The 57483-nt window shown below is 57.1% G+C and carries 56 protein-coding genes (2 of these 56 cut by a window edge); 26 read left to right on the forward strand and 30 right to left on the reverse strand.

What is annotated here, in order from left to right:
- Together FHT87_RS28565 and FHT87_RS28570 are read left to right on the forward strand one after the other, a co-directional pair.
- Positions 1-702: the 3' portion of a YdcF family protein gene (locus FHT87_RS28565; RefSeq protein WP_183734292.1), read on the forward strand. The gene continues 12 nt to the left of window position 1, outside the view; the window shows 702 of its 714 coding nt (coding positions 13-714); the start codon falls outside the window, past its left edge; its stop codon occupies positions 700-702.
- Positions 703-895: 193 nt separating this feature from the next.
- Positions 896-1693, forward strand: a complete 798-nt coding sequence (locus FHT87_RS28570; protein ID WP_183734293.1) for a 1-acyl-sn-glycerol-3-phosphate acyltransferase — start codon at positions 896-898, stop codon at positions 1691-1693.
- On the opposite strand, the gene FHT87_RS28575 is transcribed toward FHT87_RS28570, so the two are convergent.
- Positions 1690-2223 carry a gamma-glutamylcyclotransferase gene (locus FHT87_RS28575; RefSeq protein WP_183806013.1) on the reverse strand — a complete coding sequence of 178 codons (534 nt, stop codon included), beginning with the start codon at positions 2221-2223 and terminating at the stop codon, positions 1690-1692. The genes FHT87_RS28570 and FHT87_RS28575 overlap by 4 nt on opposite strands.
- A gap of 50 nt (positions 2224-2273) precedes the next feature.
- Here FHT87_RS28575 and FHT87_RS28580 point away from each other — a divergent pair, with 50 nt between their 5' ends.
- Positions 2274-3290 carry a DUF2125 domain-containing protein gene (locus FHT87_RS28580; RefSeq protein ID WP_183806014.1) on the forward strand — a complete coding sequence of 339 codons (1017 nt, stop codon included), beginning with the start codon at positions 2274-2276 and terminating at the stop codon, positions 3288-3290.
- Here FHT87_RS28580 and FHT87_RS28585 read toward each other — a convergent pair.
- The 4 genes from FHT87_RS28585 to FHT87_RS28600 all read right to left on the reverse strand — a co-directional run bounded on the left by FHT87_RS28585 (position 3287) and on the right by FHT87_RS28600 (position 6898).
- Positions 3287-3706 (reverse strand): GNAT family N-acetyltransferase, encoded by a 420-nt coding sequence (locus FHT87_RS28585; RefSeq protein ID WP_183734296.1) that lies wholly within the window; start codon positions 3704-3706, stop codon positions 3287-3289. The two genes, FHT87_RS28580 and FHT87_RS28585, sit on opposite strands and share 4 nt — an antisense overlap.
- A 2-nt stretch (positions 3707-3708) precedes the next feature.
- Positions 3709-4635, reverse strand: a complete 927-nt coding sequence (locus tag FHT87_RS28590) for a prephenate/arogenate dehydrogenase family protein (RefSeq protein ID WP_183734297.1) — start codon at positions 4633-4635, stop codon at positions 3709-3711.
- Positions 4632-5729, reverse strand: coding sequence for a histidinol-phosphate transaminase (hisC, locus tag FHT87_RS28595; RefSeq protein ID WP_183806015.1), 1098 nt, complete (start codon positions 5727-5729; stop codon positions 4632-4634). Before hisC ends, FHT87_RS28590 begins: the two co-directional genes overlap by 4 nt.
- 392 nt (positions 5730-6121) lie before the next feature.
- On the reverse strand, positions 6122-6898 hold the full coding sequence (locus tag FHT87_RS28600) for a class I SAM-dependent methyltransferase (protein ID WP_113299095.1): 777 nt from the start codon (positions 6896-6898) through the stop codon (positions 6122-6124).
- 54 nt (positions 6899-6952) lie between these two features.
- On the opposite strand from FHT87_RS28600, the gene gloB reads away from it, so the two are divergent.
- Positions 6953-7723 carry a hydroxyacylglutathione hydrolase gene (gene gloB / locus FHT87_RS28605; protein ID WP_183806016.1) on the forward strand — a complete coding sequence of 257 codons (771 nt, stop codon included), beginning with the start codon at positions 6953-6955 and terminating at the stop codon, positions 7721-7723.
- A 3-nt stretch (positions 7724-7726) separates the two neighbouring features.
- Positions 7727-8164 (forward strand): cupin domain-containing protein, encoded by a 438-nt coding sequence (locus FHT87_RS28610; RefSeq protein ID WP_183806017.1) that lies wholly within the window; start codon positions 7727-7729, stop codon positions 8162-8164.
- Here FHT87_RS28610 and FHT87_RS28615 read toward each other — a convergent pair.
- On the reverse strand, positions 8161-9054 hold the full coding sequence (locus FHT87_RS28615; RefSeq protein ID WP_183806018.1) for an EamA family transporter: 894 nt from the start codon (positions 9052-9054) through the stop codon (positions 8161-8163). The two genes, FHT87_RS28610 and FHT87_RS28615, sit on opposite strands and share 4 nt — an antisense overlap.
- Before the next feature lie 33 nt (positions 9055-9087).
- A complete protein-coding gene (locus FHT87_RS28620) occupies positions 9088-9870 on the reverse strand; it encodes a DUF3108 domain-containing protein (RefSeq protein WP_183734302.1) in 783 nt (260 codons plus the stop codon).
- A 241-nt stretch (positions 9871-10111) separates the two neighbouring features.
- Here FHT87_RS28620 and rpmB point away from each other — a divergent pair, with 241 nt between their 5' ends.
- A complete protein-coding gene (gene rpmB, locus FHT87_RS28625) occupies positions 10112-10408 on the forward strand; it encodes a 50S ribosomal protein L28 (RefSeq protein WP_183734303.1) in 297 nt (98 codons plus the stop codon).
- A gap of 135 nt (positions 10409-10543) precedes the next feature.
- Positions 10544-11179: a VUT family protein gene (locus tag FHT87_RS28630; RefSeq protein WP_183806019.1), complete on the forward strand. Its 636-nt coding sequence runs from the start codon at positions 10544-10546 to the stop codon at positions 11177-11179.
- 192 nt (positions 11180-11371) lie between these two features.
- Here the strand turns inward: FHT87_RS28630 and FHT87_RS28635 are convergent, their stop codons facing one another.
- The 5 genes from FHT87_RS28635 to FHT87_RS28655 all read right to left on the reverse strand — a co-directional run bounded on the left by FHT87_RS28635 (position 11372) and on the right by FHT87_RS28655 (position 16872).
- Positions 11372-11935, reverse strand: a complete 564-nt coding sequence (locus tag FHT87_RS28635) for an AAA family ATPase (RefSeq protein ID WP_183806136.1) — start codon at positions 11933-11935, stop codon at positions 11372-11374.
- 76 nt (positions 11936-12011) lie between these two features.
- Complete coding sequence (locus tag FHT87_RS28640) at positions 12012-13010, reverse strand: esterase-like activity of phytase family protein (RefSeq protein ID WP_183806020.1); 999 nt, start codon at positions 13008-13010, stop codon at positions 12012-12014.
- Positions 13011-13033: 23 nt separating this feature from the next.
- Positions 13034-14935, reverse strand: a complete 1902-nt coding sequence (gene cobT / locus FHT87_RS28645) for a cobaltochelatase subunit CobT (protein ID WP_183806021.1) — start codon at positions 14933-14935, stop codon at positions 13034-13036.
- 12 nt (positions 14936-14947) lie between these two features.
- The gene (cobS, locus tag FHT87_RS28650; protein ID WP_183806022.1) at positions 14948-15940 is read right to left on the reverse strand and encodes a cobaltochelatase subunit CobS; all 993 of its coding nucleotides are present in this window, start codon (positions 15938-15940) and stop codon (positions 14948-14950) included.
- Between the two features lie 311 nt (positions 15941-16251).
- A complete protein-coding gene (locus tag FHT87_RS28655) occupies positions 16252-16872 on the reverse strand; it encodes a J domain-containing protein (RefSeq protein ID WP_007822228.1) in 621 nt (206 codons plus the stop codon).
- A 105-nt stretch (positions 16873-16977) separates the two neighbouring features.
- Between FHT87_RS28655 and FHT87_RS28660 the strand changes: the two genes are divergently transcribed.
- Positions 16978-17259 (forward strand): BolA family protein, encoded by a 282-nt coding sequence (locus FHT87_RS28660; RefSeq protein WP_183734308.1) that lies wholly within the window; start codon positions 16978-16980, stop codon positions 17257-17259.
- Between the two features lie 61 nt (positions 17260-17320).
- Here the strand turns inward: FHT87_RS28660 and FHT87_RS28665 are convergent, their stop codons facing one another.
- The 4 genes from FHT87_RS28665 to FHT87_RS28680 are packed head-to-tail and all read right to left on the reverse strand — an operon-like array spanning position 17321 to position 20886.
- Positions 17321-17800, reverse strand: coding sequence for a DUF2938 domain-containing protein (locus tag FHT87_RS28665; RefSeq protein ID WP_183806023.1), 480 nt, complete (start codon positions 17798-17800; stop codon positions 17321-17323).
- A gap of 58 nt (positions 17801-17858) precedes the next feature.
- The gene (locus FHT87_RS28670; RefSeq protein ID WP_183734310.1) at positions 17859-19169 is read right to left on the reverse strand and encodes an HlyC/CorC family transporter; all 1311 of its coding nucleotides are present in this window, start codon (positions 19167-19169) and stop codon (positions 17859-17861) included.
- On the reverse strand, positions 19169-20299 hold the full coding sequence (aroB, locus tag FHT87_RS28675; protein WP_183806024.1) for a 3-dehydroquinate synthase: 1131 nt from the start codon (positions 20297-20299) through the stop codon (positions 19169-19171). Before aroB ends, FHT87_RS28670 begins: the two co-directional genes overlap by 1 nt.
- Complete coding sequence (locus FHT87_RS28680; protein WP_183806025.1) at positions 20296-20886, reverse strand: shikimate kinase; 591 nt, start codon at positions 20884-20886, stop codon at positions 20296-20298. The genes aroB and FHT87_RS28680 overlap by 4 nt, the downstream gene beginning before the upstream one ends.
- Positions 20887-21034: 148 nt before the next feature.
- On the opposite strand from FHT87_RS28680, the gene FHT87_RS28685 reads away from it, so the two are divergent.
- The 5 genes from FHT87_RS28685 (at position 21035) to FHT87_RS28705 (ending at position 24835) form a co-directional block, all read left to right on the forward strand.
- A complete protein-coding gene (locus tag FHT87_RS28685) occupies positions 21035-21211 on the forward strand; it encodes a hypothetical protein (RefSeq protein WP_007822234.1) in 177 nt (58 codons plus the stop codon).
- A 4-nt stretch (positions 21212-21215) separates the two neighbouring features.
- On the forward strand, positions 21216-22169 hold the full coding sequence (xerD, locus tag FHT87_RS28690) for a site-specific tyrosine recombinase XerD (RefSeq protein ID WP_183806026.1): 954 nt from the start codon (positions 21216-21218) through the stop codon (positions 22167-22169).
- A gap of 62 nt (positions 22170-22231) precedes the next feature.
- The gene (locus FHT87_RS28695; RefSeq protein WP_183734315.1) at positions 22232-23185 is read left to right on the forward strand and encodes an acetyl-CoA carboxylase carboxyltransferase subunit alpha; all 954 of its coding nucleotides are present in this window, start codon (positions 22232-22234) and stop codon (positions 23183-23185) included.
- Between the two features lie 193 nt (positions 23186-23378).
- Positions 23379-24605 (forward strand): murein L,D-transpeptidase family protein, encoded by a 1227-nt coding sequence (locus tag FHT87_RS28700; RefSeq protein ID WP_183806027.1) that lies wholly within the window; start codon positions 23379-23381, stop codon positions 24603-24605.
- 5 nt (positions 24606-24610) lie between these two features.
- Positions 24611-24835, forward strand: a complete 225-nt coding sequence (locus tag FHT87_RS28705) for a sulfurtransferase TusA family protein (RefSeq protein ID WP_183734317.1) — start codon at positions 24611-24613, stop codon at positions 24833-24835.
- A gap of 3 nt (positions 24836-24838) precedes the next feature.
- Here FHT87_RS28705 and FHT87_RS28710 read toward each other — a convergent pair whose 3' ends face one another.
- Both FHT87_RS28710 and FHT87_RS28715 read right to left on the reverse strand, forming a co-directional pair.
- The gene (locus tag FHT87_RS28710) at positions 24839-25984 is read right to left on the reverse strand and encodes a GTP-binding protein (protein WP_183806029.1); all 1146 of its coding nucleotides are present in this window, start codon (positions 25982-25984) and stop codon (positions 24839-24841) included.
- Positions 25985-25993: 9 nt separating this feature from the next.
- Positions 25994-27127, reverse strand: a complete 1134-nt coding sequence (locus FHT87_RS28715) for a D-alanyl-D-alanine carboxypeptidase family protein (RefSeq protein ID WP_183806030.1) — start codon at positions 27125-27127, stop codon at positions 25994-25996.
- Positions 27128-27282: 155 nt separating this feature from the next.
- Between FHT87_RS28715 and FHT87_RS28720 the strand changes: the two genes are divergently transcribed.
- On the forward strand, positions 27283-28446 hold the full coding sequence (locus tag FHT87_RS28720) for a M20 aminoacylase family protein (RefSeq protein ID WP_183806032.1): 1164 nt from the start codon (positions 27283-27285) through the stop codon (positions 28444-28446).
- Positions 28447-28675: 229 nt separating this feature from the next.
- On the opposite strand, the gene FHT87_RS28725 is transcribed toward FHT87_RS28720, so the two are convergent.
- Complete coding sequence (locus FHT87_RS28725) at positions 28676-29128, reverse strand: helix-turn-helix transcriptional regulator (RefSeq protein ID WP_183806034.1); 453 nt, start codon at positions 29126-29128, stop codon at positions 28676-28678.
- A 540-nt stretch (positions 29129-29668) separates the two neighbouring features.
- Between FHT87_RS28725 and FHT87_RS28730 the strand changes: the two genes are divergently transcribed.
- The 4 genes from FHT87_RS28730 to FHT87_RS28745 all read left to right on the forward strand — a co-directional run bounded on the left by FHT87_RS28730 (position 29669) and on the right by FHT87_RS28745 (position 33485).
- Positions 29669-31660, forward strand: a complete 1992-nt coding sequence (locus FHT87_RS28730) for an AAA family ATPase (RefSeq protein ID WP_183806036.1) — start codon at positions 29669-29671, stop codon at positions 31658-31660.
- A gap of 44 nt (positions 31661-31704) precedes the next feature.
- Positions 31705-32217 carry a hypothetical protein gene (locus tag FHT87_RS28735; RefSeq protein WP_183806038.1) on the forward strand — a complete coding sequence of 171 codons (513 nt, stop codon included), beginning with the start codon at positions 31705-31707 and terminating at the stop codon, positions 32215-32217.
- 85 nt (positions 32218-32302) lie between these two features.
- A complete protein-coding gene (locus FHT87_RS28740) occupies positions 32303-33115 on the forward strand; it encodes a metallophosphoesterase (RefSeq protein WP_183806039.1) in 813 nt (270 codons plus the stop codon).
- A 13-nt stretch (positions 33116-33128) separates the two neighbouring features.
- The gene (locus FHT87_RS28745; RefSeq protein ID WP_183806041.1) at positions 33129-33485 is read left to right on the forward strand and encodes a hypothetical protein; all 357 of its coding nucleotides are present in this window, start codon (positions 33129-33131) and stop codon (positions 33483-33485) included.
- Between the two features lie 37 nt (positions 33486-33522).
- On the opposite strand, the gene FHT87_RS28750 is transcribed toward FHT87_RS28745, so the two are convergent.
- A complete protein-coding gene (locus FHT87_RS28750; protein WP_183806043.1) occupies positions 33523-34254 on the reverse strand; it encodes a hypothetical protein in 732 nt (243 codons plus the stop codon).
- A 277-nt stretch (positions 34255-34531) separates the two neighbouring features.
- On the opposite strand from FHT87_RS28750, the gene FHT87_RS28755 reads away from it, so the two are divergent.
- From FHT87_RS28755 to FHT87_RS28765, 3 genes are all read left to right on the forward strand, one after another.
- Entirely contained in the window at positions 34532-35671 is a 1140-nt protein-coding gene (locus FHT87_RS28755; RefSeq protein WP_183806045.1) for a hypothetical protein, read from the forward strand.
- Positions 35672-35726: 55 nt separating this feature from the next.
- Positions 35727-36524: a hypothetical protein gene (locus FHT87_RS28760; protein ID WP_183806047.1), complete on the forward strand. Its 798-nt coding sequence runs from the start codon at positions 35727-35729 to the stop codon at positions 36522-36524.
- 169 nt (positions 36525-36693) lie between these two features.
- Positions 36694-37065 carry a hypothetical protein gene (locus tag FHT87_RS28765; RefSeq protein WP_183806049.1) on the forward strand — a complete coding sequence of 124 codons (372 nt, stop codon included), beginning with the start codon at positions 36694-36696 and terminating at the stop codon, positions 37063-37065.
- Positions 37066-37128: 63 nt separating this feature from the next.
- On the opposite strand, the gene FHT87_RS28770 is transcribed toward FHT87_RS28765, so the two are convergent.
- The 3 genes from FHT87_RS28770 to FHT87_RS28780 form a co-directional block, all read right to left on the reverse strand.
- Positions 37129-37485, reverse strand: coding sequence for a hypothetical protein (locus FHT87_RS28770; RefSeq protein WP_246699682.1), 357 nt, complete (start codon positions 37483-37485; stop codon positions 37129-37131).
- A gap of 717 nt (positions 37486-38202) precedes the next feature.
- The gene (locus FHT87_RS28775) at positions 38203-39033 is read right to left on the reverse strand and encodes a hypothetical protein (RefSeq protein ID WP_183806053.1); all 831 of its coding nucleotides are present in this window, start codon (positions 39031-39033) and stop codon (positions 38203-38205) included.
- Between the two features lie 1392 nt (positions 39034-40425).
- Positions 40426-43671: an ATP-binding protein gene (locus FHT87_RS28780; RefSeq protein WP_183806055.1), complete on the reverse strand. Its 3246-nt coding sequence runs from the start codon at positions 43669-43671 to the stop codon at positions 40426-40428.
- A gap of 168 nt (positions 43672-43839) precedes the next feature.
- On the opposite strand from FHT87_RS28780, the gene FHT87_RS28785 reads away from it, so the two are divergent.
- Positions 43840-47079, forward strand: a complete 3240-nt coding sequence (locus FHT87_RS28785; RefSeq protein WP_183806057.1) for a hypothetical protein — start codon at positions 43840-43842, stop codon at positions 47077-47079.
- A gap of 163 nt (positions 47080-47242) precedes the next feature.
- Here the strand turns inward: FHT87_RS28785 and FHT87_RS28790 are convergent, their stop codons facing one another.
- Positions 47243-48151: a hypothetical protein gene (locus FHT87_RS28790; protein WP_183806058.1), complete on the reverse strand. Its 909-nt coding sequence runs from the start codon at positions 48149-48151 to the stop codon at positions 47243-47245.
- Positions 48152-48301: 150 nt separating this feature from the next.
- Positions 48302-49033 carry a hypothetical protein gene (locus FHT87_RS28795; RefSeq protein WP_183806059.1) on the reverse strand — a complete coding sequence of 244 codons (732 nt, stop codon included), beginning with the start codon at positions 49031-49033 and terminating at the stop codon, positions 48302-48304.
- Between the two features lie 79 nt (positions 49034-49112).
- Between FHT87_RS28795 and FHT87_RS28800 the strand changes: the two genes are divergently transcribed.
- Positions 49113-49676 (forward strand): recombinase family protein, encoded by a 564-nt coding sequence (locus tag FHT87_RS28800; RefSeq protein ID WP_183806060.1) that lies wholly within the window; start codon positions 49113-49115, stop codon positions 49674-49676.
- Here FHT87_RS28800 and FHT87_RS28805 read toward each other — a convergent pair whose 3' ends face one another.
- Together FHT87_RS28805 and FHT87_RS28810 are read right to left on the reverse strand one after the other, a co-directional pair.
- Entirely contained in the window at positions 49677-50750 is a 1074-nt protein-coding gene (locus FHT87_RS28805; protein ID WP_183806061.1) for a flagellin, read from the reverse strand.
- 149 nt (positions 50751-50899) lie between these two features.
- Complete coding sequence (locus FHT87_RS28810) at positions 50900-51637, reverse strand: hypothetical protein (RefSeq protein WP_183806062.1); 738 nt, start codon at positions 51635-51637, stop codon at positions 50900-50902.
- A gap of 402 nt (positions 51638-52039) precedes the next feature.
- Here FHT87_RS28810 and FHT87_RS28815 point away from each other — a divergent pair, with 402 nt between their 5' ends.
- The 3 genes from FHT87_RS28815 to FHT87_RS28825 all read left to right on the forward strand — a co-directional run bounded on the left by FHT87_RS28815 (position 52040) and on the right by FHT87_RS28825 (position 55382).
- Positions 52040-53143, forward strand: a complete 1104-nt coding sequence (locus FHT87_RS28815; RefSeq protein WP_183806063.1) for a hypothetical protein — start codon at positions 52040-52042, stop codon at positions 53141-53143.
- A gap of 26 nt (positions 53144-53169) precedes the next feature.
- Positions 53170-54771, forward strand: coding sequence for a right-handed parallel beta-helix repeat-containing protein (locus FHT87_RS28820; RefSeq protein ID WP_348649393.1), 1602 nt, complete (start codon positions 53170-53172; stop codon positions 54769-54771).
- A 299-nt stretch (positions 54772-55070) separates the two neighbouring features.
- The gene (locus FHT87_RS28825; protein WP_183806065.1) at positions 55071-55382 is read left to right on the forward strand and encodes a DUF982 domain-containing protein; all 312 of its coding nucleotides are present in this window, start codon (positions 55071-55073) and stop codon (positions 55380-55382) included.
- An 8-nt stretch (positions 55383-55390) separates the two neighbouring features.
- On the opposite strand, the gene FHT87_RS28830 is transcribed toward FHT87_RS28825, so the two are convergent.
- The 3 genes from FHT87_RS28830 to FHT87_RS28840 all read right to left on the reverse strand — a co-directional run.
- Positions 55391-55627, reverse strand: a complete 237-nt coding sequence (locus tag FHT87_RS28830) for a hypothetical protein (protein WP_246699683.1) — start codon at positions 55625-55627, stop codon at positions 55391-55393.
- A 202-nt stretch (positions 55628-55829) separates the two neighbouring features.
- The gene (locus tag FHT87_RS28835) at positions 55830-56435 is read right to left on the reverse strand and encodes a LysE family translocator (RefSeq protein ID WP_183806069.1); all 606 of its coding nucleotides are present in this window, start codon (positions 56433-56435) and stop codon (positions 55830-55832) included.
- Positions 56435-57483: the 3' portion of an asparagine synthase-related protein gene (locus tag FHT87_RS28840; protein WP_210277930.1), read on the reverse strand. The gene runs 493 nt beyond the window's last position; the window shows 1049 of its 1542 coding nt (coding positions 494-1542); its start codon lies beyond the right edge, outside the window; its stop codon occupies positions 56435-56437. The genes FHT87_RS28835 and FHT87_RS28840 overlap by 1 nt, the downstream gene beginning before the upstream one ends.

Below are 57483 nucleotides of genomic sequence, written 5' to 3' on the forward strand. Positions count from 1 at the left end.
CATACGACACGCAATCCGATTCGCCCGGACCCGGAGCTTGAAGGCCCCGCAAGTGTCCCGCCACGGCGTGGCCCAATCCGCCGCATCTTGCGCTGGATGGGCTTTTCCTGCGTGTTGATCGCTGCGCTGATCTTCGGCGGCTTTTTGCGCTTTGCAGATTCGGTAACGACCCTGAAGCCACCTGCCGAGCCGCGGGCGGACGCGATCATCGTGCTGACCGGCGGCTACCAGCGCATCGATCAGGCCGTCGAACTCCTGCAGGAGGGCGCCGGCAAGCGGCTGCTGATATCGGGCGCGCATCCTTCCACCACGCCAACGCAGATCCGCAAGATGACTCAAGGCTCTGCTGATCTCTTCTCCTGCTGCGTCGATATCGGTTACGACGCGCTCGATACGATCGGCAATGCCGAGGAGGCATCGAACTGGATTCACGCCAAGGGCTACAGGAGCATTCTGGTCGTCACCAACAACTACCACATGCCGCGCACTCTCGCCGAGCTTTCCTATGTCGATCCCGACATTCAATTCATCCCCTATCCTGTCGTCAATTCCGATCTGAAGACGCGCGATTGGTTCACCGATCCGAACGCCTTGCGCGTCATGCTGGCCGAATACGCCAAGCTGCTGCTGGCCGGAGCGCGCAACATCGTCGGCCTGCGCCATACCGGCCTGCGTTCCGCCAACCTGACCGGCCAGAGCTGAGGCTTTTATACGCTACAGCATCGGCCTGAAAATCGGAATCGATTTTCAGAAAGCCTGATGCGTAGATTCAAAGAGTTAGAGCGTCCTTTGTGCGCCCGAATGGACGCACGGCGCTCTAGCGGCAATCAGACGCTTTTTATGACGGGCAATATCGTGTAGGCCGGTCGGCGTGACCGTGCCTCGGGAAAATTTCATGATCGCCCTGCGTTCCGTTCTGTTCAACACGATCTTCTACGCCAACCTCATCATCAGGATGATCGTGCTCTCCCCCTTCTACTTCATCGCGCCGCGCAAGCTCGCCTACAGCGTTCCCAAAAACTGGGCGCGCTCGAACCACTGGCTGATGCGGGTGATCGTCGGCACTACCTTCGAGATCGAGGGTCTGGAGAACCTGCCTGACGGCAGCTACATCATTTCCCCGAAGCATCAGTCCTTTTGGGACACTTATGCACTGCTGCCCAACCTCAAGGACCCGGTCTATATTCTCAAGCGCGAGCTGATGTGGATCCCGCTTTTCGGCTGGTACGCCAAGAGGCAGCGCATGATCCCGGTGGACCGCGGTGCGCGCGGCAAAGTGATGGTGGAAGTGCTGAAGCGCACCAAGCAGGAACTCGCCACCGGCCGCCAGCTAATCATCTATCCCGAGGGCACACGCCGCCCACCGGGTGCCGAGCCAGTCTACAAATACGGCATCGCCCGTATGTATCGCGACCTGCAGCTCCCAGTCGTGCCCATCGTCATGCATCCCGGCCTGTTCTGGCCGCGCCGCAGCGCCATGCGTTATCCCGGTCATTTCAAAGTGCGGATTCTACCGCCCATCATGCCCGGCATGGACCCCGACGCCTTCTTCGCCCATCTGATCGACGTGACGGAAAGCGCCAGCGATCAGCTTCTGATCGACACGGTGGAGCGCAATCCGCATGTTCCATTGCCGCCGACCGCCGTGGAGCGGCTGGCTGAACTGCGCAAAGAGAAGGCCGCGACTGCCTAAGCTGTCGCGCGTAGTCGTGTGATTTCCTCGACCACTTGCTCCAGCCACCGGTCGCGAATACCCATCTCCTTCAGATGGGAAAGCGTATTGAAGACATAGGCATCGTTCGGGCCGGACTGGCCGACCGAGACATCGACGACCCGCGCGGCGGCAAGCGCATCCAGCGCACCGGCATATTGCTCGTGGGCGCGGTCGACCACATAGGCGACCGCCCGCGCAGTGCGGCCATCCGAAAGCTGCAGCGGCAGATGCCGTTCCAGATAGACATTGGTGACGAGTTCGCGGGCGCGCAGATAGTCGATCACCTCGTCCCACTTGTCCGACGCGACACGGAAAGCCATGCCACGACAGGCTCCGCCTCTGTCGAGACCGAGGACGAGACCGGGATTTTCACGATTGCCGCGATGGACGAAGGAACGAACGCAAAGCGAGCGCCGGTAGCCATGAATCAGGGCCTGCGACCGCTCGACGAATTCGAAGCCCGGATTCCACATCAACGAGCCGTAGCCAAATACCCAAAATTCGTCCATATCGCACGCCAGATCAAAATCAGATTTCGCTCTCACCATTGGAGAACATCATGGCAGCGTCAAGCCAATCCGGCAGCGGCCAATATAGCAGCGGCAGGAAATTCTGGTTGCTGGGCGGCGCCATTCTTTTGGTGATCGCTCTCTATACAGGTGGCTGGTTCTACGCCGCCTCCGCGCTGAAACAGACGGTGCTGACCGCCATCGCCCCCCGCGCCGATACCGGCGTCAGCGGTGAATGCTCCGATATCGAATTCCGCGGCTTCCCCTTCCGCATCGGGCTCTTCTGCTCGAAGGTGGATGTCGACGACAATGTCAACGGCATCTCCGCCACCTTCGGTGCGCTCCGCTCCGCCGCCCAGGTCTACGCCCCTGGCCACATTCTGTGGGAACTTGACGCACCGGCTGAAATCCGCACCGCGCAGGGCCTGACGGTCAATGCCCAATGGGACAATCTGCAATCGAGCCTCACGACGAAGGCGCAGGGCATCGACCGCACCTCCACCGTCATCGGCGGGCTGAAGGCCGTGGCTGTCTCCTCCTTTACCGGGCAGACTGTCAATTTCGATGCCGCCCGCACCGAGATCCACCTGCGGCAGAACGGAGCGGATCTCGACGGCGCGATCTCGGTCGAAAACGCCGATGCTGTGGTCAAGGACTGGCCGCAGGTCTTCCCGAAATTCTCCGCGAGCGCCGACCTGACGCTGACGGGCAAGGCCGGAATGATCGATGGCACCGACAAACAGGGTATTCACGGTTCTCAGGGCGAGCTTCGCCGTATCGTCGCCGACATCGGCGACGGCAAGGTGATGACCATCTCCGGCCCCTTCGCTTTCGACGAAAACGGCTTCCTTTCCGGCAAGTTCAAGCTGGAGATCGAACAGCTCGGCCCCTGGGGTGAAAGCATCAAACAAACCTTCCCTGACATGGCCTCGACCGTCGATACGGCGACGAAGCTCCTGAAGGCGCTTGCCGGTGGTGGCGACAAGGTTTCCGTCGATCTGGTCGTCGATCACGGCAATGCAACTGTGAGCGGCTTCATTCCGCTCGGCAAGATCCCGCCGGTTTAATCGAGCTTCTTGAGAAAGAAGACTTCCGGCACCGTCTGGATGCCGGGCAGTTCGATCGATCCGGTTTCAGAAAAACCGTTGCGGCGATGCCAATCGTGCGGACGGCTTTCATCGCACTCGCTCGAGGTCATCAAAAGACGCGCACCGCTCTCGCGCATATCCGTTTCCCAGGCGAGAAACAGCGCCGTGCCGACACCGCATCGGCGATGACCATCCAGCACTCGGATCATTTCCATATAGGGGATCCTGCCCCAGAAGCGGGAGAAGCGCAGGAAGCCGACAATCTCACCTTGCTCGCGGGCAACAAGATATTCGCCGAGATCGATGCAACGCGAAATCCAGGCCTCGCCGACATGGCTGTCTTCGCGAAGCAGCCATTCCTTGTCCGTCTGGCCAGGCTTCGCAATCTCCACCATGACTATTTCTTTTCCAGCGGGTGGGGGCGGCCGAAGTCCGGCGCATCCACGTCCTGGCCGGCCTGGACGATCGAACGGCGGATGGCACGGGTGCGGGTGAAGAGTTCGAAAATCTTGTCGCCCTCGCCCCAGCGGATCGCCCGCTGCAGATAGGCGAGATCTTCCGAAAAACGCGCCAGCATTTCCAGGATCGCATCTCGGTTATGCAGGCAGACGTCACGCCACATGGTCGGATCGGATGCGGCCAGACGCGTGAAGTCGCGGAAACCGGAGGCGGAATATTTGATGACTTCCGATTCCGTCACGGTCTCCAGATCGTCGGCCGTACCGACAATATTGTAGGCTATGAGATGCGGCAGGTGCGAGACGATCGCGAGCACCTTGTCGTGATGCTGGGCGTCCATTTCGTCGACTCGGGAGCCGAGCGCTTCCCAGAAACTGCGCAGCGTCTTCAGCGCGGTCGGGTCGGTTCCTTCGAGCGGCGTCAGGATGCACCAGCGCTCCTGGAACAGGCCGGGGAAACCCGCATCCGGGCCGGACTTTTCCGTACCCGCGATTGGATGGCCGGCAATGAAATGCACATGGCTGGGCATGTGCGGCTGCATCTGGGCAATCACGGAAGCCTTGGTCGAACCGACGTCGGTGACGATCGCACCCGGTTTCAGATTGCCGGCGATCTCTTTCGCCACACTTTCGGAAGCGCCGACCGGCACCGACACGATGACGAGATCGGCATCCTTAACCGCTTCCTCCGACGAGGTCGTATAGCGATCGCCAAGCGCCAGTTCTTCGGCACGCTTCAGCGTCTCCGCGCTGCGCGTCGCGACGACCACCTCATTGGCTAGGCCCAGTCGCTTGATGTCATGAGCAAGCGAAGAGCCGATCAGGCCGATACCGATCAGGGTGATGCGATTGAACTGCACTGTCATGCCTTACGTCCCATGAATTCGCCAAGCGCCTCGATGACGCCGCGATTGGCTTCTTCCGGACCGATGCTCATGCGCAGCGAGTTCGGAAAGCCGTAGCCGCGCACTGCGCGCAGGATATAGCCGCGGCTCGTCAGGAACTCATCGGCATCCGCCGCCCGCTTGCCGTCGACATCGGGGAAATGGATGAGAACGAAGTTGGTGACCGATGGCGTGACCTTCAGACCGATGGCCTCGAATGCGCTCGTCAGCTTTTCGATCCACATCTGGTTGAAGGAAACGGCCTCCTGAACGAAAGACTGGTCGCGAATCGCCGCGGCACCCGCAGCGATTGCCGGCGCATTCATATTGAACGGCCCGCGCACACGATTCAGCGCATCGATAATCTCGGCCGGCGCATACATCCAGCCGACACGCAGCGCCGCAAGGCCATAAACCTTGGAGAAGGTGCGTGTCATGACGACATTGGCGTTTGACGAGACGACCTCGATGCCGGCTTCGTAGTCATTGCGGCGAACATATTCCGCATAGGCTGCATCGAGCACGAGGATGACATGCTTCGGCAGGCCGTCCTGCAGGCGGCGGATCTCGCTGACGGGAATATAGGTGCCTGTTGGATTGCCGGGATTGGCTATGAAGACGATCTTCGTCTTGCCCGTCACCGCAGCAAGGATCGCATCGACATCGACCGTATGGTCCTTTTCCTTGGCCACGACAGGCGTCGCACCCGCGCCCATGATCTGGATCTTGTAGACGAGAAAGCCATGCTCGGTGATGATGCCTTCGTCGCCGGCGCCGAGATAGACGTGGCAGAGCAGCCCGAGCAGCTCGTCGGAGCCGTTGCCGCACAGGATGTTTGCCGGGTTGAGGCCGTGCACTGAAGCGATCGCCTCGCGCAGCTCGTGCGCCTGACCGTCGGGGTAACGTTCGAGATTACCTGCGGCCGCCTTGAATGCTTCGATCGCCTTGGGGCTGGCGCCGAGCGGCGTCTCGTTGGAGGAGAGCTTGTAGACGCGGGCGACACCCGGCGCATGCTCCTTGCCCGGCACATAGGCAGCGATATCCAGAATACCGGGACGCGGAACGGGCTTGCTCATCTCAACGCTCATGGATCGACCTTGGAAATTGCCGGAAAGCCGGCGAAAGACTTGAGTGCAATTAAAGCGGAATGGCGATTTTGTCGAGGGCTGCAGCGCCTAGAGCATTTCCTGGTCAGATTGCAGCATTCTGCCGGAGCAGGTTTTCGTCAGGGCAGAAGCGATTGGCGAAGGGCATACCTCCAGGTACGTCCGAGCCGATCGCTTCTGATCCTGGCGGAAAGATGCCCGGCCCTAGCTGGTTTGCAAGCAAACCACCGGGGTTGGCTGAAACGGGCCGCCTGATCGACCGGCCGGCTTGGCCGTAGATTTGGGCTACGACGCGCGCCAGCCGGTCGACCATCCGACTCCGTTTGAGCCAACAGATTGCTGCAATCTGACCAGGAAATGCTCTAGCGGCTGCGCGTGGTCGGCACGCCATGCGGCGCAAGGACCGGCACAAAAACGCGGCGTGAAGCACGCGCGGCAACAGGAAGGCCCTGATAGAGCCGTTTTTGCGCCTCGACGATGATGACGCCCGAAAAAGCCGGCCAGAGCGTGCGGCCGATCCGCTCGAAGCCGCGGCGCAGGCGCAGCACCGCGCGCAGTTTCGATGGCGGGAAGAACAGCGCCTCGGCCGTGGCGCCTGGCGTGAAATTGGTCTCGCGCAGCAGATGGGTCAGCTGACCGCGCGAATAGGGCCGGCCCGAACCGAAGGGCGTATGCTCCATGCGCGCCCAGACACCACGACGGTTCGGCACGACGATGACGAGCCGTCCACCCGGCGCCAGCACCCGCCAGAGCTCCTTCAGCGTCTCGCGCGGGCTTTCGGCAAATTCCAGCGAATGCACCATCAGCACCCGGTCGATAGAGGAATCCGGCAGCGGCAATTCCTCGTCGAAGATCAATGCGGTGGAGGAAAGCGAGCCGACAGGCCAGTTCACTGCCCCTTGCCCCGCCGGCATGAAAGCGAAGGTGCGTTCCGTATCGGCCTGGAACCGGTCGAGAAAGGGCACGGAGTAACCAATGCCCACAAGCCGCTCCTGCGGCAGGCGCACCCAGAGCGACGACAGCGCCATGGCAATCGACTGCTCGGCCATGTGTCCGAGCTCGGAATGATAGAATTGGCGAAGGTCGACGATATCGGCGTGCATTATCCCAAATGTTATCAGTGACCGGTTGGACTTCAAGGCCGGAACCTCTACATTCCCGGTCAGTTCAAGGGATAAGGGATTATTTGAGCAATGAAACCTTTGGAATTAGAAGTTTTTCTCTGCCGCAGCGACAATTTCGGCGTTCTCGTCCATGACCCGGAAACCGGGCAGACCGCCTCGATCGACGCGCCTGATGCGGCAGCCGTGGAAGCCGCTGCCGTGCGCCGCGGCTGGAACATCACCCATATCTTCACGACCCATCACCATATCGACCATGTGGAAGGCAATCTGGCGCTGAAGGAACAATACGGCCTGGAGATCATCGGCCCGGTCAACGAAGCAGTGGCGATCCCCGGCCTCGACAAGACGATGAGTGATGGCGACAGCTTCCTCTTCGGCGACCACACGGTCGACGTTATCGAAACGCCCGGCCACACGGCGGGCCATATCTGCTACCACTTTGTCGACGACAAGCTGCTCTTTGCTGCCGATACGCTTTTTGCGCTCGGCTGTGGCCGCCTGTTCGAACGCCCAGCCGCCGACATGTGGCACTCGCTGCAGAAGCTTGCCGTTCTTCCGGATGAGACCACCGTCTATTTCGGCCACGAATATACGCTCTCCAACGCTCGTTTTGCGGTCACCATCGACCCGGACAACGAGCGCCTGAAAAGCCGCGCGGCGGAAATCGAGGCATTGCGCACCGAAGGCAAGTTCACCATTCCGACGACGCTGGCACTCGAAAAGGAAACCAATCCCTTCCTGCGCGCGGCCGATCCGACCATCCGCCGCAACCTGCTGATGGAAGGCAAGACCAATGAAGAGGTCTTCGCCGAGATCCGCAAGCGCAAGGACAATTTCTAGAGCATGGCTGGCAAAGACCTTACCCCTGAGGACATCATCCGCGAGCTCGGCATGCAGCCCCATCCTGAAGGCGGCTGGTATGTGCAGACCTTTCGCGACGAGAATGGCGGCGCGCGCGGACATTCGACGGCGATCTATTATCTGCTGGCGAAAGGCCAGCGCTCGCACTGGCACCGCGTGCACGATGCCGCAGAAGCCTGGCACTACTATGCCGGTGCGCCTTTGGCGCTGCACCGTTCCGAAGACGGCAGCCACAGCGAGACGCTGAAACTCGGCACCGATATTGCCGGGGGCGAGCGACCACAGGCAATCATCCCCGCCAACTGGTGGCAATCGGCCGAGACGCTCGGCGACTATACGCTGGTCGGCTGCACGGTGGCGCCCGGCTTCGAATTCTCGCAATTCGAGATGGCGCCGCCTGACTGGAAACCCGGCGCTTAAGCCTGTTCCGCCACCGGCTGCATCTGCGGCTTGCGGCGGAACATTTCTTGCGCTGCCAACACCGCGCCGCCCGTGATCAGCAGGCAGGCAAGCACAATACGCCAACTGGGCTCGGCAATGCCGAAGACCGTCAGGATCAGCGTTGAAAGCAGTGGCGCGGCATAACTTGCGGCGCCAAGGATCTGAATATCGCCGTTCTTGACCCCGTAATCCCATGCATAAAAGGCTGCACCGACGGGGAAAAGGCCAAGGCCGACGACAGCAATCCATTCAAAGCCTGTCTCCGGCCAGACGGTTGTCTCAAGACCCAAATGGCAGATCAGCGAAAGCGCCGACGTCGCAAGGCAGAAACCGGTGACGACATCGGTCGAAACGGCATCGAAACGCCGCGTCAGCAGCGAATAACCGGACCATGTGAAGGCGCAGAGAAATGCCGCGCCATAGCCGACGGCATAGGCGCCGTCGAAATCGATGCCGTTACGCCCGACGATCAGGAAGGTGCCGCAAAGACCTGCCAGAGCGCCGACGATGTGATACCAGCGCAACCTCTCGCCCGGCAGCAGCGCCGAACCGACCACGATCAGCAGCGGCCAGAGATAGGCAATCAATCCCGCCTCGACGGCCGGCGCATTCCTGAGCGCCGTGAAATAGAGGAAGTGATAGCCGAACAGACCGGCAATGCCCGTGATCCAGACCTTTGCCGGCTGCCTCAAGAGGACGATGCGCGACGGGTTAAGGATGAGCACGAGAATGCCGGGAATGCTGCCGATGACAAAGCAGATGGCCGAAAGCTGGAACGGCGGCATCTTGCCGGAGGCGGCCGTAAAGAGGGCCAGGAACGACCACATGAGAATGGCCGCAAAACCGATCAACGTTGCTCGAAGCTTCACCCGTCCCCCTCGCGGAGACTTACGAAAGCTCCGTCAGCTGTTCACGCGGCCGTACTTCACAGCCGTGATCGTCACCGTCCCGTATTCCGTGGGAATGCGGACGTAGACCGGAGCATATACATTTGCCGCCTGCGCCTTGGCAAACCAGATTTCCATGCGGTTGCTCTTGCTGAGGTAGACGAGATCCTTGCGTCCCTTCTTATAGCCGGAGCGCGGAATGAAGCGCACGCCGCAGACGGTCGCCTTACCCTTGAACCCATCGGTCGAGAAATCTTCATCGCCCTTCGGCGAAAGCACAAGGTCCATGCGCGTCTCACCGTCGAAGATCGGCAGCTTCTGTGAACAGACATCGGTATCGCCGGTGAAGATGAGGCCCGAGATCGGGTCGAGCACGGCGCGCATATCACCCTGCGTTACCGGAATCCATTCCTTCGGCCGACGCGGCTCCGGTGTGGTGGTGGCCGAAACGATATTGCCGTTGCGGTAGCTGACCTCGTAGGTGCGAACCTTTTTGCCGGTCTTGTAATAGAGGACATATTTTGCCGCCTGCAGCCGGTCATTGCGTACCATCCCCGTAACGCTGGTCTTGGCCAGGATATCGGTGACGAGATCGGCAAGCCCGGCCGATTTGATGTCGCCGTCGATTTTGTAGCTGTGATCGTCTTCGATTTTGGTGAGAAAGGCCGCCCGCGCGATCGTCAGGCCGGCAAGGGCTACCCTGTACTCAGTACGGTGCTGTACTTCGCTCGCACCGGCCGGCAGGGCCAGAAGCGCCGCAAATGCCGAAACTAAAATCCGTCTGCCCAGATGAGCCATGGTGAGAGCCTTGTCCTGCCGGGCCGCTTGCGCCCTTGCACTACGGTCTATACTCCTGCCGCATTGCGAAGAAAACAGCAGCTTTTTGACAGAATTGCGGGAAAGGCCAAGGTTTGGCTTGACGCGCGCGACCGGTCTGACTATAGAACCGCAACTTTCCAATCATGGCCTGATGGATTGCGCAGCTGGTTGTTGCCGGATTGTCATTCAATGGCCCGAGAAAAACAAGAATAGGTGTTCCATGTCCCGCATGTGCGAATTGACCGGCAAGGCAGTCCTGACTGGTAACAATGTCAGCCATGCCAACAACAAGACCAAGCGCCGGTTCCTCCCGAACCTGTGCCAGGTTACGCTGATCTCCGACGCGCTCGGCCAGCGTTACCGTCTTCGCGTTTCGGCTGCTGCTCTTCGTTCCGTCGAGCATCGTGGCGGCCTCGATGCCTTCCTGCTGAAGGCAAACGAAGGCGAACTTTCGATGCGCGCTCGCCTGCTGCGTCGCCAGATCGTCAAGAAGACTGCTGAAGTGGCTGCTGCCTAAGCTCGGCCTCAGTCTTCCAAAAGCTTCGAAAGGCTTGCACGGATAATATCCGGACAAGCCTTTTGCTTTATCAGGCTGGCCCTAGTCCCAGCCCGAAATCTCACTCGAACTGGTGGCATCACCCAGGATAAAAAAATGCTGAAGACCCGCTATACGTTTGCCTATGTCGCCTTGATGACGCTCGTCGTCGTCGCCTCCAACTTCCTCGTCCAGTTTCCGCTGAAGGCGACGGTCGCCGGCATCGATCTCGCCGACATTCTCACCTGGGGCGCCTTTTCCTATCCGATCGCCTTCCTGATCACCGACCTGACGAACCGCCAGTTCGGCCCGCAGGCTGCGCGCAAGGTGGTTTTCGCCGGTTTTGTCGTCGGTGTCGCCCTTTCCTTCTTCACCTCGGTTCCGCGTATCGCGATCGCCTCCGGCTCGGCCTATCTCGCCGGCCAGCTTCTCGATATCGCTGTCTTCAATCGCCTGCGCCGTCAGGCCTGGTGGCGCGCACCGCTCGTCGGCTCGCTGATCGGCTCGGCGCTGGATACGGTGATGTTCTTCTCGTTATCTTTCGCCGCCTTCTTCGTCTTCCTCGGCCCGAACGAACCTTTCGCGCTGGAAAACGCGCCGATCTTCGGCGTCCTCTCGACGGAAGCTCCGCGCTGGATCTCCTGGGCACTCGGCGATTTCGCGGTAAAGATGCTTGTCGGCCTGGTGATGCTGATGCCCTATGGCGCGCTCATGAACGTGCTGCGCCCGATGCAATCCGCTGCGGCACGGTAAATACCGTCCCGCAATCCGCCCTCGGATCGTAATCTTCGCGTTCCCCACCCTTGCTTCTTCTCGCTTTGGATGGAGATCATTTCTGGTCGAGCGACCCAGGAAAACGCTCTGATCATGAATGCTGGACGGGCTGGCTGCAGACCTTGCTGCAACCAGCCCGCACCAACCCAATGGCGACGCGAACTGCAGATCTCACGACGCGTGCGGGCGCCTTGCAATGACCGCCGGATGGCTCAGCACCTCCGCAACGAGTTCTCCGACAGGCCGTGATGAATCGAGCCACAAGATCGGCCTTGTCAGCGTCTTCAGCCACGCTTCATGCCCGACGAGACTTCGACGTTCCGGTCCCGCCGTATCATAGCTCTCTGCCCATTCCATGAATTCGCGACTTTTCACCGCCATGTCACCACCAAGCCTGATCCTGTCGCCGTAACGCTCCTCCTCGCGCTTACGGATACGCTCCATACGCACGATGGGATCGATCCTCAGAAAGACCACCAGATCGTAAAGCGGCTCGAATTCCCCGCCCCATTTCATCGCCGAGCCGGAAAGCACCCAGTCTGCATCGGGAAGCGCCTCTTGCCTGAGCATCGCGATACGCGCCCCGACCTCGCGCTGCGTCGTAAAGGGCGGATCGGTCGGCATCCAGAAGAAATCGTCGGTATCGAGATGACGGATGCCAAGCGTTTCGGCCAGCGCCAGGCCAAGCGTGGACGTGCCGGAGCCCGAGGCTCCCGTGATATGGATGTGCATGATACGCTCTCTTAAAGGGTGATATCCGCGAAGGGACGGACCGGATAGCGCAGAGTTATGACAGCCGTTCGACGGCCGCTCAATCGATGAGCCGGAATTCCAACATCAGATTGCGCTGCAGGATGGAGTGATTGTCGTCAGACACCAGGATGACATGCGTCGTGCCATCGGCTGCCTGGAAGGCATCGAACCCTTCCATATTGTCGATATTGTAATTGAAGTTGCCCTCGACGAGCAACTCGCCGTTCACGATGGCGCCGGGCTTGATGTCTGCTCCCTTGATGCGGCGAATGCGCATGCCGATACCTTCGGCCATGTTGAAGCGCCGCTCCAGAAGCAGCAGGTCGCCACCCGGCAGAAATGCACCGTCAGTCACATCGAAACTGCCATCCTTCTCGACCGTGAACTGCCCCTTCAGCGGCCCGCCCAGAATAGCCGCAAGCCGGTTGCCATCTTCGTCGAGACTGCGCTCCGCCACGATTACGGGCGCGCCTTTCAGCGGGCTCGAGGCGGGAGCCACCACAACGGCTTCAATCGCGCGGTTTGCCCGCATCTCGTCGCGGGGAATGAGGATCCCGATCGTCGACAGGGATCGCGAGTCGAGAAAACCGGGGTTCGGATAGACATCGACGCGATGGTCCTGCTCAAAGGAGACGAGAATCCGGTCGCCATCCAACGCGAGGCCTTCCGCATCCATGTGGCCCTTGCCCTCATAGGTCCGGCCGATGCGATCCCGCATCGGCGTGATCTCGACGCCCGAAAGGCCCGACAGCCTGCCCTTGGCGTCGCGTTCGATGTTGCCGGTCAGCCAGTGCCCGGTATCGAGAACGCCGAGGAAACCCTTGCCGTCAGGCCGCATGCGGATGGAGGAAAGCGAGCCGAAGAGCGAATTGCTCGACACCATCTCCAGCCCGCCGATAAATTCCAAAGGGCCGAAGCGGGTTTCGTTACGGCCGATGTGGAAATCCGAAATCTGCCGGCTGATGATCTTTGCGGGCTCGCCCGCATGAGCGCCAGACAATCCTGTCGCGAGGCCAAGGACGACCAGGGCCGCGCGAGACAGATTTCCAAACGCCATGCGCAAGTTTCCCCGAGACTGTATCAGCCTGCACGGCGCAGGCGACCACCGCGCGGCTGTGCGGCATGATCCTCGAACAGTTCGGCAAGCTGTTCGGTCATGGCGCCGGCAAGCTCGTCCGCATCGACGATCGTCACGGCGCGGCGATAGTAACGCGTTACGTCATGGCCGATGCCGATTGCCAGAAGCTCGACCGGGGAACGCGTCTCGATCTGTTCGATCACGGCGCGCAGGTGCCGCTCCAGATAATTGCCCGGATTGACCGAAAGCGTGGAATCGTCGACCGGCGCACCATCCGAAATCATCATTAGGATACGACGCTGCTCACGGCGGGCAAGCAGGCGGTTATGCGCCCAGATCAGTGCCTCGCCGTCGATATTTTCCTTGAGCAGGCCTTCGCGCATCATCAGGCCGAGATTGGGCCGTACACGCCGCCACGGGGCATCGGCCGACTTGTAGATGATGTGGCGCAGGTCGTTGAGCCGGCCCGGCGTCTGCGGCTTGCCATTCGCAAGCCAGTTTTCGCGTGCCTGACCGCCCTTCCACGCCTTGGTCGTGAAGCCGAGGATCTCGACCTTGACGCCACAGCGCTCCAGCGTGCGCGCCAGGATATCGGCACAGGTGGCGGCAACCGTGATCGGCCGGCCGCGCATGGAGCCGGAATTATCGATCAGCAGGGTCACGACCGTATCGCGGAACTGCGTATCGCGCTCCATCTTGAAGGAGAGCGGTTGCGTCGGATCGATGATGATGCGCTGCAGGCGGGCCGTATCGAGATAGCCTTCCTCGAGATCGAAATCCCAGGAACGGTTCTGCTGCGCCATCAGCTTGCGCTGCAGGCGGTTGGCGAGACGGCCGACCGCACCCTGAAGATGCGCCAGCTGCTTGTCGAGGAAAGCGCGCAGGCGTTCCAGTTCGGCGGCATCGCACAGCTCTTCGGCCGTGATGATCTCGTCGAATTCCTCCGTATAGATGTGGTAATCGACCTTTTCGTTGAAATCGGCAAACGGTGTGTTCGGACGGCGGGTCTCGCCCGGCGTCTCGGAATCGTCGTCGCCTTCTTCCATCATGTCGTCGTCGGAGATCTCGGCGCCTTCGGTCTCGCCGTCCTCCATCTGCTCGTCGGCGACTTCGCTGTCCTCGACGGGGGCCGCATCGCTGCCGGCATCCTCGTCGATCTCGTCCTCGTTCTGCTCGTCGCCCGTCGGCTGATTGTCCTCGTTGGACTGATCGTCGGAGTCCGGATCGCTGTCGTCATCGCCATATTCCTCGGCCATTTCCATGGCCGAGAGCATATTGCGGATGACCTTCGAGAAGGCCTGCTGGTCGTTGATGACGCCGGAGAGATTGTCGAGCTCGCTGCCAGCCTTTTCCTGGATAAAGGAACGCCAGAGATCGAGCACCTTGCCGGCGGAAGCAGGCGGCTTCTGGCCGGTGAGCTTCTCGCGCACCATCATGGCGACAGCCTCACCGATCGGCGCGTCTTCCTGCCGTTCGATGCCGGTGAAATTCGCCTTGGCGTATTTCTCCTCGGTCATGGAGCGCAGGTTCGCGGCCATGCCCTCCATGCGCAACGCGCCGATCGATTCCACGCGTGCCTGCTCGACGGCGTCGAAGATCACGCGGGCATCCAATCCCTGTGGCGCCATGGTGGAATGCACCTTCTCGTCATGGCAGGCGATGCGGAGCGCCATGGAATCGCCAAGGCCGCGGGTAACCGCCAGCTCATGCGCCGTCGGACGCTTGGAAAGCTCCGGCAGGCGGATTCGCTCACCCGTCATGCCCGGACGCTCGTTGGCGAAAGTAACCTCCACCTCGGCATCACCAGCGATAGCGCGCACGGAACCGGTTATTGCCCGGCGCAACGGTTCGACATCAACGGGCGCACCGGGCTTTGCTTTCGAATTGTCTCCGCGAGCTGCCATGATCGACTGGCCTCAAGCCCCCAGCACGATGTTGGCAGCGCTTTCCTTCAACTCCACGCCGAAGGCGCGCTGATAGTGCTCGGCCACCAGCGGACGCTCCAGTTCGTCGCACTTGTTGAGGAAAGTGACGCGGAAGGCGAAGGCGATATCGCCGAAGATCTCCGCATTCTCGGCCCAGGTGATGACGGTACGCGGGCTCATGACGGTCGAGAGATCACCGTTCATGAACGAAGCGCGCGTCAGATCGGCAACGCGGACCATCTTGGAAACCGTATCGCGGCCTTCCTTGTCCTTGCCGAAGCTCTTCACCTTGGCGGCGATGATATTCACTTCGTGATCATGCGGCAGATAATTCAGCGTCGAGACGATCGACCAGCGGTCCATCTGCGCCTGGTTGATCTGCTGCGTGCCGTGATAGAGGCCGGTCGTATCGCCGAGGCCGATCGTGTTGGCGGTCGCAAACAGGCGGAAGGCCGGGTGAGGACGGATGACGCGGCTCTGGTCGAGCAGCGTCAGGCGGCCGGACGATTCCAGCACGCGCTGGATGACGAACATCACATCCGGGCGGCCGGCGTCGTATTCGTCGAAGACGAGCGCGACGTTGTGCTGGTAGGCCCAGGGCAGAATCCCATCCTTGAATTCGGTGACCTGCAGCCCGTCCTTGACGACGATCGCATCCTTGCCGACGAGATCGATACGGCTGACATGGCTGTCGAGGTTGATGCGCACGCACGGCCAGTTGAGGCGGGCGGCGACCTGCTCGATATGCGAAGACTTGCCCGTGCCATGGTAGCCGGAGATCATCACGCGTCGGTTATGGGCGAAACCCGCAAGGATCGCGAGCGTCGTCTCGCGGTCGAAAAGATAATCGGTGTCGAGATCCGGAACATAGGCGTCGCCCTTGCTGTAGGCGGGAACGCGGATGTCGGAATCGATGCCGAAGACCTCCCGGACCGAAACGGTGGTGTCGGGCAGTTCGGAAATATCAAGGTCAATCTTGCTCATCATGTCTCCAAGGCGGGTGACGGCCACCCGGCCACACTATCTCAGCCATTGCGCAACCATGGTGCCGCAGTCTTTGGTCCGCGTTCTTCCAGGGTCGGAACGTCGGCGATACTTCTCCGGGACTGAAACGAAACCTCGGCGGGATAATGACCGCTGGCGAGCATTCTTGAAAGAGTCCCAGACAAGAAACGCCGCGTCCGGAAGGTCGGCAGAGGCAATGTCGGGAAAACACGCAAATATATGCCGCGGTTGCCTGCGGCCTCAGCCGATGTGGACCATACCCGATTGAAGTTTAAGAGCAAGGACGGGAATTAACAAAAACCGTTCTGCTTCAATAATTGATAGGCCTGGATGACGGCGCGGAAACGCTCTTCCGAGCCGCGGTCGCCGCCGTTCGCATCGGGGTGATGCTTCTTGACCAGTTCCTTGTACTTGCTCTTGATCTCCGCAGAGGTAGCGTTCGCGGCAAGTCCCATCGTATCGAAAGCCTTGGCCTCCAGCGATTTCAGCTTGCGGGCCTGCGGGAAACGCGGGCCACTGCCCTTGCCGCCACCTTCCTTCACGAAACCGAATGGGTCACGCACGCGCGAATAGGCGCCGGAGCGAACTTCGGCATGCAGCGGGCTGTTCTTGGCATCCTTGTTGACGCCGACCGTCCAGGTGGGGCGATGACCTGTTATCGCCTCCTTCTGGTAGCGCGCGATTTCGCCGTCCGAGAGGCCGGAGAAATAATTGTATCCCTTGTTGTAGTCCTTGACGTGCTCGAAACAGAATAAAAAGAACTGGCCTTCCGCATTGCGTCCCACAGGAGCGCGATGCGTGCCTTTTTTGTCGCAGCCGTCCCACTGACAGCTTGGAGGCGCCTGTTCGGGCTCCTGCTCTCGCCTGCGGCGCGTTCGGATGCGATCGAAATATTTGGAATCAAGTCTCATGGCGGCGCTAATTATGGGGCTGCTGATTGATGACAACAAGAATTGACAAACGGGAATGTTGCTGGCTTGGTGGGAACCTTTTTCGTGAACTCAGAAGATCCGTTGATGACACTCCAGACCAGCATCGAAGAGAAGCTCAAGGCGACCTTTGCACCCGAACGCCTGTCCGTCATCAACGAGAGCCATCTGCACGCCGGCCACCAGCCGGGCATCACGGGCACCGGCGAGACGCATATGCGCATTCGCATCGTTTCTGCAAAATTCGTCGGCATGTCTCGGCTGCAACGACACAGGGCGATCACCGACCTCTTGAAGCCAGAGCTGGATGCCGGGCTTCACGCATTGGCCGTCGAGCCGGCTGCGCCGGGCGAACCGACGCGCTGGTAGAAAACCTACTTTTCACGCAATTCCGGACGCAAAACCGCCGTGCACTTTTGCGTGAATTGCTCTAACGGATAATAAGCGCTGTCGCGTAAAGCCCGAAACCAAAGACAGTATGAGCGAGCAGATTGAGCACCCGGACCTTCGTGGGGTTGGGCGTCTTCGAAGCCGCCCAGCCAAGCCCGAGACCCGGCTGCATCAGGAACCAGCCCGCACCGACGGTGACGATGCCGAGGATCCAGGCCGGCAGGAAAGTCGGCGCTGCAAACCAGGCCGGACCGACGAAGATCGCCAGCAGAATGCCGTAGAGGATTCCGACCGCGTAGTGGCCGATCCAACCGAGCGCCAGCTCGCTGGCATAGGGCTCGGCATCAGCGATACCGTCGTGAAAGACCTTGCCCTTACCGAGGTGCCAGAACCAGCGGCCGGCTGGCGCCCAGTTCGGCGACGGCGTCACGCCAAGCTTTGCGAGCAGGATCGCCCAGATATCCATGAGGACGGTCGCCCCGATGCCGATGGCGACGGATCGCCAGAGAATGTCGAACATGTCAGATCCTGTAGGATAAGCCGGCGCACGGAAATGCCGCCGATAACGGAAATCTTGGTTAGGCGGGTTTGGCCTCGTCTTCCTCGGCGGGGCGGATGCGAATCTTGGTAATGCGATTCTTCTCCCGCTTCATGACGACGAAGCGCTTGCCATAGAAGGTGAAGGCCTGCCGCTCTTCGGGAATAGTCATCGATTCATGGATGACGAGGCCCGCGATCGTCGTCGCCTCTTCGTCCGGCAGGTTCCAGTCCAGTGCGCGGTTGAGATCGCGGATCGGTACGCCACCATCGACGACGATCGAGCCGTCTGCCTCCTGGCGCACACCCTGCATATCGATATCGTGCTCGTCGGAGATATCGCCGACGATTTCTTCGAGAATATCCTCGAGCGTCACGATGCCCTGCACCTCGCCATATTCATCGACGACCACGGCGAAATGCTGCTTGCGGCGCAGGAAGGCATTGAGCTGGTCCTCGAGATTGGTGCTGTCGGGCACGAACCAGGGTTTCTGGGCGATCTTCACGATATCGAGCTGCTGCGGCTCCATGTTCGGCTCGGCGAGCGCCCTGAGCAGATCTTTCGCGTGTACGACACCGATGATGTTGTCGATCGTACCGCGCCACAGCGGCATGCGCGTATAGGGACTTTCGAGGATCGCCCGGACCACGGATTCCGGCGGATCATCGGCATTGATCGCCCGCATCGCCATGCGGTGGACCATGATGTCGGAAAGCTCGAGTTCGCCGAGATCGAGCACGCCGCCGAGACGGTCACGGTCGGCCTTCACGACCGAACCCTCGCGATGCAGCAGATCGACGGCGCCGCGCAACTCCTCATGAGCCGACAGCATCGAGACTTCGCGCGACAGGTTGATCCCGAAGAGGCCGAGGATCTGACGCACGATCGTGTTGACGAACGAAGAGAGCGGACCGACCACGGCGACGAAGAGCCGCGTCGGTATTGCAACATTGAGCGCAAAACGCTCCGGCGTCGAGATCGCCCAGCTCTTCGGCAGAACCTCCGCGAAGATGACAAGGATAACGGTCATGGCAAGCGTTGCCAGCGCCACGCCGGAATTGCCGAAGATCCCCAGAAATACGCTTGTCGCCAGTGACGACGACAGGATGTTGGCGAGATTGTTGCCGATCAGCAGCGCACCAATCAGCCGGTCGCGACGCTCGATGAGGGTTCTGACGAGACCGGCGCGCTCATCGCCATTGGCTTCCAGCGTGTGGATCCGGCTTCTCGAAACGGCAGTCAGCGCGGTTTCGGATCCCGAAAAGAACGCAGACATCAACACCAGGGCCACGATCGAAATGATCTCCGGCCAGTAGACCGATAAAAACGCCAGGGTACCCTCGACTGACATCAGGGATGTTTTTCCTTGAGAAAGCTGATCACTTCGGAAGCCGGCACGTCATCGGCAACGAAGGACTGGCCGATGCCGCGCATGAGAATAAAGGTGAGCTTGCCGCCCTTGACCTTCTTGTCCTGTGCGATCGCATCCATCAGCACCTCCGCCGGCGGCAGAGCGCCTGGAATTTCCGCCATGCGTGTCGGCAGGCCGACCGCCTTCAGATGCGCCTCAACGCGGCGGGCATCGTCAGGGCTCGCAAGGTTCATGCGCGCTGAAAACTCATGCGCCAGCACCATGCCGATCGAAACGCCTTCACCATGAACCAGACGGCTGCTGTCATAGGCGGTCGCAGCCTCCAGCGCATGGCCGAACGTATGGCCGAGATTGAGCAGCGCCCGCTGGCCGTTTTCCCGCTCGTCGGCAACCACGACATCCGCCTTGGCCTGGCAGCTCACCGCAATCGCCTCGATACGCGCCGAGCCGCCGGCAAACACAGCCTGCCAGTTCTTCTCCAGCCAGGCGAAGAAATCCGGCTTGTCGATCAGGCCATACTTGGCAACCTCCGCATAACCGGCGCGGAATTCGCGCTTACTCAGGGAGTTCAGGACATCCGTATCGGCGAGCACGAGATCCGGCTGATGGAAGACACCGATGAGGTTTTTGCCATGGCGGCTGTTGATGCCGGTCTTGCCGCCGACCGACGAATCCACTTGGGCGAGCAGCGAGGTCGGTACCTGTACGAAGCGCACGCCGCGCCTGACGATGCCGGCCGCAAACCCCGAGAGGTCGCCGATGACACCGCCACCAAGCGCGATGACATAGTCATTCCGTTCGACGCGGGCTTCCAGAATCTTGTCGCAGACATTGACCAGATGCTCGAAGCTCTTGGTCTTCTCGCCGGCCGGCAGCACGACATCAGCTGAGGCGATGCCGGCGGCATCGAGACTCGCCTTCAAAGCGTCGAGATAAAGCGGCGCCACATGCTCGTCAGTGATAATGGCCGCCTTGCGGCCCTTGAGCCGCGAAGCGATCTCGCCGCCCGCGCTGGCGATCAGCCCCGGCCCGATCATGATATCATAGGCTCGATCGCCGAGCGGCACATGCACCTTGCGGACGACGGAAGCGGGAGTGATCGCGTTCATGATACTGCACTTTCCTTGTGGGCCTCGACCACGGCTCTCAGCACTTCATCGGCCATGACTTCCTTGCGCACGTCGCGCGAAAGCACCGTGAGATCGGCCTCGGCATAAACGGGGTAGCGGGCATTCATCAGATTTTCGAGCGTCTGCTTCGGGTTTTCGGTCTTCAGCAGCGGACGTGTATCGCGCTTGTTGACCCGGTCCCAGAGCACATCGAGATCGGCCTTCAGCCAGACAGACAGGCCACCCTTCTTGATATGCTTGCGCGTGCGGGCGTTGATGAAGGCGCCGCCGCCGGTGGAGACAACGCGCGGACCGCCCTTCAGCAGACGCTTCATCACCCGCGCTTCGAGCGCCCGGAACTCTTCCTCTCCATAGGCCGCGAAAAGCTCCGTGATCGTCATGCGCGAGACGCGCTCGATCTCGATATCGCTGTCGATGAAGGGAACGCCGAGTTGTTGCGCGACGAGGCGCCCGACCGAGGATTTTCCGGCTCCCATAAGGCCGACGAGGATCAGATTGCGTGAACCGAGCGCGGCGCGAGCTCTGTCTCTCAGGCTGTCTGCAACGGAAACTGGGGGTTCACTCATCGGTCCATTCACACTTTGTTTGCAAACGGTATCGACAAATGCGGGTGTAGCGTCAAGTCGCGGGCAAGGGAATCATGGTCTCACTGCCGCTTCTTGCACTTGCAAACATGCTTCCTATAACAGAAGCAGAGTTCTAAGGAGTAGCCGGATGCCGAGCCTGATCCGTTTCCTGTCCGTCCTGGCGGTCATCGCCGGACTGATCTATGGGGCGATGTGGGCGCTCGTCACCTTCGTCGAGCCTCAGGAGCGGGACGTCACGATCCGCATTCCTTCCGAGCGAGTGAACCCGCCCTCGACCGGCACGATCAACACCACGAAAAAGTGACGCGATGAAGGATCTCGGCCGCGTCCACGTGGAATCATTCCTGGAAATGATGAGTGCCGAGCGCGGCGCCGCGGTCAACACGTTGCAATCCTACGAGCGCGATCTGGACGACCTTCGTTCTTTCCTGCACGGCCGCAGCATCCGCCTGACGGAGGCGGCATCGGGCGATCTCGGTGCCTATCTGGCCTCGCTGTCCGCGCAGGGCTTCAAGCCCTCCTCGCAGGCCCGCCGGCTTGCCGCCATGCGACAGTTCTACAAATTCCTCTACGCCGAGGGCCTGCGCACTGACGACCCGACCGGCATTCTCGACGCGCCGAAGAAAGGCCGGGCACTTCCGAAGACGATGGGCGTCGAGGAAGTAACGAAACTGCTGTCCCAGGCGGAGACGGAAGCTGCCGACACAGCACCCGGCCAGCTTCATCGCCTGCGCATGCTGGCGCTGCTGGAATTGCTGTATGCGACCGGCATGCGCGTCAGCGAACTCGTCTCGCTTCCTGCCCGCGTTCTCGACCAGGAAGGCCGCTTCCTGATGATCCGGGGCAAGGGAAACAAAGAGCGTCTTGTTCCACTCTCGCAATCGGCAATCGCCGCACTGAAGTCCTACGGCCGCATGCTGGCACTGGAAAACGCAGCGTCGAAAGAACCTCAGGACAGCCCCTGGCTCTTTCCGGCCGCCTCTAAGGAAGGTTACTTGCCGCGACAGGTCTTCGCGCGCGATCTCAAGAATCTGGCAATTCGAGCCGGCCTCGCACCGTCGATGATTTCGCCGCACGTCATGCGTCACGCTTTCGCCAGCCATCTCCTGGCCAATGGCGCAGACCTGCGCGTGGTGCAGGAACTCCTCGGCCATCAGGACATTTCGACGACACAAATCTATACGCATGTTCTGGAAGAACGGCTCCAGCAACTCGTCCATACGCACCACCCCCTTGCAAAACAGGCGAAAAAGCACGAATAGGACCGGCGACAAGGGGCGGAACCAGGAAACTGTCCCGCGCACAAGGAACGGAAACGCACCTCATGCACAACTATCTCGACTTCGAAAAGCCGATCTCAGACCTCGAAGGTAAGATCATCGAGCTTAAGAAGCTGGCAACGGAAGACGAAAGCATCGACACCTCCGACGAGGTCGGCAGGCTCGAGGTCCGCGTCCGTGAGGCGATCGTCGAGATCTATTCGAAGCTCAACGCCTGGCAGAAGACGCAGGTCGCCCGCCATCCGCAGCGTCCGCATTTCGTCGATTATGCCAAGACGCTTTTCCAGGAATTCACGCCGCTTGCCGGCGACCGCAAGTTTTCGGAGGATGCCGCCATCCAGGCTGGTCTAGCCCGCTTCCGCGGCCAGCCGGTCGCAGTCATCGGTCAGGAGAAGGGCAACGACACCAAGAGCCGCCTGAAGCACAATTTCGGCAGTGCCCGTCCCGAAGGTTACCGCAAGGCGATCCGCATCCTCGAAATGGCGGATCGCTTCCAACTTCCGGTCATCACCCTCGTCGATACTGCAGGTGCCTATCCGGGCGTCGGCGCAGAAGAGCGCGGTCAGGCCGAAGCCATCGCCCGTTCGACCGAGATGTGCCTCGGCGTGAAGGTGCCGCTGATCTCCATCGTCATCGGCGAAGGCGGCTCGGGCGGTGCGATCGCGATTGCCACCGGCAACCGCGTCTATATGCTCGAACATTCGATCTACAGCGTCATCTCGCCGGAAGGTGCCGCCTCGATCCTCTGGCGCGATTCCACCCGCGCCAAGGAAGCTGCGACCAACATGAAGATCACGGCCGAGGACCTGAAGGCGCTCGGTATCATCGACGGCATCATCCCCGAACCGCTTGGCGGCGCCCACCGCGATCCCGACAGCGTCATCGCCGCCACCGGCGATATGATCTCCAATGCACTTGCCGAAATGGCTTCCCGCTCCGGCGAACAGCTGCGCAACGACCGCCGCCAGAAATTCCTCGCAATGGGCCGCAATCTGTAAGTTCCACAAGCCGGCACAGCCGATTGGGGCCAAATCTTGGCCACAATAATGTTATCTGTAACATTGCGCTTGCAGGAGACGTCCGCGCAAATCATAGGCTGGTAAGGATTTATCAAGTATAAGCCGCCTATGATTCCGCGCTACGCCCGGTTTCTGTAAGCGGGTTGGGTCGCATTATTGATGGGCTGATTGAATGCGCATACGTCATTTTGCCTATGTTTCGCTCATGGCGCTGGCTCTGACCGGCTGCAATGATGCATTGGAATCGGCTCAAGGCATCGACCTTTCAACCGTCAAGAACAAGGTGGAGCAGCCGCTTCCCGCCCGTATTCTTGCCGACATGTCGGCCAAGGGCATGGACCGCAACTCGCCGATCATGATCCGCATCTTCAAGGAAGAAGGTGCGCTGGAAGTCTGGAAGGCAAAGAGGGACAATCGGTTTGAGAAGATCGCCGGCTACAAGATCTGCGCCTGGTCCGGCAAGCTCGGCCCGAAGGTCAAGACCGGCGACCGGCAGGCGCCGGAAGGCTTCTACAACCTCAGCCGCGCCAACCTGAATCCCAATTCCAAATATTACCTGGCGATCAATACCGGTTTTCCGAACCGCTATGATGCCGTCAACGGTCGCACCGGCAGCGACCTGATGATCCACGGCGCCTGCTCGTCGTCGGGCTGCTATTCGATGACCGACCAGCAGGTTCTGGAAATCTACGCCTTTGCCCGTGACGCCTTCAAGGGCGGCCAGGAAAGCGTGCAGCTTCAGGCCTTTCCCTTCCGCATGACCGCCGAGAACATGGTCAAGCACCGTCTCGATACGAACTATGATTTCTGGAAGATGCTGAAGGTCGGCTACGACAATTTCGAAGTCACCAAGCGCCCGCCGGAAGTGAATGTCTGCGAGAAGAAATACGTCTTCAACCAGCAGGCCACCGATGGCGGCAGCTTCAATCCGGCCGGCGCGTGCCCGGCCATGTCGACGCCGCCGGCGCTGACGGCCGCTCTCGCTTCCTACGGTAAGACCTATGATGCCGAATACCAGACGGCCCTGAAAAAATATGACGGCCTTGCCTGGTACGACCCAACCGAAGCCGAGCGTAAGGCTGTCGTCGCCAAGCTGCGCAAGGGCCGTGAACTCGCCTATGCTCCAACCGGCACGTCGCTGGAAGCCGGCCGCATGGTCAAGGTTGCCGAACTCGAAGACATGATGGCCAATCAGGCCGCGAAGAGCGTTGCTGCCAAGACCGCAGCGACTGCGACACCGACGACGCAGGCTCAAGCCACGACCGTCGCTGCAGCGCTGCCGGCCAATATTCCGGTGCCGATGCAGAACCCGCTGGCCTATGCCGCGCCCGAGCCCGCGCCGCAGGAAACCGCCGACGCCACCAAGAAGCCGTTCTGGAAGTTCTGGGCCAGGAACTGATCGGCTTGGACGCCATTCTCTACGATCTGCGCGGGCTGAAATGCCCGCTCCCCGTCATCAAGACGCGCAAGAAGCTGACGGCCATGCCGAGCGGTGCAATGATCCTCGTCGACACCAGCGATCCGCTTGCCGCCATCGACATCCCGCATTTCTGCAATGAAGATGGCCACGAGCTTGTCAGCACGGAAAAGACCGAGCGCGGCCACCGTTTCCTGATCCGCAAGCGTTGATCGTTAGATCCGCATTCCAGGAATGGCGAGCGGGTTATCACTGAGCGCAGCCCGATCGGGCGTATCGATCCGCGGCTTGCCGAGGAAGGCATCGAAGAGATCTTTCACGAAAGCCTCCGGCAGATCCTTGGTGATCAGCACCATGCGCGTGCGCCGGTCCTCAGGATCCGGCCAGGCGGCAAGCCGCACCGGCGGGTGGAAGATGCTCTGAACGCCATGCAGCACCAGCGGGCGCTCCGGCCGGTCTGAGGTGGCAATGATCGCCTTCATGCGCAGAAGCTTTTCCCCATGCGCTGAACGCAGGAGATCGATGAACATTTCGAGCGCCATCGGATCGATCGCCTTCTCCTCGATGATCGAGAAGGAACGGATCGACGCATCGTGACGATTGACGTCGTGCGGGTCCTGATGCTCGTGGCCATGATGGTGGTGGTGATGACCGTGATCATGGTCATGGGGATGATGATGCCCCTCATGCTCATCCTCATCATGCAGCCAGCGGCGGACGTCGGCGATCTTCGTCGCGGGGTCGTAAAGCCCGTTGATGAGCACATGTGCCGTGCCAGCTTCCTCGCTGTCAGCATCCATGAGGGATGCACGCGGATTGAGGCCCCGCAAACGCGCCATCAGCGCATCCGTATCGCCTGCTATGCTCTTCTTTGAGACAATCAACCGGTCGGCGACAGCCGCCTGCTTGCGCGCCTCCTCGTAATTGTCGAGCGTCTGTAGACCGTTCACGGCATCGATGACGGTCACGACGCCGTCGAGCTCGAAATTCTGCGCAATGATTGGATTACCCATGATCGCCAGCATGACGGGAGCCGGATCGGCAAGGCCGGTCGTTTCGATGACCACGCGCCTGACAGGCTTCACACGGCCCGTCTGCACAGCATCCATGAGGTTCGCCAGCGTATCGACCAGTTCGCCGCGCACAGTGCAGCAGAGGCAGCCATCGGAGAGCTCGATGATGGAATCACCGGAGCTTTCGACCAGCAGATGGTCGATGCCGACATCGCCGAATTCATTGATGATGACGGCCGCATCCTTCATGGCAGGATCTTTGAGGATGCGGTTCAGGAGCGTCGATTTACCGGCACCGAGGAAGCCGGTCAGGATGGTGACCGGGATCTTGTCGCTGAACGTGCTCATGATGTTTCCTCAGAAGGATTTCGGCCGCGGGAGCGGAACCGGTACATTGGCGAGCACTTCGACCGCATCGCCCTTGGCAGACTTGTCGTTCTGGGCGACCGGCTGCGGATCCTGGCCCGGAATGAGGCCGGCAAACACGAATTGCGGCTCGTGATCCATCTCGTGGATATAGGGCGACTGCACCTTCATGCGGCCAACTTCGTCGCGCGTCTCGCTGCGTATCTTGGCGCCCTTGGCGCTGCAGATATCGGCCGTGATGTCGTTCACCTGGTCCTGTCCGGGACCGTAAGGCTTCAGCGAGCCCAGCGTATCATTTGCTGCAAACTGCGCGGTGAAGCCCTTCTGCAGCAGGTTGGCGGTAGCATCGGCGCGGGCCGCCAGGCTGTCGGTGCCGAGAACGACGGAAACCAGCGTCCGGCCGTTGCGCGTCGCAGAACCGATCTGATTGAAGCCTGACGCGCAGATGAAGCCGGTCTTCATGCCGTCAGCACCGGCAAAGCGGCCGATGAGCATGTTGATATTCGGGACGTTCTGCTTGCCGTTCGTAAAGCCTTCCAGCGAGAAATAGCCGGCATATTGCGGGAAGTCGCGGCGCAGCGCCACCGTCAGGATCGCAAGGTCGCGGGCCGTCGTATACTGGCCGTTGCCCGGCAGGCCGTTCGGATTGACGAAATGCGAATCCGACATGCCAAGCTTCGCCGCCTCGGAATTCATGCGCACGACAAAAGCTTCCTGAGTGCCGCCGACCGCTTCCGCAACGGCAACGGCGATGTCATTGGCCGACTTCACCATCAGGATCTTCAACGCGCTGTCGAGCGTGAATTTCTGACCCGCCTTGAAGCCCATCTTGGCCGGCGGCGCGGACGCGGCCCGCTTGCTCATGACGACGGGTGTGTCGAGATTGATCTGGCCGGAGCGGATCGCATCGAACACCGTATACACGGTCATCAGCTTGGTCAGCGAAGCCGGATACCACTTGCGGAAAGCTTCCTCATGCTCCAGCACGCGGCCGGTCTGCACGTCGACGAGAATATGCGGGTTGGCCTCGGCAAGTGTAGCGGACGAGACAAGAACCGCTGTTGCTGTCGCTATAAAAGAAAAGGGCCGCAAAGCGGCGAACAAACGATCGTGGCGCGTCGACAAGTGCTCGTCCTTCAGGGAATTATCTCGAAACCTTCCCCTATTTACCCTATATGGCTATGACATGGCAAAGGTCATTGACTAAGTTATTTCCAAGGCATCACGCCCTTGTGATGCTTCAGACAGGCCCCACGCATTTCATTCACAGGAAGCCAAGAATGCCGATTCTGAATAGAGCCGCCGAACTTCAGGACGAAGTCGCAGAGTGGCGCCGCCACATCCATGCGCGGCCGGAACTTCTCTTCGCAGTCGAAAATACGGCCGCCTTCGTTGCTGAAAAGCTTAAGGAATTCGGCGTCGACGAAATCGTCACCGGCATCGGCCGCACCGGCGTCGTCGGCCTCATTAAGGGCAAGGGTGAAGGCAGCCGCACGGTTGGCCTGCGCGCCGATATGGACGCTCTGCCGCTTACCGAAATCACCGGCAAGCCCTGGGCCTCGAAAACACCTGGCAAAATGCATGCCTGCGGCCATGATGGCCACACCGCCATGCTGCTCGGCGCAGCAAAATATCTTGCGGAAACCCGCAACTTCAACGGCAATGTCGCTGTCATCTTCCAGCCGGCCGAAGAAGGCGGCGGTGGCGGCAATCTGATGGTCAAGGACGGCATGATGGAGCGCTTCGGCATCGAAGAGGTCTACGGCATGCACAATCTGCCGGGCCTGCCTGTCGGCCAGTTCGCCACCCGCAAAGGCCCCATCATGGCGGCGACCGACGAGTTCACCGTCACCATTAAAGGCCGCGGCGGCCATGCCGCGCAGCCGCACCGCACGATCGACCCGATCGCGACAGGCGCCCAGATCGTCACGAACCTGCAGATGATCGCCTCACGCAGCGTCGATCCGCTTCGCTCGGTCGTGGTCTCCGTCACCAAGTTCAACGCCGGTTTCGCCCATAACGTCATCCCCAATGACGCAACCATCGCCGGCACGATCCGCACGCTGGACGAAGACGTGCGCGCCCAGGCCGAAGCACGCCTGCGCCAGGTCGTCGAAGGCATCTGCGCTGCCCATGGTGCCGAAGCCGACATCAATTTCCATCGCAACTATCCCGTCACCTTCAACCATGCCGACGAGACGGAACATGCCGTTGCTGTCGCCAGCGACATTGCCGGCGAAGCCAACGTCAATTCCGAAGTCGACCCGATGATGGGCGGCGAAGATTTCTCCTACATGCTGAACGCCCGCCCCGGTGCCTTCATCTTCATCGGCAACGGCGATACCGCCGGTCTGCATAACCCCGCCTACGACTTCAACGATGAGGCAATCGCCCACGGCATTTCCTATTGGGTCCGCCTTGCCGAACAACGTCTCGGCGCCTGAAACGAAACGACATTGGATATACCGAAAAGGCTTGGCTTCGCGCCAAGCCTTTTGTATGCATGGCATCCGAGTGGTCCCGTAGCTCAGCAGGATAGAGCGCTTTTATAAGCATACCGATCGTACCGGATGGCATTCTTATAGCAAAAACAAAAGCTTGACAGTCGGTACGCGTACCGTCAACCAAAAGTGTGGCGAGGCGGGGCTTCTATCGCTATTCGCCCGAGCGAAGCTAAGAATCATCGATGGTTCTTATCCAGCGCACGCCCGCGCCGCTCGTCGATGTCTCTGATACGAACTCAACGTTTTGGACCCTGAGCGCCTCTTCCAGTCGCGCTAGTTTCTTCATGTCGACTGAATCGAAATCGTCCTGCTCAAGCCGGGCGATAAAGTTGCGATCTATGTCGGCAATTTTGGCCAGTTGTGCTTGCGAAAGATTGGCTAATCCCCTTGCTGCCGGTAGCAAGACTCGTTTGAACGGGTCCTTTTTGCCAGGATTTCGCCAGCGGATTCCCGGTCCAAAGCTGCCGCCCGCGTCGGTGAATTCAACGCCCGCCTCTTCGTATTTGTCTTTCAAGAGGAAGGCGAAGCGCGGTGTAAGCTTATAGCGTCGTGCTTCAAGCGTGTAGACCGACCGCTTCTTCAGTTCGAGCACCTCTTCGATGCCGGTCTGGGTATATCCCAACAGGCATCGCGCAGCTCTAAGAAGGTCCGGAAGGCTGTCCATTTACTTGGATGAGCAGCCCTTCCAAGGAAATGTCAATTAAATTGACCGCGCCTCTAAAACGCAATCACAACGGATCGCAATATTTGCAAACAGATCATTTCCTTTGCAAATGGATCGCGAATCAGTTTTGGTGCCCTCCATAAACAGCGGCATAGCCGCCGAATCAGAGAGCATCAGCGATGACTGACAAATGGCTTGGAACTCCGCCCTTCGTAATCCTGCCGCGACTGAGGTTGCTTCTCGCTGACCTCGAACAAGTCGCCACGACTGGCAGCTACCCCACCCCGTCCGACACGGTGAGCATCCGAAATTGCATGATAGTCAGTCGCCCTGTGCCTTGCTTGATGGGCGTGATGAGCGGCCATCCGTCGATCAAAGACGGTCCCGGCGTCACAAGCGAGCTATTTTTTCTCGACCGAGAGCGGAAGCTGGCAAGGACGTTGAGCCGTTGGTACCGATTCGACGACGGCCTCCACTGATCGGACGCGGAGAACATCGATGGACACCGCTCTCCGAAACGATCTCGCCGAGTACATCAGCAAGCTTCAGCGGATCGCGATCCAGCTGACTGGATCGCGATCCGCTCGCCCGTTCAGTACCGGGCGTGACGGTGCCGCCGTCGCGATGAAGTCAGCCCGCCTTTTCCTGGCCTATTGTGCGATGGTGAGCCTGGTTCGGCGTAACATAGAGCCAATCTCTAATCCATTTTGTGTTGCACTTGTCACGGCCCCACCCGGATGGCGGCTAAAGGATGTTCAGGAGGCGGCGGCAATCGCCTTCAAATATGAGAACGTTCGCTTTTGTCAGCATCCGGAGTCCAAGACGAGGCGCGGCTGGGAGATCGACCCTACCGAGCATCTCGCATCAGGGAGCAGATTGATAATCTTCGTTACCGAGGGATCGGCGATTCATGAGGATTTCGAACTTGCGGCAACGGTCCGTGCCCGCCTACGTCTGTGTGAGCCTCACCATCTCCGAGCGCTCGCAAGGCTCCGAGGCTGTGGCGATGTTTCCGACGAACAAGTTGCGCTGATCGCCGAACAACCTTCGGAAAGGATGGACGCCATCTTCCGAATTGGCCAACCCGCCGCGCGGGCTGCGCAAAGACTTCTGAAGGAAAGCAGGCAAAGTCCGCGCCGCAGCGAAGCCAAACAGCTGGATATCTCGAAAGGCTTTGGTGAAGCTTCCGTATGGGCGCTGGACCTGAAGAAAGACCTCCAAGATTGGCGTGATGGAAAGCTCGACTGGTCCGATGTCGATAAAGGATGCTTGTTATATGGCCCGCCAGGCACCGGCAAAACCAGGTTTGCAGCAGCTCTCGCCGCCGAATGCGACATGCATCTGGAAGCCACATCCATTTCGAAGTGGCAGAGCAGCAAGGATGGTCACCTCGGCGACATGTTGCGAGCAATGTACCGATCCTTCGCGACCGCCAAGGAAAATGCGCCTTGCCTACTATTTTTGGACGAATTTGACTCCATTGGGGACCGCAGCAAGTTCGATTCAAGGCACGCGGATTACAGCACCCAGGTCGTCAATGCGTTGCTCGAATGCATCGATGGGATTGGCGGACGTGAGGGCGTCGTTGTCGTTGGCGCTTGCAACCATCCTGAACGAATTGACCCCGCGCTTGTCAGGAGTGGTCGGTTAGAGAAGCACGTTCACTTCCCCATGCCGGACGCGGAAGCCCGGGCCGAAATTCTCGCTTTCCACCTGCCGTCGCTCGCGGACGACGCTTCTCTGAAGGAAATTGCCGCCAGACTGCCAGGGAAGAGTGGTGCTGATCTCGAACGGCTGGCTAGAGAGGCGCGACGAGATGCCCGCCGCGAAAATCGAGACATCACGATTGATGACCTTCGCGGGAAAATCGAGCCGCAGCCTGTTCTGAACGACGGTTATCTGCTGCATGTCGCAATTCACGAAGCGGGTCACGCACTTATCGCCCACGCTTTGCTAGTTGGCAAAGTCGAACGTGTTGAGGTCTTCGACAATGCTCGGAATTTTGCGACCGACCTTGATGCGCATGGGATCACGGCTATCGAGCACCCTCGTCCTCCCTTCAAAACTAAGTGGGACATGATGAACTTGATCGCTATGCACTTGGCTGGAGCTGCCGCCGAAGAAGTGTTTTACGGAGATCGCTCGACCATGGCTTCAGGTTCGAGTCAGAGCGACTTCGCAATAGCAACAGAGCTTGCTGTGGAGATGGTGACGAAATACGGGTTCGGGACATCCCCATATTTTCTCCCGGGTTCCATCGACACGACCAGTCCATCGGAGCTGTGGCAGGACCGCCGACTAAGAGCGGAAGCCGACGAGATTCTGCAGACGGAATACGCCCGGGCGAGAGACATGCTCAGCGGCCTGCAGCACACACTCGTGATGTTCGCCACCGAGTTGGCGAAGCACAAGCGCTTGCAAGGAGATCGACTGGAAAAGCTTTGGCCAGGAGCGATGACCTCGGATCACATCGCGGCAAGAACATGCTGAGCGGCCTTTCCCCTTCATTTCCTTGGGATCGCTGAAGATGATCAATGGGATTACCGATCTGGATGCGCTGGCTGAGGTCAGTCGGGACAATCAGCAAGGCGGCAACGATGCTTGCGCCTGATTTTGACCGCGACCAGTTCATCGGCGACCTCCGCCTAAAGCACGCTCGCATTTTGCCAGCCGACATCGTTTTCAACGTTGAGAATGGTTGGCTTCCGCTCATCGCCGAAAGCCTTGCCGAAATCGAGGCGGCTTTAGACCGCCATGGTTCAGTCGGGCAAGCGACTATTCGGCAGATCAAGGAAAAACTCGGTGATTTGCGGATTTACATCGGTCCAAGCCGTGAAGGGTATCAATTCTCGAAGGAACTTGCCGCAGAGCTAGCGGAAATCCGCATCCGCTCGTGGAATGCAAGCATGGTGACGTGCGAAGTCTGTGGTGACGCAGGAGTGATCGATAGCTTCGACGGCTATTACCAGTGCCTGTGCCCAAAGCATGCCGGGCAGCGCCGCGCATGGATTTCTGGTGGACGTATCGGAGATATTTTCCAGGACTGAAGCTGGGCTCCCGCCATTCGAATCAAGGAACCGTCGCGGAAATTCCGCGCGGCTGTCTCTGTTTGCCCGAATGAAAGGAACGATAATGCGAGCATGGATCGTCAGCGACATCCACTTCTCTGCGGCGGACGCTCTCTGGGGTACCGCCCTTCGTATTCCGGATGCGGATATTTGCATCTGCGCAGGTGACATCTCGGATAACATTTCAACAAGTATCGCCTACCTGCGGCGCGTTATCGAGCCACATATGCCCGTGATTTTGGTCCTCGGGAACCACGACTACTACAACGGGAGCATCGACTTCACGCTTGAAAGAGCACGTCGCGAAATCGATGGCACCCGTATCCATCTTCTCGAAAACGAACGCATCGAAATGGCTGGTTGCCGTTTTATCGGCGCTACCCTTTGGACGGACTTCGCGGTTTCGGTCGGCGACGACGAACACATCCCGCCGGAAGAGCGGCGAGCTATTGCCTTCGGCTTGGTACCGTCTCTGATGGCAGACTTCGCCTGCATCTTCCGATCCGACGAACGGCGTCCGGGTGAAAACGGGTTGGTCACGGTTCAGGAAATCCTTGAGCGCCACATCGCGAGCAGATCATTTATCGAGCGCGAGCTGGAAACACCGTTCGACGGTCGCACGTTCGTTGTAACGCATCACGCGCCACTCGTTCAGAGCTTCGATCCCCGGTTCTATGGCCACATGACCAACGCGGCGTTCGGGAGTGATCTATCCGATCTGATCGCGCGGCGACGACCGTCGGTTTGGATTCACGGCCATATCCATCGGTTCCGAGATTATATGGCTGACAAGACCAGGGTGATTTGCAATCCAAGGGGCTACGGCGGGGAACGCGGTACGGCGGGATTTCGGCCGGATTTCGTCATCGAGCTTTGAGAAGGATTGCGACATGACGGATTTGTGGTTCGAAGTGTCCGAGGGCGCGAGCATGGATCAGGAGAAGGCAACGCTCCTTGAATTCCGTCATCTGCTCGACGAACCAAAGAGCGCAAGGCTGTTCGGAAGCGATCAGCAAATTCTTCTGTTGGCGAAAGCATTGCGCCAGGTCGACCACCTTGTTCGCGGGCGAACGGACGTAAGCTTTCGCTTCAAAAAGATGGTGGATGGGAAAGCTCACAACGGACTTGCGTCTTCCCAAACGGTCGAAATCGAATACTCAATGATTGGGCCATCCTCCTTCAGGACCGCTCTCGATGAGATTATGGCGAAAGCTCGTGAAGAGTGCCTGGCGGCCCGGTCAAAATGAAGCATTCCCTCAAGCAAATGCTGGAAAGGCCGTTGCACTAGTCCTTTGGCGGCTCTTGAGGATACGCCCGCTCAAGAGCGTTTCGGAGCTTTTCGTTGGCTGCATCCTTCCTGCTTTGGGCACGTTCGTTTCGATACGCAGCTTCCCACGCTGTTATTTTTAGGTCGACAGCTGAAGTATTCGGGTCAATCTCCAAAATCTCAGCATACGGGCCAATGACGAACATTTTAAGCTCGCGATGCCGTTCCCTTGCTTCGTCAATAAGCTGATCGTCGCCCTCTCGAATAAAGAACTCAGGTGGCTCGATGGGAGGCGCTGTGCTGAGTAGAGGTCGGCGTCGTACTAAATTTATGGTCTTGAGGTGCTCGAAAGCATAGATCAACAGCAGACATTTCTTTGTCAGCGCTTGACCAGCTCCTGATTGGGAAGATTGGCGTAGATTGAGCTTAGTTATGTGCTCGATGAGATCGTGGACGGGCCGCAAATCAAATGCTCGCATGGAGGCTAAAGCTCTCATCTCCCGTTCCCGCAACGTCATGGATGCGGGTCGTTCACCAACGGCGCTGTCTAGGAGTTCGGCGTAGGCATCAAAATAGCCCATGGCCATTTTCAACTTTGCCACAAGATCGCTCTTGTTGGTCGTTGCTCCACTTCTTGCCGAAAGCCACGCCTTCAGCACTTCTAAGAGTGGATTGGCAATGAAACCAACCCCGACCGCTGATGCGTATGTCAATAGCTCAACCCCGAACTCCTGTGCTTGCCCTGCCATTGCCACGGCCCTCCTCCACAGCGTGCAGCCACTGGCGGAGAGCGTAGCATAAGTTGCGTCATTTGTCGTCGACAAGCGCCTCTTCCCCTTCAACAACCATGTGGACGTCCATGCAAACGGCAATTTCCAGAGCGTTTTCAGTGACTTCGCCTGCGGCATGACCGCCCAAAAGAAATTACCCAGAGACGCGTTAATTGACGATTTCTTCGGGCGTGCAGTTGGGACATGCTGGCAGTTCGAAAGGTCACTACCCCAACTGCTGTGCGATGGACTATAAATGAACGCCCTACTGAAGCCCTTCATCCTTGCGTTGGACACCTCACACCTTGCCGGTTGGATTCGGGATAGTCTTTCACGAAAAAGCGCTGAAAGGCAGCAGGCACGAGGTTTTTCTGAATGGCTGAAGAACCGAGGCGTGCTGCCAATACTCACCCTTCATCACCTTGAGGAACTATGCGCACATGAGGATGCAGGTCTGGTCCAGTCGAGGATCAGATTCCTCCACTCTCTGCCGTTCATCGCCCGGATTGCACATCGCGGTCCGCCAACCGCTCCAGGAGGTGTCACGTCGATGATGGGTGCGGAAGTGCTGGCAGCCTATGCTAACCCAGAATTCGATGCTGTTCGGGTCCGCGACGCTGCCGCTGTGTACCTTATACAAGTGGGGAGTGGCGAGGATTTTCTTGGTCCGGACCCCGATCTCTTGCTTGCTCTGCGGGAAATCTTTCTTGAACGGTCGCGCAACGCGCGTGCCTTGGTGGCCGTCACACGGACAAACGTCGTCGATATCTCAACAAAGCCAATTTCAGAGTTGCTAAACGGTCAGTTCAGGACCGAAGAAGGAGTTCGGCGGCAGCTTGAAGTCATAGAGGGCAGCCTTGCTTTAGATATTCTCCGTCACGGTGACAAGCGCATTGAGGAACCCCGCGCGGTTTCAGCTGGCTTCATCAGGCAGGTAGCTGACGCAATAGACAACCTACCCCAAAGCGCTGCCGCGTTGATCTGGGAAAGTTTGGCTGCTCAGGGGGTGGAGCCATCAGATGTCAGAGCTGATGCCACGGTTGGAGAGGTCTTGGAATATGGTCTGTTCCTCCAACAGATGAGAATCTCGACACAAGATTCGGGCATCCCTTTTCGCGACCTCAAGCGGTCGGTTTCTATGGACCGCGTGCCGTCGTGGATAATCTCTTCGGAATTGCGTCGCCATGGGCCACCCCTCAAGGAGCGCAAAGGCAGCGAATTGAACGACACGCACTTGGCGTGCTTGGCGGCGTATGCAGACCTTACACTTGTGGACAAACGCACCCTGGAGGGATTTCGACGTGCCCGGTGGAAGGTGCCCGGCCTAAACCTCATTTGCGGAGGTGTTGACCGCGCATCGAATTACCATGATGTCTCGGCGTTGGTCGGGCCGTAAGCACGGACGCCGCAATCGCATCCAACATACGTCCGTTTCGATTCAAGGATCAACAGTGTCGAGAAAAAGCCGAAAAGATAAGAACCGAAAGCCCCGTTTCGAGCACCTCTATGGCACAACAGCGGACAATGTGAGTGAAATCGTCGTTCGCGTAAATGAGGCGACCGGCGAGATCGAATTTGGTCAACCCATGGTAAATGTCTATTCCCAGGTCAGCTACGCCCGGCCGAAAGGTGAAAAGGTCCTAACACGCGTCCCGCAGGATTCTGCAGCGCTCAGCTTTGACATCCAGCGTGCCTTGTTGGCCAACTTCGACTACACCGTAGCCGTCGACACCAATAGCCGAACGATAAATGGGCGGACCGTTTCGGTCACTGCAGTCGTTGCATTCGAGGAAGCTTCTCCGCCGCCGGGGGCAAGTGCGTATTGGAAGCTCGCCGTCCCTTTCTGCTGGGAATTTATTGACCTGACGACGGAGAAAATCGAGAATTTCGGATGGTTGGCTGCTTACGAACAGCTCGTCGCAGGAGGTCACATCAGTGCTGGCAATCGGCTCGGGATGATTGTGGATTCCGACCTCGGAAACATACCGAACTTCAACGCCCGTTCAGCCCCTGTCTTTGAGGAAAGTTTTCTGCCGCCCGGAGTTCAGTTGATTTACGCCAGCGCGGACGCTGGGAGCGAGAACGTCGTGAACCGTGTACTTCAGGCAGCGGACGCAATATCCGCCCAAGCTCTCGACGCAATTGCTCGCGGTGACGTGGAATTCAACAGATGCGACAAGCCAACGCAATGGTATGCTGGGCTTCGTATAATCAATCCGATAACTCAGACCTATGAGCTTTGGTTTTAGCAACGCCTCTTCGGTAGCTGTGCAAGGCAGAGAACTGCAAAGCATTGGCTCAAAAGCTCATTTGAATACCGCTTTCGAGACACGCCGCAAGAAAGTGGTAACGGAAGCGATATACAAACCAAACGGGTACCAACAAGCGCAGCAAGCGAAGAAATTTCATTGAGGAAATATGAACAGCTATCAAGAATTGAACAGCTTTATCAGTTTTTGGCAAAAAAGTCCGACGAACCCACGCCGGAATGCGGGTAACACCACCATAATCTATCCCGTGTCCTTGATTTATGAATCGCAGGATCGATCCGTCAAAATGGCGGTTACCACGGAACTGACGGCATACATTGGCAGTGGGCCTGACGATGGCAAACTTAGCCTCAAAGAGACTGATGAGCTTACTTCCGACTCCTACCACCTGGACTTTCTTGCTCGGTTTCAGCGCTTCAAGTTCGTATCATCTTCGAGCAGCCTGGAGGTAACGGGCAATTCGTCGAAGATGGGCGGAGATTATCTCGTAACGATTACTCCCACACTGCAGAAACCCTAAAACACGCGGCGACGCTGAAAAACGCTGATCCGGCCGCTAAGTTCTCTTCGATCCGGAATGCGTTCACGACCGCCAAAGCGGCTTAACCGGTCCGATGTGGTATCTCTTCTCGAACTCACGGAGAACCATTTCGAGCGTCGCCTCGAAGGCACTCTGATTAAACATCATCGTTTTGTTTGCCTCATGAAGATAGCGCCAGTCGATGAAGGCATCCTTGTGCTGATACAGAATGTGACGGATGCTGTAGTCCATGAAAAAACCGTTGGGATGATACGGAACGACGGACCTCTTGAATTCCATATCGAGTTTCTCTTGGCTTTCCGGCTTTAGGCTTTCAAACAGCTTTATCAGGTTGTGCGATTTGGCAATTTTAGGATCGTCGTAGTCGAAAACGAACCATGCTTTCAGTGCCAATTCCATGGAAAGCGCCAAAAGCATGGGTTCGACGCCGATGTGGTTGCTATGTCTCAGGTCCTCATGTTCACCAAATCCCCGCTCTGGAAAGCTCCGAGTCTTTATAAGTATCGCCCTAGCGGCTTCTCCGATTCTGATGGCTGTCGATAGACGCGCACTCATTAAAGGTCCATTAAGTTAAATAAACTGGCCTTGCACCAGACCGGCGACACAAGAAAGTTATCACTTTGGCCAAGTAGCCCGGAGTGAAGCTAGCTGAACCTGCTCTGCCTGCGTGCGCATATTCCTACCCCTGATCATCGCGAATATTGCCACTCCGCCGCAGCCACAGCCCATGTTCTTTGAACGAAGCGGAAAACCGCCGCTGTTGCAAATGACTATAATGCTAAGGGAAAACACGAATGAGGGAATGTTCACCTGGATGAAATCCGTTCGATGAGACCCTAAGCCCACTGCTCGGACTTAATAGCTGCCATCAGTGCCTCCTTCAAACCAGTCACCGTGAGACTTTTTACCCTCTCCCGGCAGTAATAAAGAACGCCCGCGTCAACTTGCACTGCTTCCGCAATGCCAGCGTTTTGACGCAGCTCCAAACGGCTGAGGCTCGCACCGGTTGCCGGGTCTGACAAGCAGACGCTAATGATCCCGCATTGTATCGCCTTCACAATCGGGTCGCCTATCGAGGTTCCACCCACCAAGCCGCTCCTTTCGAAATTTGCCAGGTTATCGAAACTGCGTGAGTCTCAATCTTACAGCGTCGCACGACAACGTTCCGCGAGCCCGGTTGGCAAATTGCGTCACGAGCTGAACGTTATCAAATGCATAACCGCGCAGGTTGTCGATCCGATCAAGCGAAACACGATCATCTTGCACACCGCCCTCGTCGTTGGCTCGAAGCTCAAATTTCTGACCAGTTAATGCGCATCGTCCGTCTTGGCGAACCCAAAGGTCAGCTGCCAAAGAAAGAAGCTCAGCCATGGGCAAGGAGTCCGGATATTCTCGTCCTATCAGCGTCTTCTCAGTTCCTGACATCGTCACCCGACCGACGGCGTTTCGTACAGCTCTGGCGATTTCCCGTTCTTTAGGCGGCTCATCTGCAAGGAGCCGCGAGTGCATGCTTTTTGCGGGGATCGTATCCAGTGGCCCGAGCACTGCCTCGTAATCTGGATACCAAATACAGCGGCGTTGCTCGCCTTTCACATCGGCGATATGGATTTTGCTCAGAACCGACCGACGAGCGTTGAAGGCATCGGGACTTGGCTCGCTCGTATCTTGGTTGACGACCAGCATGGTCAAATCGGGGAAGGCAAGTGGCGCGATGGCGTGAGCATAAACCTCATCCAGCCATCGACCATTCCTCGCGATCCCGTGCCCCCTGAGATCAATCGCGCTCTTATATGTGACGAGACACCTAGACCTCGCGCACCGTGCAAGCAGGATGAGGTCCTTTAAAATCACAGCCGTCCTTCGTTCCAAGTCCTCCTCTGGGAGAGCTGGATGAACCACCTGAACGGAGGCCCTGATGATTGCTGAATTCGCGGGGATGGTGCTCATGCTGTGCATCCGAATTGAAATTAAGGAGTATGTGCCAACCAGTTTCAACCATTGTCTGACCTAGAACGCCTTGCGCGGACCGCGTGCCTCCGGCTGCTGGCCTCCTCCGGTCGCTGAATCAGGTTCCAGAAGTGGAGCCGTTAAATCCGGTCCGACAACAACTGCCACCGCCTCGGCGACAGGTCAGGTGATTTTCGTCATCTCGCTGAGATAGCAGGGAACGACATCGCGACGCGACGCTTCAGTCTCTTCGCTTCATTACTGAGGACCGCTTGTATTGGATCATTAACGGAACCCCGTGCGCGAGAAATTCCACGTCGTATCCGAGGTCAGCCTCCTCCACCTGCATCGGAAAATTGGGAACGGCCAGCCCCCCCAAGATATCTTCGAGGTGTCGGGTAACAGCGTAGCCGAAGGTGAACTCCGAAAGTCAGGTGAGGCCATGAGTTTAAACTGCCAATGTCTGGTTGACGCCGGAACGTTGCCCGCATCTACACACTAGAAGTTTACAGCAACCTAAACCTTTAGATGTATTTTCATATATCCGCAGCGTTCGAACGCTTACAAATGATTTCGTTCGGGTATCTTCCAAAACTCGTAGAGTCTATCAAACCAGATTCGAGTCCCCGACATGGTACCTTTCCCCGGAAAGAACCGAGATGACGCGGACTGCATCCTGGACATTCAAGTTGCTTCGCCGTCGGATTTCCGCCTTTTCAGCAGAGAATTTCGGATCGCTGCAGTCTTAGCCTCTAACTCGCTCGGCTCTTGAGCGGCGACTTGGTCGCTCAAGTCCACGGACATTGACCAATGGACTGAAGCGCCGGAGGCCCGGCGCTTCAGAGTTCAAATTACGATGGAGATAATTAAAAGTATCAGGCTGATGATACCAGCCAGATTACTGAGGTTTTCGATCCAATGCCAAAAACCTTTCATCGTGCGGTCCTCTTAATGGAACACCAAGAGGTCGATGAGCTATGTTCATACGTTTAGGCCTCTCGGTCAAACGCAGCGAATTTTCCCGAATGTCCCTGCCACAGCATTCACGTGACGTGTACGGTCTCTCTTAGACTCAACGTCACGCCAAACCAAGCCTCATGCTCTCGTTCCGGGTAAGTTAGATTTGGTATCCTACTATCTGGGTGTCAAGGGAAGCTAAGGCTGAATATTGGCGGTCTTCGGGACAGTCCACATGCATTCTTGCCCAAAGGCCCGTTGGATTGGTATTCATCGTTCCCAACGAGGATATAGGACTGAATGTGCGCAAAAATAACCCTCGGCTTATCGCGAGCATTCGCCGAGGCGCTCGCTCTTAGAGTTACCGCTGCGCCGTCTCAAAGATGATCGGGGTCGATGCACTACGTCCTAGCGCCTTTGACCAACGGAAAACCCCTAGTTGGTCAGCCTCGGAAATAACGGCAGCCAAGTTACCTTATCCCCTTGCCGTCCACGGGAATGAAGAATGGGCAGAGAGTTATTTGGGCAGTTAGCTGGGAAAACCGCAAGGATGCCCATATTTCCGAACCCAAGAGGATTGCTCCTGTAAATATAGGCCCCAAGGTCTCGGGCCAACGACTTTGCTCTGTCACGCTCACTTTCGCTGCGCCAGATCACGTTGGTATCACTGAAGGCATATTTGTCGTCTGGCAGTAGTTCGCAATACCGTAGATCGCCATTCAACCAGTTCAGTTCCGAAAACGCTTCACGGACGGCAGAGTCACCTTCTGCAGTCGCGACCATCGTCAGAACCATAACCGGTACGTCCAAACCCTCAAGAGTAGACTTGTTTTCATTGGCAAATGAGATGAGATTTCCACGTACCGATCCACCGGTAGCGATGAGATCGTCTACAATGACCAAAACCGCCGGTCTGCCGTTCTTGTCGATGTGCTTTCGCACGCCCTCGGCGAAGTTGGCCGGTGATATAATGCACCGAACATTGAGGTTGTTTTCCTCGGCGTAGCGAGATGCATAATACTGCCCGCTTTTGCCCTCTCCATCCAGGTAGGTGATCAGCACATCCATACGTCGCTCGGACCGCTTCGTCTGAATAAACTGTGGGAGTATCGGCCGCACCATGTTGTGCAAGGTGCGCAAACGCTCCCGAATTTCGGACTCATTGTAGAAATTGACCGCATTCAATATCTTGAATAGCAGTCGCTGATCCTGGTGCGTTTTAACCTGTTCCAACCACGCGCGAACATCATCGGTCCCGATCTGGCGTCCCTGATAAGTCGGCCACTTCTTCACCAACGCGGCAATCTCATCGGATGTGACGTAAGCAGCATCCTCGGCTTGAAGGACTGTCGCAGCAAGCTCCTCGCCCAGAGCGTCCGCGAGAAGTCGATTAATGCCGATCTCGGTGAGCCATGATCTGAAGATCGGAAGTATGAAATCATAATTCCGATTGTGTTCACGAAGGATGCCGCGCTTTACGAAATCATTCAGTACGGGCGGGACTTCATTGTCGGCAAGAATGATGCCGTCGCGGCCTGCAAGTATGTTAGCAAGGTTGACATTGCCGCCACGACGAACAGCGCGACCGAGTGCAATCAGCGTTCTGGACCGCCTGAGCACGTCCGGTTCGCGCTCCGCCGGGGGCTTGTGGATTCCATCCATCCACAAATGGGCAAACGAATTCACGTCGAACGTTTGGATGTTCGAGGCCAGGCTGTCCCGTACCTCCTGTAAGGTGACGTCTGCGTCGCGTCCTTTAACCGCGTTTTGAAAAACGCTCGAACACACGATCTTCGCAAAGTAAGGATTGCCGTTGGTCAGATTGAAAATCTCTGAGATCGCATCTTCATGCCAATAAATGGAATCTTCCGTGGGTTTTCTGACCAGCGTTTTGAAGTCGTCCCACTCTCTGTCTCGACTGAAATAATCCAATCGGAAAGGTATCAGCTTATTGAGCTTCTGCCCTTGCCTGTCCATGATAAACGGCATGTTCTCGCCACCGACCAGAACCAAGCATAGATTTTCGCAAGTCGTCAGCGCCCTTAAATTTGCGAAGAACGTTTCCGCCAGATTTCCTTGCTGGTAAAGCTCTGGGTGAATTTCATCGAACTCATCAAGGATCAGAACATACTTTAGATCGGGCCGAACTTCGTATGCCAAATCAGCCAGTTCGGTTAGAGGCGCGAGCGAGCCATTAAACTCCAGCTCGGGAATGTCAACGTCGCGAGGCAGTGTCTGCTTGATAAACTTTGCGACTCTGTCCCCAAGAGCGTGCATGGAAGCGCGAGGATCATCATGGGCGATTTTTCCCCATAGAAGGTATTGTACCTGTATGGATGAAGGAGAATGCGTTTTTGCGAATTCAGCAGCTGCGAGCGCCAGGGACGTTTTACCAATCCGCTTCTGGCCGCTCACGTAAAAGGGCTCCATCGGCTGTCGGAGCATTCGGTTCCCAAGTGCTTTGACCTGATCAGCCCGGCCCACAAAGGCCTCGCCTTTCGCGACGTCTGTACTATATGGGTGGAGATACTCCAGAGCCGCCCAATCCACGTTCGCACTTTGAGCATTAACCTCAATCAGGAAGATCGCTTCACAGCTCTCCGAATGTCCAGCCTCATCCCACGTCACAGTCACCATCAGTTCAGCTTCCGTGCTTGCTGAAAGGACTTTTGCGACGAAAACTGCCGCAAAATCGCCAGGAGCGACGTTGCCGAGGGCTAACAGCCCGTTTTCAATGTGCAACTGATTGCTGTTATAATCGGCGCGAACATTGACATTCAGTGCGACGCCTGGTCCGGCACTTCGAAGCGGAATGACGAGCGAAATATCTCTTCCCACATCGTGCAGCGGATACCTCTTCTGGAGAGCCGAGCCGCTGACTGTACGCACGGAAACATTTGTCTTCGCCCTCCCCCGTGTCGAGCTGATGATCTTCTCGATGGCGTTAGATGCAGCCGTCACAAATGGCTCGAAGAACTGTCGGACAAGGAACGAGGAGCTTTGTTCGACATAGGTACGTTGGTCCCGAATGTAGCTTTCCGCGTCGGCGAGATCATCCCAGAAGGTTTCAGTTTCCTTGGAAAGGCGGGTGATCTTCTTTATCACGACATCGACGCGCGTCCGTACTTGCTGCACATCGAACGGGCCGCAATACGCTTTGACCACGCCGTTGTTCAGCGCACTCAAAATTTGCTGCCTTGAGGCAACGATCCCGTCGATATCGCTGGCCACCGCTGCGAGTGGGCTCAAAAGGCTGATGATGCGGGCGTGAGCCCCGGCTAGAAGCGCAAGTTTGTCATGAGTCTGGCGCTTGTCTGTTGAACCCGTGAACTGTGCGACTTCCGGCAAATTTCTTTCGCAAATCTCGACGATGAACCGCTGATCACATTCCAAGTCTGCATGATCCAGTAGCCCATCCACGCTGAGGGCGTGTATCAACACTGCAGCCTCTGCCAAACAAGGCGAACGGTCTTTCGAAAGCTGCTCGACCGCTTTGCCGAAAGTGGTGGCATCCGCGTCGGCACGAGACATCATGATTGTCCGCAGAGTTATTGCCACCTCATCGCGCCATGATGGAAGCGAGCGATCCTTCTGCACGGCGGCTTCGAAGCGATCAACACATTCAGCGTGTGACGCGTTTTTGCTTTCGGCTGAAGTCACAATTCCGCTGACGTCACTCAATCAATCCTCCACTATGCGAATCGCATCACGCACGCATCACGGGTATATTAGCTAGCAGGAGCGCCAAGTTAAAGTGGTGGGCAAGCTCGGTCTCTAGCAAGTAAGACTTGTTTGGGGCGAGTACGACGCTTAGACGATTTATCAACGTGCTAATCACGGAATTGAGCAATGAGCAGGTTCCTAAGTCCCTCCGAGATGATGCGGTCTAAGCGGCCTTATTTATACTCCGACAGCGAGAAGATCGAAGTTTACAGGCTAACCGAGTCTGAGCTTAGTCACCATTTAGAAACGCTCACGGACCGCAACCAACACAAAGACTTTGAGAATTTTTGCCGAAAGCTGTGCGAGCGCGAGATTTCACCGAATTTAAGGCCGCCCACCGGACCCGAAGGAGGTGGCGACGGCAAGATTGATACGGATACCTACCCTGTAACGGCACCTATTACAGAACGTTGGTTTGTCGGCGACGGCAGGAGCCGCGAAGAGCATTGGGCGTTTGCTTTCAGCACGAAAAAGACGTGGGCAGCCAAAATTCGGTCCGACGTCGAGAGCATCTCCGGCACGGGTAGACACTACGACCGGATCATTTGTGTAACAAGCCGCGCTGCTCGCCAGCGCGACAGGCTCGCACTTGAAGAGGAGTTGAAAAAATCGTTCGGGTTTCCGATTACGATCTTCGACCGGGAATGGATTATTGATCGCGTTTTCACGCACTCCCACAAGGACCTTGCGTTCCAATATTTGCATGCTGGGTCTCATGCCCCCAATGAGATTCGCATTGGCCCCAACGATTTCAGAAGGCAGCAAGCTCTTGAGGTAGTTGAGAACCGTCTCAGTAAGATCGGCAATGCACCTGATGATCTCACTCAGGTCGTTTCGGATAGCTTTGAAGCCGCCCGTCTCTCTCGGGAACTGGAACGCCCAAGATACGAAACGGAGGGGCGCTTTCAACGGGCAATCAATCTCGCAAAAAAATACGGAAGCACATCTCAAGAACTTCGCGCAACATATGAGGACGCATGGACACAATTCTGGTGGTTTGACGACGCGGACGCCATGCAAGAGCGATACGATGCCGTCGAGGAGCTTGCGTTTCCGACAGACCTTTCGGAGCACATAAGCAATCTTTGCAATCTCCTGCAGATCATGGCGGGAAGAATTGCACAAGGTCTCGAAACTGATGACCAGATGTCCTTCACCGAGCGTGCCGCTCGACTGAAATCAAAGCTCTCAGAACTCGCCCTGGACACCAAGCGGCCCAACAACGCGCTACACGCCAAGACTCTACTTATCTTCATGGAGCTAAGTCATTGCTTGGCTAAGGGCGAAGCAGACCTAGACGCGACCTGGAAAGAGCTTTCCCAGATCATCGACAAGTCCGCCGGGCTCAGTGAGTATCCTGCTGAGATGTTGGACACAATGGTGTCGGCGTTCTCTGAGTTCGCGCCCGACAGCGATGCATTTGACGACCTTATCGAGAAGCTCGCGGAATTCATGGCGGAGCGAAACAAAGAGGTCACTGCCGGAGACCTATACGTCCAACAGGGCGAGCGCAAGTTAAAGGCCGAAAAGCCGATTGATGCGATCAAATGGCTGGGTCGGGCAGCCGTCAATTATGCCAAAGATGAAAGTCGAGAAAAACAAGCGCAAGCTTTGTACTATCTCTCCGTGGCGTATCAAGGGGCGAGCCTACTTTGGGCCGCTAGAGCGACCGCCTTCGCGGCTCTTATTCAATATTTCGCTCTATCTGAGCGAGAAGGCGAACTTCGCGTCGAAGCCGTGCCGACACTCAATTTGCTGGCCAGCGTATCTCTTCGGCTAGGCCACCTTGCCGATTTCCTGGACACAATACAATTCCTTCGGTCTTTTGAACGGGTGATGCCGTTGGACGAAGAGAGCAAGAAGCGCCTTCACGACCAGCTCGTCGAGTTCGATAATTTGCTTGCATGCTTTATCGTGTCCAAGGCTGACGACGAGATCGCAAGATTGACGGAGCTTCCAGACATCCTTGAGAACCTAGACCTTTTTACAGCGAGGTTCGTCCTACTTTATCGTCTTGGCTACCAAGACCTTTTGTACACGGATGGGTCTGTCCCGCCAGAGACGCCCGTCGAAGAAGTTTCCGGGATTATGCGGGCTATGGCAGCCCAACCGGCAACCCATAGCCTGCCGCAACAAAGTGTCATTCTTGACCGTGATTTCTGTGGTGTGAGGACTAGGGTGCTGGGAGTGCAAGTCGAGGTTCGTGTCGGGAATTCCGAAGACGGGTTTCTCGCAGCTGAAACCTATGCGGCTGCCCTTGAGGGATTTGCCGCCACGCTTTTGAACATTCGAGTATTTCCCCACACCGAGAAGCTGACGATAAATATTTTGGACGCTTCCAGCTCCGATGTCCCTATAGTCAACGTTGACGACGCGAAGCCAATTATCGAAGTTGCTACTCCAAAAGAATGGCAACTTACTGACATTGCGTACGTGGGTCAGTACAATAGCCATTTGATGGAGACGATGGGCATTGTTCTGGATCATATTGCGATCTTGCCCGATTCCGAGACTGTTATCGATATTCTCACCACGGAACGTGTATTCGAGAGAGCGACGCTATTTTGTCGAATCGGCTTATCGAGGCAACGAACTTTTGGAAGCGCAATCGGCGTTTTCGCGAATCTCCGGCATCTCGTTACTCGAAACTATCCGCCCCAAACCGAGCGACCGCCCGTTCCCATCGCTGACCAGCTTCCTTACGATGATGGCACCCAAATCGTCGGTGAGCGAAGTGTCCGTGATTTGGATAGGCACGATGATATCGTTATTCGTTCCATCGTCGATGGTCGCCTGTGGGACGCAGCCAAGTGGCGCGGCATGATGTTCGGGCATTCGCCAGGCTTGCCTCCCCTCGTTGGCTTGATTTTCGAAGATGGAGGAAAAGCTGAGGCGATCCTCCAAAGTTGGCTAGATCGTTTTGGACCCACCGACACCGATGACCTGATACGGCTCTCTGTGATACGCGGGATAGACCGCCATAACCCCCATCATTATCGGGGACACATCACCCATAATATTGACCCATCAAAGGGAGACCGGCTCAAGCCAATCATCAATACGTCACGAATGATGACAATGACACCGGAAAACTCGACTAACCTTGAGACCTTTCTAAGCCTGTACAACATGTGGGGGCATTACTACCTAACTGCGGCCTCCGTTGGCAGTTCAGGTGTACCCGAACTTCGGGTCGACTTGGCGATTGTGAAAAACAAGTTTTACGTCCGGGATGCATGGACGGTTGGTGAGCACGATATCGATGCGATGGCTATTCGCCCCGATGACAATGTCATCATCCCTGCAAACGAAATCGATCCCCCCGTCAGGAGGTTGCAGGAGCTTCGAAGAAATCCTCGAAAATAAGAAGATTCCTCGGGATAGCTCCCCGCAACCTTAGATTTGGCTCCGCGCGAAAGGCTGCGATGTGCAACGAGTCGGTTCGCCTGGCACACACCAACACCGCGCCCGGAGCGAGGCTCTATGCGCTAGGCGAGGAGCAATCAAAGGGAAAGAGCGGTTCGCGTCGCTAGTACAGTGGCAACCCCTTACTTACCTCCATGAGGAAGGCAAGCTCACGCGATGGAGCTTTCAATTCCGCTTCCGCAAGTGCGATCCTAGCGTCAGCAAGCTTAAACAGTCGTCCGAACACGTTATCGAAATCCAGTCTCAGAATATCACTAACAATACCAATCGGCGTGGTGACACAAATCTCCAACACACTCTTTTGGCATTTGATGTTCTGAAGCTTCATGTACTGCTTGTAGTCTTCTAGTTGAGCAGAGAATTCATCTCTGATGGACGCATCCGGTAAACCATCGATCTTTCTGCACCAATTTCGAAGTGGAGCCCTTTTTGCCATAAGGGTTTCATCACTCCGCAATGCGATAATGTCCTGGAACGGCATATCCCAGACCGGTACCGGAAACTCTTCTACAATTATCCTCATCGCGCTAGCACCAGGAATGGTATGTGCTACGTTGAAAAAAGACCTTTCAAGACAAGTTGCATTGGTAGAGCAAAAATCAGCCAATACGGCTGCTTCCCACCGCGCGGCCACGGCTCGAAACCGTTCTTCATCGAACTCGTCCGTTGCCGCTGCTTCATCAAGGACTTTTTCACGTGCAAACAACAGAGACTGACTGTCTTCCGACAACTCAATGTCATTGATCTCTCTGTAAATACAACGGGGATATTGATCGATCAGTCGCTCATCCAAAAGCCATTGATAAGTGTCCGCCAGATCAGTTGTTTCCGCATTGTATATTAGCGAGCCGACCTCATCCACGAATATTTTGTCGTACATCAAAAGATACGGCTTTAGCCAGTCCCCGCTATTGTGCTTCTTTTCTCGATTTGTATATGCGGACGCGCAGCAAACATGGTTTGCGGGAGTCAAGTCGATGTAATCTCGCCAGAACTGAAGAACATCCTCCATATTCTTACCCTCGCTGCAGGCAATTATCTTAACGCATTACTTAATTCCGTGCAAAACCCCCAGACGAAAACATTACTCAAGGCTGTCGCCTACAGAACTCGCTGAACGCAAGGAGAATGTGCTCGTGCACAGTGACCCGCCATTTCTCGATCAGATTTGACCTCGACCATCGTCTGCCATAGTTGATGACAGAGACATCGCCAAACCCGACAGCTCTCTTCCAATCGACAACATGACAAGATGAGGCAAAGTGCGGGCACCTGTGCGCGACTTTAGCTTTTCAAAACGATGCTCTACGGTTCGATGAGAAAGACCAACTCGTATAGCGATTTCCTTTAGTTGGCATCCTTCACCGAGCATTTGCAGTAGGGTGCGGTCCAATGCGTCAATTCTCGGATTGGTATCGCAGACGTGCAGCAGGAAGCCTATCTCAACGTAGGCGATGCACCAGTCAGAGGTTCGCTGAGCCTTATGCGGCAAAACCAGCCACTCCGACGGGATTAACAGCCCGTCTGCCTCTATCAATTTACGCGACGATATTGGGCGTTTGAGTTGCCACGCATCTTGGCACGCCGAAACCACCTCCCGTCGCAGGAACACCTCGCCCGGGAATTTGATATCGGTATTGATCTTGTATGGGCCGACGATCTCTAAATCGCCATCGCGTCGAAAGACGCCGATCAAGGAATTTGCTGGGCGATTTCGTGTGATTTTTCCGTAGATGCCTTCAGCGGTTTCGCCCTCATAAATGATCCAAGCATCCAATAGCTCACGAAATTCCGACCTCTCGTGCCGCATCACGGGAAGCACTTCCTCGGCGAAAACGACCGTTTTTGTCATCCCCAAGGCGTCGTCGTTGTTGGGTGCAAATTTCCTTGCCACGCTCAATTCCTGATCAGCCCACAGCCGAGCGGCGGAAACGGTGGTTTTTGTCAACGGCGAGAAGTGGCAAGGAATATGTATGAGAATTGGATACGCGCGGGTTTCGACGCTCGATCAAAATCTTGATCTACAAATTAGCGCGTTAGAAGCCTCTGGCTGCAATGCCGTTTTCTGTGACAAAAAATCGGGTTCTCGAATGGACCGCTCAGGATTGTCGGGCGCTCTTCGAAACCTCAAACGTGGTGACACGTTGGTCGTCTGGAAAATGGACCGCATTGCCCGGTCGTTGGAGCATTTGGTCTCTCTGATCAGCCAACTCCAGAAGCGAGGGGTCCAATTTATGTCATTGACCGAATCCTTCGACACCTCCTCGCCAATTGGCCGCATGACATTGCACATGTTGGGCGCATTTGCCGAGTTCGAAAAGGACGTTATCCGGGAACGGACCCTCGCCGGTCTCGCTGCCGCCCGTGACAAAGGACGGCGGCTCGGGCGGCGTCCTTTGTTGAGCATCGAACAGCAGGCGGAGATTATCGAGTTGGTGCGGTCTGGATTGGAGCTACCAAGCAAGTTGGCGGAACGATACAATGTGCATCCAAGGACGATTAGGCGATGCATTGCCAAGGGCAACGTCGGTCCATGATCATCGAAACAGCTGCATAATCGCTTGCGGTGACTGATTGGCGATGTTCAATGACTGGACGGCAAGCTGTTGCTGCGTCTGCAGTGCAGCAAGCTTTGCCGATTGTTGCTCCATGTCGGCATCGACAAGCCGCCCGATCCCCTTGCCGACGTTGTCCATCAGATCGTTGTTGAACTCGTCTTGCAGTGCGACGCGCTTCTGAGCAGAGCCGACGACGGACATGCCGCTGACGACAGCCTGAATGCGCTCGTCGAGCTGGCCGACCAGCGCGTTATAATAGTAGCTCCGGTCAAGGTTATTGGCGGCGATCCTGACTTCCGCGTTGCGCAGCGTGTAGATGTTTTCATTCTTCTGGACCACTCCGCCGCCATCGACGTAGGTGATCGGATAAATGACGTTTGCGCTCCAGAGCGTCCCATCCAAATAGCCCATGTTGTCCGAGCCAGGTTGGTTCCACAGGTTATCGACCGTCCGGTTATAGTTGATCATGGTCGTGTCCTTGGTGTCGATGGCCACCGTCAGGACCTGGCCGTTAGCGTAGCCGGTGGTGAACTCGGTTTTTGCACCCGGCAGCGTGGGTTCGTTCGTCTCATTTTTCAGCAGGTTCACCCCGCCGAAGGATGATGACTCCACGATTGAATTGATCTGCTGCCAATGTTGATAGATTTCGGCGTCAACCTTGGCGACCTGCGAGCCTTCATAAATTTGGTCGGGTTGGTAATCGGTCCAGTTGGAGTAGCCATCCGTCGGCGGTGGCGGAAGGCTCGATGCCGTGATGACCAGGTTCCGGATGGTGGTCAATTCCTCACGAACGTTGTCCATGCCGGTATAGGTCGTATCGAGAACCGCCTTGGCAAAGCCGATGCTGTCGGAGACCGCCGACATCGCCTTCTTGTCAGATCGCATCGTTGTGGAGATCGACCAGTAGGCGGCATTGTCCGATGCGGTTGCGACGCGAAGGCCGGACGACACCTGCTGCTGCGTTTTCGTCAAGTCACCACCAACCGCCCGCAAGGTCTGCAGGGCAGCGATAGCTCCGTTGTTGGTAATAATCGATGTCATGATGGCCGCCACTGAAATTTGGCTTCATCATGAAGCAACAACCTGTGGCGTTATTTTTCGAGCAGGTTGCGTTAACAATGCCGCCTAAATTCGAGGGGAAAACTACCCTCGTGGCGCTTTACAAGCACAAGCCTGACCAGCTCAAAGCTTCTAACCCGCATTTATTCGTACAGTATCTTTGCGCAATTGATGGATTCGAGCGCCTTTGCGAAGTCGCTTGCGAAGGTCGGGAGGCGTTGGCGCTGTAGAGCAGCAAAGTCCGAGTAGGTACGCTGTGCGCCGCAGAAGGCACCATCGAAGCTGTCGTGCCACGCTGCGGCATTGCATTGTCCGTCGTTGAGGCAACTGGCAGCGGTGTCGAATTCGCTTAAAAGCAGGGTCGCACTGTCCTTAAACTGCGACTTGGAAAGCAGCGCCACACGGACATTCGTTTGGCGGCTTTGTATAAAGCGCTCTCGCTTGATCGGATCGTCCTTGACGGCAACAATGTTATCGATGGACGGCTTCACCTGTTTCAGGGCAGGAGAAAGCACGTCAAAAAGCGGCTTTGTATTTTTGTTGTAGGCGTCGGTGACGGCTTGGACTTTGTCAACTCCTTCCTTGTCGTTCCATTTGTCGATTATCATGGTCCATGCGTTTTCAACCTTGACCAGTCCGTCCGCCGCATAGACTACGCCGCCAAACGCAGAGCCGATGGCTATCCCAATTGCCACGAGCGTCGCCTTCATCTGGAACGTTGTCGAATTCACCTTCCCCGCAGGCTCCGCGCTACGCATGTCTGGAGGAAAGTTCGCCTTAGCGCTGACGACCTGCGGTCCGCCAGCGATGTTGCCAGCCTCATCAGCTTTGCGACCGTGCGAGTCGTCATTAATTTCGGCACTCAAAGTCGATCTAGTCATGTCGGCCTCCTTGCCAACCGATGATCGTTTACCCGAGTGGCTGAAGCGATGGCTGCGTCGCCACATAAGCCTGCTCGCGATATTTCACGGATTCGAAATGGGGAACGGGGAGTTTGGACTTCAAGACGCCACGCAAGCGTCGGCACAAATATCTTTTCTAATTATCAGATAATGTTGGTGAATAAATTTGCAAATAGCGGCGATCTTCAAGAAATCACAAGTGCAATTGTGGCGTTTGGAGCAATTTCGGGCGCACCCTGCTTAAGAGTGCACAACTTCCCTAAGCAGTCCTTTGTATTAAGGGGGACGATCTTGCGATTTCCCGCCAGGCGTGTATTATATTATTTTTCAGGTGAAAGCTAAATCGCATCCGAATTTCCTAAACTTGAGGGGTTTATCGAAATGAACTGCTTGCGCTCGCTTTTACTCGCGTCCGGTATGCTGCTCGCAACCCATTCTTTGGCTGCAGACGTCAAAATCGTATCCTGGAACGTCGCTGCTTCGCCTTACGAAAAGGTTCTGGCCCGAGCGTCCGACTACAAGAAGATGGCTGACACGTTGTCGCCCGACCTCATCGTGCTGATCGAACTAACGGGGCGGCCCGATATCAAAGCCATCGCCGATGCAATTGGTTGGCCGACCTACTATGCGACCGTGTCCGACGGACAGGTCCAGGGCGATGAAATCCATGCAAGCCTGGAGGTCGGCGTTCTTTCGAAGATACCGATCACTTCCGTGATCGAGTTCGATCCCAAGCCGGAAGGCCACATCAACCAGGTTTTCACCAACTCCAAACCAGATGGCGACAGCGCAATACCGGTGAAGGAGATGCCGCTGAAAGGCATCGACATGATGGGCCTGGCGGCGACAGACCGTGGAACCCTCCGGGTCGACCTGGCAAACGGCCTAACCGTCTTCCCGGTTCATCTGAAATCGAATTCCAACGACGCCTGCTATGCGGCAGACCAGAGTATCGGATACCTGAAGAAGCTGGGACTCCCTGCGCTCCCTGCCCTTCAAATGGTTCTGGACAAGGGGTCGGACGTGAAGGCCAAGGCTGACAAGGATAATGCCTTCAAACGCGAACGGGTGATAGCCGCTACCAAGACGGTTGCCGATCAGGCTGCAACTGACGGCCGCACGGTGTTGATTGCGGGCGATTGGAATACGTCCTTCGAACCCGGCAAATTCGGCCAGTCCTTTGACGACTGTTCGTTGGCTGCCTTTTCTTGCGCGAAGGCACCCTTCCCAGCCAGTACTTGTAACGGTGACGGCTACGACGACACTTTTGCAATACTGACCGTGCCCCTGTCTGGCAGCCAGAAATGGACGATGCTCAGCAAAAATCTTGGCCGGACGTTCAAGGAGACGGAGTTCGCAGACAAAGCGATAGACCACATGGCGGTGCCCAACGCCCAGGCTAGCGCGTTTGCTGCGCCTAAAGTCGCCCCGGATACCTTCGGCTCAGACCATTTCCCAATCTTCACTGTATGGACCGCTCCCTAATCGACCACCTGAACGGAGACAATTCTGTGGGAAGATCGCGCGACGTCGGGCCGGATGACGTTCACAGATGGGTGCGAAAACCTATTGCGGGCGACCGGCTTCACCTGACCAAAGGGGACTACGAGAGGCCCATCGTCCTGTCCTCCCTCGCTGGAACGGAAAACGAGCCAATCATCGTCCACGGTACTGGTTCGGTGCTGGGGCCAAAGCTGAGCTTCGAGGCCTTCAAAGAGACCGGTAACAAGCTCGCCGCTGCCCAAGAGGCCGGGGGCCGTTTCCCAGGTCTTTATTACCTCGCCGACAATAGCGTGCTTGTCCTCAAGAACTGCCAGTGGATTACAATCGAGAACCTGCACTTTGCTGGCTGCTGGCCCACGGCAATCTATTTGGAAAACTGCCAGCACATAACGCTTCGTGGCCTGAAGATCAGTGGCGGTACATTCGCAATCGGTGCCACCGGCATCACTACCAGACATATCCTCATCGAAGACTGCGACTGGGTCCAAGACCCCAGCGGAAACGGTTGGGATATTTGCAGGACGATCCGCGACGAGAGACCAATTGATAAGGAGCTGGAAGGCACACCTTCCGCTCTGTGGCGAGATGTGGATTGGGAGCAGGTGCACGGGGAGCGTCCTGAAACCGGAAGGCTAGTGGACATCAAAAACGATGCGCGAGCTTACGACGGCGATTTCTTCCGCGCGTGGAGCATCGCGGGCTACGTCGTCATCAGAAACAACGTCATCGTCGATGCCTTCAACGGGGTTCATTTCTTCAATCAGGTGGCGGAATCGATTGTCGACAGTTGTTCGCGCAACGTCCTAATCGAAGGCAATTGGTTCATCCGCGTTCGAGACAACGCGGTTGAACCAGAGCATTTCGCGTGGAACTGGACGGTCAGACACAACGTGATCGTCGACTGCTATATGCCGTTCTCACTTCAAATGGCGCGATCCGGGTATTTCTACATTTATGGGAACGTCGGATGGAACCTCCGAAAACCTGGTCCCGACAACGACCAGCACACACGAGGCCAGTTTTTCAAATTTCCGTCCGAGCACGTCGCCGACGGCCCGCACTACGTCTTTAACAACAGCTGGATGCTGCGAGCGCCATTGGTGAAAAAGGCACGGTTCGCTAATTTCGTCCACGTCAACAATGCCATCGACTACTATGAGAGCGATCCGGAAACCACCGCGCCATTCGGGAAGAACTTTGCCGATCTCGCCCCGATAGGATCGCAGCAACAAGAAACCCTAAATTTTGAGAGCAACCATTTTACAAAGGCGTGGCAGTACCTCGGCATCAATTTCGACGGGGACGTTATCCATCATCCATCGTTCCCCGACCAGGTACGAGCCGCCGGATATCCGGTCGGGATCGCAGCAGTCAGTCTATCTCCTGGCTTTGAAGATAAGACGCCGGGTCGCCCGGAAGGCCTTAAGACCCATACTCCGCACAAAGCCGTCGCCCTGACAGTGTTGCTGCCGGACGGTCGCGAAGAGCCCGCAGTTCAGGACAACATGCATCAGGTCGGAGCCTGGCAAGGAAATGATTTGATCCGGTTGGAAGAGCCGGTGTTCTGGTCTTTCTGGCCAGGCCGCGAGGACAGCAGCGAAGTCTCGTGAAACTTTTCAGATGATTTAATCAGACAACGCATGCGGCCAACGTTTCGAGCATAGCCTACAACAGGTTGCAATCGGCGTCGAATTCAATCATTGAAATCATGCTGCTGTCGCCCGTCATTGCAACACTGGTCGGCGCGGCTCAGGGCGCTCCGACACACAGTCGTAGAGCGCCCTTTCTCTTGTACTCGACGCTTCATAGTGAAGTCACGTTCCCCCCGCATGAATTCAATTCCAAATTCTAAAATACTCGCGTATGTTGAATGTAGGGATTGTAGTATCGGTACCTTGGGGTTGAGAAAATGTGCTGGAATACATCATCGGCATTCACGCCGGTCGGGGTTGTTCTGCGCGGCACAGCAACACGCAGAGTCGTACGGACGCTCGGTGATGCAGCACATCTCTTGATGAAGGAATGGCCATCCGATGATGGCGAGGAATATATGGCTGCGGTGAAAGCCTGCGTCGACGCAATTACCGGAAAAATCTCGCCCGAGCAGTTTCGCGAAATCCTTCTACGTGCGGCCAATAAAGCAGGTATTGCTGCTCTAACTGTCGTCTACCAGGGATTGGAACACGGGGGACCGGACCAGCCCTCCCAGGTGCGCAATTAGCCTATTCCTCATGTCCAAATGAGATCGTCCGCTAAGATTGCTTGAACAACTGCTTGCGCCCTGACTAGCGTGTCGGGTCTTTCTCCAAGGCTCATGCGGTCGATTTCGACGTTTGCCAAGTAGTTCACAACTTCGGCTTCCGGCACTCCTTGGCGAAGCTGTGCCGCTGCGTTTTTCAGATAACTATCATATTCATCTTCGAAGCCGGTTGCAGCATCGCCACGCCAGCTCCATCCTTCGGGCATCAATCCAATGGGGTCCCACAACGACCACCCGATGTCCCTCAGTCTCGATAGATTAACCTTTGAAGACTGGGACAATGGCATACCTACACCTTAAACTGCTCCAAATGCCTAATGGTACATGGAAAGATGGCAGTGAGCGTTGGCTGTGGCAATGAGAGGACGCCGCCACCAATCACAAGGTGGCCACGCCTCCAGACGATGCTCAGCGGCTGGCGACAAGCACCCCTGCCCCAACCATCAAGGCTCCAGCTCCACGATTGAGCATCCCGATCTTGTTTGGGTCGGCCAACGCCGTCTTGGCTCGGTGGCCGAGAAAGACATGCCCTCCGACGACAATCACCTCTATCAGCGCGATGATCATCAGCAGTTCCACAGTGTCGGAGGCGGTCAGCGGTCGGATGCCCAGGACGCCCGGCAGCAGAGCCAGATAGAAAATCGGCATCTTGGGGTTCGAGATGTTGAGAAGGAAGCCTGTGAAGAACAGGCGGATCAGGCCACCTCGCATCACACGAGGTTTGATGTTCGGCTTCGAGCGCCACATCATGATGCCGGTGTAAATGAGGTAGATCGCGCCGACGTATTGGATGAAGCGCAGATTTTCATTCATGTATTGCGCAATGGCGTTGAAGCCGATGGCAGCAAAGATGACGAAGAGGAAGATGCTGCAAACGACTCCGACACCGTAGGCAACACCATGCGCCGGTCCGCTGGAGACGGTCTTCGACAGGATCGTCAGGTTGTCGGGACCGGGGCTTGCCGCGAATACGAAGAAGGCCAGGCTAAAGGTTAGAACTGTTTGTAGGTCCATCACGCGCTCCTTTGCTCTGTTAACTCGTCGAACTTGAAATATCCGCCTTGGAAGTAATCCGTCCCGAGCTTCTTGTAGCGCTCAAGGGGCGCATCGTATCCGAATTCCAAGAAGAGCTTTAACGCATTCCGAACCTGCGGCCCGTCGATGTTGATGTCTGGCAAAATGATGTCGCTGGTTTGGACATTCGCCAGCGCATTGAAGATTTGGTCATGAATGCCTATCCCTTCCGGCATTCGGATTTTCGGGCGGTCGATCATGTAGGATGGGATTTCCGACCTGAAGGCTTCGCGAAGCACATATTTTTCGACGCCGTTTCGGACCTTCATATCGAATGGCAACGACATGGCGAGTTCGATGACGGCGCGGTCAAGAAACGGCACCCGGCACTCGATTGAATTCGCCATGCTGCTTCGATCCGTCCTCTGAAGGTCGGTGCGATACAGGTTGTTCAAGCGGTACGTCGACAGGCCATAGGGGTCGGTCGCAGTTTTGAAGAGATCATACCCTGCGAATATCTCGTCGCTGCCGTCCCCCGAGAGGGCTACCTTAAAGCCATTGGCTCGGACGGCCGCATAGACCGCTGCCATCGTAAGCATGTCGGAAATGTCGACCGGCTCGAAAAACTCGCCGTTGAATACTGAGTTGCGGATGTTTCTTCCGATCTGCCCGTGGTGAAATTCCGTAATCACATGCGGGATGCCTCGTTCCGCGCAAAACCGCCGGGCGAAGGCAAGATCGGCGGAGTCGTTCGTGCCTATGGAGAATGCTGTCACATCCTTGTGGAACTTGGTTGCCAGATGCAGGATGATCGTGCTGTCGAGCCCGCCTGAGAAGATGACCGCAATCGGCAGGTCAGTCGCTACCTGCTTGCGAACGGCGTCTTCCATCCGTTGTTTGCACTCCTCGATGACTGCGGCTTCCTTCATTCCGAAGTTGGGGATCGCTTCGAAGGTGACATAACGCGCCACCATCCCATTATGCCAATAGCTGCCCGGCATCACCTCTTGCGTCGTTTTCGCCAATCCCAGGAAGCATTTCCGTTCCG

Origin of the sequence: Rhizobium sp. BK316, from assembly GCF_014193695.1 — a bacterium.
Lineage (GTDB): Bacteria > Pseudomonadota > Alphaproteobacteria > Rhizobiales > Rhizobiaceae > Rhizobium.

Coding starts and splice junctions, on each gene's coding strand:
- FHT87_RS28570 (WP_183734293.1), top strand. CDS start 896: ATGATCGCCCTGCGTTCCGTTCTGTTCAACACGATCTTCTACGCCAAC.
- FHT87_RS28575 (WP_183806013.1), bottom strand. CDS start 2,223: ATGGACGAATTTTGGGTATTTGGCTACGGCTCGTTGATGTGGAATCCG.
- FHT87_RS28580 (WP_183806014.1), top strand. CDS start 2,274: ATGGCAGCGTCAAGCCAATCCGGCAGCGGCCAATATAGCAGCGGCAGG.
- FHT87_RS28585 (WP_183734296.1), bottom strand. CDS start 3,706: ATGGTGGAGATTGCGAAGCCTGGCCAGACGGACAAGGAATGGCTGCTT.
- FHT87_RS28590 (WP_183734297.1), bottom strand. CDS start 4,635: ATGACAGTGCAGTTCAATCGCATCACCCTGATCGGTATCGGCCTGATC.
- hisC (WP_183806015.1), bottom strand. CDS start 5,729: ATGAGCAAGCCCGTTCCGCGTCCCGGTATTCTGGATATCGCTGCCTAT.
- gloB (WP_183806016.1), top strand. CDS start 6,953: ATGAAACCTTTGGAATTAGAAGTTTTTCTCTGCCGCAGCGACAATTTC.
- FHT87_RS28610 (WP_183806017.1), top strand. CDS start 7,727: ATGGCTGGCAAAGACCTTACCCCTGAGGACATCATCCGCGAGCTCGGC.
- FHT87_RS28620 (WP_183734302.1), bottom strand. CDS start 9,870: ATGGCTCATCTGGGCAGACGGATTTTAGTTTCGGCATTTGCGGCGCTT.
- rpmB (WP_183734303.1), top strand. CDS start 10,112: ATGTCCCGCATGTGCGAATTGACCGGCAAGGCAGTCCTGACTGGTAAC.
- FHT87_RS28630 (WP_183806019.1), top strand. CDS start 10,544: ATGCTGAAGACCCGCTATACGTTTGCCTATGTCGCCTTGATGACGCTC.
- FHT87_RS28640 (WP_183806020.1), bottom strand. CDS start 13,010: ATGGCGTTTGGAAATCTGTCTCGCGCGGCCCTGGTCGTCCTTGGCCTC.
- cobT (WP_183806021.1), bottom strand. CDS start 14,935: ATGGCAGCTCGCGGAGACAATTCGAAAGCAAAGCCCGGTGCGCCCGTT.
- cobS (WP_183806022.1), bottom strand. CDS start 15,940: ATGAGCAAGATTGACCTTGATATTTCCGAACTGCCCGACACCACCGTT.
- FHT87_RS28655 (WP_007822228.1), bottom strand. CDS start 16,872: ATGAGACTTGATTCCAAATATTTCGATCGCATCCGAACGCGCCGCAGG.
- FHT87_RS28660 (WP_183734308.1), top strand. CDS start 16,978: ATGACACTCCAGACCAGCATCGAAGAGAAGCTCAAGGCGACCTTTGCA.
- FHT87_RS28665 (WP_183806023.1), bottom strand. CDS start 17,800: ATGTTCGACATTCTCTGGCGATCCGTCGCCATCGGCATCGGGGCGACC.
- FHT87_RS28670 (WP_183734310.1), bottom strand. CDS start 19,169: ATGTCAGTCGAGGGTACCCTGGCGTTTTTATCGGTCTACTGGCCGGAG.
- aroB (WP_183806024.1), bottom strand. CDS start 20,299: ATGAACGCGATCACTCCCGCTTCCGTCGTCCGCAAGGTGCATGTGCCG.
- FHT87_RS28680 (WP_183806025.1), bottom strand. CDS start 20,886: ATGAGTGAACCCCCAGTTTCCGTTGCAGACAGCCTGAGAGACAGAGCT.
- FHT87_RS28685 (WP_007822234.1), top strand. CDS start 21,035: ATGCCGAGCCTGATCCGTTTCCTGTCCGTCCTGGCGGTCATCGCCGGA.
- xerD (WP_183806026.1), top strand. CDS start 21,216: ATGAAGGATCTCGGCCGCGTCCACGTGGAATCATTCCTGGAAATGATG.
- FHT87_RS28695 (WP_183734315.1), top strand. CDS start 22,232: ATGCACAACTATCTCGACTTCGAAAAGCCGATCTCAGACCTCGAAGGT.
- FHT87_RS28700 (WP_183806027.1), top strand. CDS start 23,379: ATGCGCATACGTCATTTTGCCTATGTTTCGCTCATGGCGCTGGCTCTG.
- FHT87_RS28710 (WP_183806029.1), bottom strand. CDS start 25,984: ATGAGCACGTTCAGCGACAAGATCCCGGTCACCATCCTGACCGGCTTC.
- FHT87_RS28720 (WP_183806032.1), top strand. CDS start 27,283: ATGCCGATTCTGAATAGAGCCGCCGAACTTCAGGACGAAGTCGCAGAG.
- FHT87_RS28730 (WP_183806036.1), top strand. CDS start 29,669: ATGGACACCGCTCTCCGAAACGATCTCGCCGAGTACATCAGCAAGCTT.
- FHT87_RS28735 (WP_183806038.1), top strand. CDS start 31,705: ATGGGATTACCGATCTGGATGCGCTGGCTGAGGTCAGTCGGGACAATC.
- FHT87_RS28740 (WP_183806039.1), top strand. CDS start 32,303: ATGCGAGCATGGATCGTCAGCGACATCCACTTCTCTGCGGCGGACGCT.
- FHT87_RS28745 (WP_183806041.1), top strand. CDS start 33,129: ATGACGGATTTGTGGTTCGAAGTGTCCGAGGGCGCGAGCATGGATCAG.
- FHT87_RS28750 (WP_183806043.1), bottom strand. CDS start 34,254: ATGGCAGGGCAAGCACAGGAGTTCGGGGTTGAGCTATTGACATACGCA.
- FHT87_RS28755 (WP_183806045.1), top strand. CDS start 34,532: ATGAACGCCCTACTGAAGCCCTTCATCCTTGCGTTGGACACCTCACAC.
- FHT87_RS28765 (WP_183806049.1), top strand. CDS start 36,694: ATGAACAGCTATCAAGAATTGAACAGCTTTATCAGTTTTTGGCAAAAA.
- FHT87_RS28770 (WP_246699682.1), bottom strand. CDS start 37,485: ATGGAATTGGCACTGAAAGCATGGTTCGTTTTCGACTACGACGATCCT.
- FHT87_RS28775 (WP_183806053.1), bottom strand. CDS start 39,033: ATGAGCACCATCCCCGCGAATTCAGCAATCATCAGGGCCTCCGTTCAG.
- FHT87_RS28785 (WP_183806057.1), top strand. CDS start 43,840: ATGAGCAGGTTCCTAAGTCCCTCCGAGATGATGCGGTCTAAGCGGCCT.
- FHT87_RS28790 (WP_183806058.1), bottom strand. CDS start 48,151: ATGGAGGATGTTCTTCAGTTCTGGCGAGATTACATCGACTTGACTCCC.
- FHT87_RS28800 (WP_183806060.1), top strand. CDS start 49,113: ATGAGAATTGGATACGCGCGGGTTTCGACGCTCGATCAAAATCTTGAT.
- FHT87_RS28810 (WP_183806062.1), bottom strand. CDS start 51,637: ATGACTAGATCGACTTTGAGTGCCGAAATTAATGACGACTCGCACGGT.
- FHT87_RS28815 (WP_183806063.1), top strand. CDS start 52,040: ATGAACTGCTTGCGCTCGCTTTTACTCGCGTCCGGTATGCTGCTCGCA.
- FHT87_RS28825 (WP_183806065.1), top strand. CDS start 55,071: ATGTGCTGGAATACATCATCGGCATTCACGCCGGTCGGGGTTGTTCTG.
- FHT87_RS28830 (WP_246699683.1), bottom strand. CDS start 55,627: ATGCCCGAAGGATGGAGCTGGCGTGGCGATGCTGCAACCGGCTTCGAA.
- FHT87_RS28835 (WP_183806069.1), bottom strand. CDS start 56,435: ATGGACCTACAAACAGTTCTAACCTTTAGCCTGGCCTTCTTCGTATTC.